The 57,671-nt window shown below is 27.3% G+C and carries 46 protein-coding genes, 2 pseudogenes and 1 riboswitch (2 of these 49 running past the window's edge); of the genes and pseudogenes, 9 read left to right on the forward strand and 39 right to left on the reverse strand.

Translation table 11 applies throughout. From position 1 onward, the window contains the following. On the forward strand, nucleotides 1–309 hold the 3' portion of the coding sequence (locus NG918_RS07115; RefSeq protein ID WP_252225493.1) for a PDDEXK family nuclease. 294 nt of this gene lie to the left of the window's left edge; the window shows 309 of its 603 coding nt (coding positions 295–603); its start codon lies beyond the left edge, outside the window; its stop codon occupies nucleotides 307–309. Between the two features lie 50 nt (nucleotides 310–359). Here NG918_RS07115 and NG918_RS07120 read toward each other — a convergent pair whose 3' ends face one another. The 3 genes and pseudogenes from NG918_RS07120 to NG918_RS16985 all read right to left on the reverse strand — a co-directional run bounded on the left by NG918_RS07120 (nucleotide 360) and on the right by NG918_RS16985 (nucleotide 3,484). Beyond that, nucleotides 360–1,223: an SIR2 family protein gene (locus NG918_RS07120; RefSeq protein WP_252225494.1), complete on the reverse strand. Its 864-nt coding sequence runs from the start codon at nucleotides 1,221–1,223 to the stop codon at nucleotides 360–362. Beyond that, nucleotides 1,216–2,253: a ParA family protein gene (locus NG918_RS07125; RefSeq protein WP_252225495.1), complete on the reverse strand. Its 1,038-nt coding sequence runs from the start codon at nucleotides 2,251–2,253 to the stop codon at nucleotides 1,216–1,218. Before NG918_RS07125 ends, NG918_RS07120 begins: the two co-directional genes overlap by 8 nt. Before the next feature lie 271 nt (nucleotides 2,254–2,524). Continuing rightward, nucleotides 2,525–3,484, reverse strand: a pseudogene (locus NG918_RS16985) (phage replisome organizer N-terminal domain-containing protein). A 305-nt stretch (nucleotides 3,485–3,789) separates the two neighbouring features. Between NG918_RS16985 and NG918_RS07140 the strand changes: the two are divergent. Continuing rightward, nucleotides 3,790–4,062 (forward strand): tyrosine-type recombinase/integrase, encoded by a 273-nt coding sequence (locus tag NG918_RS07140; protein ID WP_252225498.1) that lies wholly within the window; start codon nucleotides 3,790–3,792, stop codon nucleotides 4,060–4,062. A gap of 26 nt (nucleotides 4,063–4,088) precedes the next feature. On the opposite strand, the gene NG918_RS07145 is transcribed toward NG918_RS07140, so the two are convergent. Next, the gene (locus tag NG918_RS07145) at nucleotides 4,089–8,615 is read right to left on the reverse strand and encodes an NACHT domain-containing protein (protein ID WP_252225499.1); all 4,527 of its coding nucleotides are present in this window, start codon (nucleotides 8,613–8,615) and stop codon (nucleotides 4,089–4,091) included. Nucleotides 8,616–10,039: 1,424 nt separating this feature from the next. Then, a riboswitch (Fluoride riboswitch) is annotated at nucleotides 10,040–10,099 on the forward strand. A 147-nt stretch (nucleotides 10,100–10,246) separates the two neighbouring features. On the opposite strand from NG918_RS07145, the gene NG918_RS07150 reads away from it, so the two are divergent. Beyond that, complete coding sequence (locus NG918_RS07150) at nucleotides 10,247–11,590, forward strand: voltage-gated chloride channel family protein (protein WP_252225500.1); 1,344 nt, start codon at nucleotides 10,247–10,249, stop codon at nucleotides 11,588–11,590. Between the two features lie 242 nt (nucleotides 11,591–11,832). Here NG918_RS07150 and gshAB read toward each other — a convergent pair whose 3' ends face one another. From gshAB to NG918_RS17205, 6 genes are all read right to left on the reverse strand, one after another. Further along, nucleotides 11,833–14,136 (reverse strand): bifunctional glutamate--cysteine ligase GshA/glutathione synthetase GshB, encoded by a 2,304-nt coding sequence (gene gshAB / locus NG918_RS07155; protein WP_252225583.1) that lies wholly within the window; start codon nucleotides 14,134–14,136, stop codon nucleotides 11,833–11,835. Further along, nucleotides 14,120–15,448: an MATE family efflux transporter gene (locus tag NG918_RS07160; RefSeq protein ID WP_252225501.1), complete on the reverse strand. Its 1,329-nt coding sequence runs from the start codon at nucleotides 15,446–15,448 to the stop codon at nucleotides 14,120–14,122. Before NG918_RS07160 ends, gshAB begins: the two co-directional genes overlap by 17 nt. A 19-nt stretch (nucleotides 15,449–15,467) precedes the next feature. Further along, nucleotides 15,468–16,181 (reverse strand): gamma-glutamyl-gamma-aminobutyrate hydrolase family protein, encoded by a 714-nt coding sequence (locus NG918_RS07165; protein WP_252225502.1) that lies wholly within the window; start codon nucleotides 16,179–16,181, stop codon nucleotides 15,468–15,470. A gap of 201 nt (nucleotides 16,182–16,382) precedes the next feature. Continuing rightward, nucleotides 16,383–16,667: an ArsR/SmtB family transcription factor gene (locus NG918_RS07170; protein WP_252213927.1), complete on the reverse strand. Its 285-nt coding sequence runs from the start codon at nucleotides 16,665–16,667 to the stop codon at nucleotides 16,383–16,385. A 299-nt stretch (nucleotides 16,668–16,966) separates the two neighbouring features. Continuing rightward, nucleotides 16,967–17,467 carry an STAS domain-containing protein gene (locus NG918_RS17200; RefSeq protein WP_252225503.1) on the reverse strand — a complete coding sequence of 167 codons (501 nt, stop codon included), beginning with the start codon at nucleotides 17,465–17,467 and terminating at the stop codon, nucleotides 16,967–16,969. 17 nt (nucleotides 17,468–17,484) lie between these two features. Then, complete coding sequence (locus NG918_RS17205) at nucleotides 17,485–17,742, reverse strand: SulP family inorganic anion transporter (protein WP_252225504.1); 258 nt, start codon at nucleotides 17,740–17,742, stop codon at nucleotides 17,485–17,487. 170 nt (nucleotides 17,743–17,912) lie between these two features. On the opposite strand from NG918_RS17205, the gene NG918_RS07185 reads away from it, so the two are divergent. Continuing rightward, nucleotides 17,913–18,455 carry a recombinase family protein gene (locus tag NG918_RS07185; RefSeq protein ID WP_252225505.1) on the forward strand — a complete coding sequence of 181 codons (543 nt, stop codon included), beginning with the start codon at nucleotides 17,913–17,915 and terminating at the stop codon, nucleotides 18,453–18,455. A gap of 196 nt (nucleotides 18,456–18,651) precedes the next feature. Here NG918_RS07185 and NG918_RS07190 read toward each other — a convergent pair whose 3' ends face one another. The 6 genes from NG918_RS07190 to NG918_RS07215 all read right to left on the reverse strand — a co-directional run bounded on the left by NG918_RS07190 (nucleotide 18,652) and on the right by NG918_RS07215 (nucleotide 24,348). Then, nucleotides 18,652–18,849 (reverse strand): DUF4177 domain-containing protein, encoded by a 198-nt coding sequence (locus NG918_RS07190; RefSeq protein ID WP_252213931.1) that lies wholly within the window; start codon nucleotides 18,847–18,849, stop codon nucleotides 18,652–18,654. A 164-nt stretch (nucleotides 18,850–19,013) separates the two neighbouring features. Then, the gene (gene arsB, locus NG918_RS07195) at nucleotides 19,014–20,063 is read right to left on the reverse strand and encodes an ACR3 family arsenite efflux transporter (RefSeq protein ID WP_252225506.1); all 1,050 of its coding nucleotides are present in this window, start codon (nucleotides 20,061–20,063) and stop codon (nucleotides 19,014–19,016) included. 12 nt (nucleotides 20,064–20,075) lie between these two features. Next, nucleotides 20,076–21,731: an FAD-dependent oxidoreductase gene (locus NG918_RS07200; RefSeq protein WP_252225507.1), complete on the reverse strand. Its 1,656-nt coding sequence runs from the start codon at nucleotides 21,729–21,731 to the stop codon at nucleotides 20,076–20,078. 103 nt (nucleotides 21,732–21,834) lie between these two features. Next, nucleotides 21,835–23,583, reverse strand: coding sequence for an arsenical pump-driving ATPase (gene arsA / locus NG918_RS07205; RefSeq protein WP_252225508.1), 1,749 nt, complete (start codon nucleotides 23,581–23,583; stop codon nucleotides 21,835–21,837). Between the two features lie 64 nt (nucleotides 23,584–23,647). Continuing rightward, a complete protein-coding gene (gene arsD / locus NG918_RS07210) occupies nucleotides 23,648–24,016 on the reverse strand; it encodes an arsenite efflux transporter metallochaperone ArsD (protein WP_252225509.1) in 369 nt (122 codons plus the stop codon). A 14-nt stretch (nucleotides 24,017–24,030) separates the two neighbouring features. Beyond that, nucleotides 24,031–24,348, reverse strand: a complete 318-nt coding sequence (locus tag NG918_RS07215) for an ArsR/SmtB family transcription factor (protein ID WP_252225510.1) — start codon at nucleotides 24,346–24,348, stop codon at nucleotides 24,031–24,033. A gap of 417 nt (nucleotides 24,349–24,765) precedes the next feature. Here NG918_RS07215 and NG918_RS07220 point away from each other — a divergent pair, with 417 nt between their 5' ends. After that, on the forward strand, nucleotides 24,766–25,260 hold the full coding sequence (locus tag NG918_RS07220; protein ID WP_252225511.1) for a flavodoxin family protein: 495 nt from the start codon (nucleotides 24,766–24,768) through the stop codon (nucleotides 25,258–25,260). 328 nt (nucleotides 25,261–25,588) lie between these two features. Here NG918_RS07220 and NG918_RS07225 read toward each other — a convergent pair whose 3' ends face one another. The 8 genes from NG918_RS07225 to NG918_RS07260 form a co-directional block, all read right to left on the reverse strand. Continuing rightward, nucleotides 25,589–26,056, reverse strand: a complete 468-nt coding sequence (locus NG918_RS07225; protein WP_252213941.1) for a chemotaxis protein CheX — start codon at nucleotides 26,054–26,056, stop codon at nucleotides 25,589–25,591. Beyond that, entirely contained in the window at nucleotides 26,038–26,913 is an 876-nt protein-coding gene (locus NG918_RS07230) for a response regulator (protein ID WP_252213943.1), read from the reverse strand. The genes NG918_RS07225 and NG918_RS07230 overlap by 19 nt, the downstream gene beginning before the upstream one ends. A 374-nt stretch (nucleotides 26,914–27,287) precedes the next feature. Then, nucleotides 27,288–28,550, reverse strand: a complete 1,263-nt coding sequence (locus NG918_RS07235; protein WP_252225512.1) for a uracil-xanthine permease family protein — start codon at nucleotides 28,548–28,550, stop codon at nucleotides 27,288–27,290. A 314-nt stretch (nucleotides 28,551–28,864) separates the two neighbouring features. Continuing rightward, a complete protein-coding gene (locus NG918_RS07240; protein ID WP_252213947.1) occupies nucleotides 28,865–29,647 on the reverse strand; it encodes a lysozyme in 783 nt (260 codons plus the stop codon). A gap of 286 nt (nucleotides 29,648–29,933) precedes the next feature. Continuing rightward, nucleotides 29,934–30,797: an MBL fold metallo-hydrolase gene (locus tag NG918_RS07245; protein ID WP_252213949.1), complete on the reverse strand. Its 864-nt coding sequence runs from the start codon at nucleotides 30,795–30,797 to the stop codon at nucleotides 29,934–29,936. A 15-nt stretch (nucleotides 30,798–30,812) separates the two neighbouring features. Beyond that, nucleotides 30,813–31,646, reverse strand: a complete 834-nt coding sequence (locus NG918_RS07250; protein ID WP_252213951.1) for a methyl-accepting chemotaxis protein — start codon at nucleotides 31,644–31,646, stop codon at nucleotides 30,813–30,815. 397 nt (nucleotides 31,647–32,043) lie between these two features. Next, nucleotides 32,044–33,879 (reverse strand): ABC transporter ATP-binding protein, encoded by a 1,836-nt coding sequence (locus NG918_RS07255; RefSeq protein ID WP_252225513.1) that lies wholly within the window; start codon nucleotides 33,877–33,879, stop codon nucleotides 32,044–32,046. Then, nucleotides 33,872–36,103, reverse strand: a complete 2,232-nt coding sequence (locus NG918_RS07260) for an ABC transporter ATP-binding protein (RefSeq protein WP_252213955.1) — start codon at nucleotides 36,101–36,103, stop codon at nucleotides 33,872–33,874. Before NG918_RS07260 ends, NG918_RS07255 begins: the two co-directional genes overlap by 8 nt. A gap of 354 nt (nucleotides 36,104–36,457) precedes the next feature. Between NG918_RS07260 and NG918_RS07265 the strand changes: the two genes are divergently transcribed. Further along, complete coding sequence (locus NG918_RS07265; protein ID WP_286673972.1) at nucleotides 36,458–36,847, forward strand: MarR family winged helix-turn-helix transcriptional regulator; 390 nt, start codon at nucleotides 36,458–36,460, stop codon at nucleotides 36,845–36,847. 159 nt (nucleotides 36,848–37,006) lie between these two features. Here the strand turns inward: NG918_RS07265 and hypE are convergent, their stop codons facing one another. The 8 genes from hypE to NG918_RS07305 form a co-directional block, all read right to left on the reverse strand. Continuing rightward, the gene (gene hypE / locus NG918_RS07270; protein ID WP_252225515.1) at nucleotides 37,007–38,014 is read right to left on the reverse strand and encodes a hydrogenase expression/formation protein HypE; all 1,008 of its coding nucleotides are present in this window, start codon (nucleotides 38,012–38,014) and stop codon (nucleotides 37,007–37,009) included. A 35-nt stretch (nucleotides 38,015–38,049) separates the two neighbouring features. Beyond that, the gene (hypD, locus tag NG918_RS07275) at nucleotides 38,050–39,141 is read right to left on the reverse strand and encodes a hydrogenase formation protein HypD (protein WP_252225516.1); all 1,092 of its coding nucleotides are present in this window, start codon (nucleotides 39,139–39,141) and stop codon (nucleotides 38,050–38,052) included. A 292-nt stretch (nucleotides 39,142–39,433) separates the two neighbouring features. Further along, nucleotides 39,434–39,646: a HypC/HybG/HupF family hydrogenase formation chaperone gene (locus tag NG918_RS07280; RefSeq protein ID WP_252213963.1), complete on the reverse strand. Its 213-nt coding sequence runs from the start codon at nucleotides 39,644–39,646 to the stop codon at nucleotides 39,434–39,436. A gap of 4 nt (nucleotides 39,647–39,650) precedes the next feature. Continuing rightward, nucleotides 39,651–42,062 (reverse strand): carbamoyltransferase HypF, encoded by a 2,412-nt coding sequence (gene hypF, locus NG918_RS07285; protein WP_252225517.1) that lies wholly within the window; start codon nucleotides 42,060–42,062, stop codon nucleotides 39,651–39,653. Between the two features lie 24 nt (nucleotides 42,063–42,086). After that, complete coding sequence (gene hypA / locus NG918_RS07290) at nucleotides 42,087–42,428, reverse strand: hydrogenase maturation nickel metallochaperone HypA (protein ID WP_252213967.1); 342 nt, start codon at nucleotides 42,426–42,428, stop codon at nucleotides 42,087–42,089. Beyond that, nucleotides 42,421–42,894: a hydrogenase maturation protease gene (locus NG918_RS07295; protein ID WP_252225518.1), complete on the reverse strand. Its 474-nt coding sequence runs from the start codon at nucleotides 42,892–42,894 to the stop codon at nucleotides 42,421–42,423. Before NG918_RS07295 ends, hypA begins: the two co-directional genes overlap by 8 nt. Then, nucleotides 42,891–44,306 (reverse strand): nickel-dependent hydrogenase large subunit, encoded by a 1,416-nt coding sequence (locus NG918_RS07300; RefSeq protein WP_252225519.1) that lies wholly within the window; start codon nucleotides 44,304–44,306, stop codon nucleotides 42,891–42,893. The genes NG918_RS07295 and NG918_RS07300 overlap by 4 nt, the downstream gene beginning before the upstream one ends. Before the next feature lie 4 nt (nucleotides 44,307–44,310). Then, nucleotides 44,311–45,186, reverse strand: coding sequence for a hydrogenase small subunit (locus tag NG918_RS07305; RefSeq protein WP_502800130.1), 876 nt, complete (start codon nucleotides 45,184–45,186; stop codon nucleotides 44,311–44,313). 398 nt (nucleotides 45,187–45,584) lie between these two features. Here NG918_RS07305 and NG918_RS07310 point away from each other — a divergent pair, with 398 nt between their 5' ends. Then, nucleotides 45,585–46,115, forward strand: coding sequence for an ECF transporter S component (locus NG918_RS07310; protein ID WP_252213975.1), 531 nt, complete (start codon nucleotides 45,585–45,587; stop codon nucleotides 46,113–46,115). After that, nucleotides 46,108–46,677, forward strand: coding sequence for a class I SAM-dependent methyltransferase (locus NG918_RS07315; RefSeq protein WP_252225520.1), 570 nt, complete (start codon nucleotides 46,108–46,110; stop codon nucleotides 46,675–46,677). The genes NG918_RS07310 and NG918_RS07315 overlap by 8 nt, the downstream gene beginning before the upstream one ends. A gap of 59 nt (nucleotides 46,678–46,736) precedes the next feature. On the opposite strand, the gene NG918_RS07320 is transcribed toward NG918_RS07315, so the two are convergent. After that, nucleotides 46,737–48,407 carry a ribulokinase gene (locus NG918_RS07320; protein WP_252213979.1) on the reverse strand — a complete coding sequence of 557 codons (1,671 nt, stop codon included), beginning with the start codon at nucleotides 48,405–48,407 and terminating at the stop codon, nucleotides 46,737–46,739. Nucleotides 48,408–48,599: 192 nt separating this feature from the next. Next, complete coding sequence (locus NG918_RS07325) at nucleotides 48,600–50,795, reverse strand: iron-containing alcohol dehydrogenase (protein ID WP_252225521.1); 2,196 nt, start codon at nucleotides 50,793–50,795, stop codon at nucleotides 48,600–48,602. Between the two features lie 487 nt (nucleotides 50,796–51,282). On the opposite strand from NG918_RS07325, the gene NG918_RS07330 reads away from it, so the two are divergent. Beyond that, a complete protein-coding gene (locus NG918_RS07330; protein ID WP_350339624.1) occupies nucleotides 51,283–52,386 on the forward strand; it encodes a LacI family DNA-binding transcriptional regulator in 1,104 nt (367 codons plus the stop codon). A gap of 118 nt (nucleotides 52,387–52,504) precedes the next feature. Here the strand turns inward: NG918_RS07330 and NG918_RS07335 are convergent. From NG918_RS07335 to NG918_RS07355, 5 genes and pseudogenes are all read right to left on the reverse strand, one after another. Continuing rightward, nucleotides 52,505–52,789 (reverse strand): annotated as a pseudogene (locus NG918_RS07335) (MBL fold metallo-hydrolase); the annotation flags it as partial. Nucleotides 52,790–52,956: 167 nt separating this feature from the next. Further along, a complete protein-coding gene (locus NG918_RS07340; protein ID WP_252213984.1) occupies nucleotides 52,957–54,825 on the reverse strand; it encodes a heavy metal translocating P-type ATPase in 1,869 nt (622 codons plus the stop codon). Nucleotides 54,826–54,834: 9 nt separating this feature from the next. Then, entirely contained in the window at nucleotides 54,835–55,056 is a 222-nt protein-coding gene (locus NG918_RS07345) for a cation transporter (protein WP_252213985.1), read from the reverse strand. 397 nt (nucleotides 55,057–55,453) lie between these two features. Then, nucleotides 55,454–56,425: a helix-turn-helix domain-containing protein gene (locus tag NG918_RS07350; RefSeq protein WP_309556810.1), complete on the reverse strand. Its 972-nt coding sequence runs from the start codon at nucleotides 56,423–56,425 to the stop codon at nucleotides 55,454–55,456. Nucleotides 56,426–56,625: 200 nt separating this feature from the next. After that, nucleotides 56,626–57,671: the 3' portion of an MATE family efflux transporter gene (locus NG918_RS07355; protein ID WP_252213986.1), read on the reverse strand. 325 nt of this gene lie beyond the right edge of the window; the window shows 1,046 of its 1,371 coding nt (coding positions 326–1,371); its start codon lies beyond the right edge, outside the window — the gene reads right to left on this strand; the stop codon is at nucleotides 56,626–56,628.

Below are 57,671 nucleotides of genomic sequence, written 5' to 3' on the forward strand. Positions count from 1 at the left end.
TATTTTGGAGTTGAATGGGAAACTGGAAATATATCATCTAGTCATAGAGCTATAAATAGATTATTGCTTGCAATAATTGAAGGGAAATTATTAGGTGGTATGCTAGTTCTTCCCTCAAGAAAAATGTACTATCATTTAACAGATAGAGTTGGTAACTTTCAAGAGCTTGAACCTTATTTTAAGTTATGGTCTTTATTTTCTAACGAAATCTCTAACGGTGTTCTAAAAATAATAGAGATTGAACATGATGATATAAGTGATGATATTGCCCCTCTAAAAAAAGGTACTGATGGAAGAGCTTTAAAATAAATAATATAAAAACTAGCGATAATATGTAACTTAGCATATTATCGCTAGTTTTAATAAATACTACGCTCATTACGAAGCTCTTCTACCAATTCTTTTAGTTCAATTATATTTTCTTCCAAATTTTCATAGCTTGGCCCATATTCAAGAGAAGCTATATTATATGTATCTTTCCAATGCTTTATTAAATGTTTTGGCGTGCCTTCTTTTAATATTACATAATGAGGGCACGTTGAATTTGATGTATTGTTAATATTTTGTAATATTAAATTGATATCTGGATCATTTAAACTATATCCTAGAAATATTACTGTATTAGTTAAAAATAATGCATGTAATAACGAATAAAATTCGGGATATTTTGCTTGTGCTTCATAATATTGCTTTCCTGTAAATATTATATTGTCTGTATCATCTATTGTTCCATGAGCTTTAATTATAATTGACTCTGGAGATTTTATATTACTAATTATAGATTTTGAATTTCTATAGTCATCAACTATATATCCATCTTGATTACACAAATTCTCATATATTTTATCAAAGTTTGTTGTTATAACTATTTTACTATCTAAAGCTTTTATAGACTTATGTACTTCTGAAGGTAAATATCCTCCTCTAGCATATGTATCCTTTAAATATTTATTATATGCTCCAGCATCACTTAAATCATATATAGCTTGTAATGCCATTAAATAATTTTCTTGTTTTATCATATCATCTATAAATTTTTTATCCTCTTCTGTTGGTGATTGAATTAATTTCTTTATTTCTTCTATAAATTTACTCCATATAGGTGGTTTGTTTTCATTAATATTTTTTGAAGTTGCAGATATTCCTGATCCTAAAAATATAATACATCTTCTATATGCTATTTCTTCAATTAGATTTGCTGGCCACTCTATTTTCTTAGTCATTACTTTCACCAACATTCCTTAAAAAGTTAGCAGCTATTTTCTCCATAAAATCTTTATATTCATTCACACTACTAGTTTGATTTCCTCTTAACCCACTCTTATATGATAACTCAAAAATAGGCATATTAGATGTTTGCGATAGCGGTATTATACTATATACATATGGTATATCTCCAAGTTTTATATCGTCATCACATAGTCCATTTTTTTTGAAACTACTCAAATGTTTTACTATTTCACAATTTATATTCTGTATTACTTTTTCATATGCTTGAGTAGGTCTTACACCAGACTTAAATTTTCTTTTTGAATATTGTTGAACTGAATATCCTATGAACTTACAACTATTATCAATATTATTATTAATAAGATATTCTTTACAGAATTCATTTGTGAAATTTTCATCCATTTTGCTAAGATTAGATAATGCATCTTTATAAAATTCCATCCATCTATTCATCCATTTAGCAATATTTTCTATACCCAATAAACTAAATATATCTGAAGCCATTGGGGTAATAAAGTATTCAGAATTCAATAAAATACTTCTATTTAAAGCACCCAACGAAGGGCCAACATCTAAAAATATATAATCATATTCTTGAAAAAAACTCTTTAATTGATTTAACCAATTTAACCGTCTTAAATCTCCTTTATCTTTACCTATAGCTCCAGTCCAAGATTTACTCATTAAATCATCAATTATAGATAGATTAGGATGACCTGGAATCAAGTCAATTTTAAAATTATTTTCATATTCTTTTATAGGAATATCAAATTTTTTTAGAATTGGTTCTCCTGCATCCATCAATTTAAAAAAATCATATATAGTTTTTCTACTTGATTCTGGTCCATAAAAATCTCTCCATTGCTCTTCTGGGATTATAATTTGTGTTGAATTAGACTGTGGATCTAAGTCAACTAACAATATTCTTTTATTTTTATAAATACTAAGGTAACTTGCCAAATTTACAATAGTTGTTGTTTTTCCTACCCCGCCTTTATTATTAAAAAAAGTAATAACCTCCATTTATACCTCCATTGTTATGATAATCTATATTTGTTAAAATTTAATATATCAATTCTAATTATATACTAATTTCTAATTATATAAAATATATTAAACTATTATAATAATTATTGTATTTATTTAGGTTATTACTCTTACTAGTTTATTTTTTATTACACTTAATTGCTTCAGTTTCATCTAATTCATTAATTAGATCTAATATATTATCAAAATTACTGTAGTGTATATTATTCTGATTCTATTAAAGTTCTAATTCCCTAATATATTTTAGTCACCCTATTTCTTCTTCATCCCACCCAAGCAACTTCTTCTCCAAAGAATCATAATCATATTCCCTAGCTTTAAAATTATCAAATTTCAATCCTGAGCCACTCTTATTATTACATCCAATTTTATCACTTGGATAGCCTTCTTTTTTCCAGTTTTTAAGTATTCCATTGATGTATGTCATATTAGCTTTATTTACTTCTAATGCTTTATCTATAGCCATTTTCACATGATTAAATCCATGTTTAGAAATAGCTAATTTAATTGCACTCAAATTAAGCCCTCCTGTTATTCCAGTTATATTTTCATAACGTTTCAGCAGTTCAGCAGCTTGTAAATTAATATCTTGTTTTTGTTGAGATAGTGAGTTAGTATTATTACTCTCTTTCTCTCTATCTATGATAGAGTTCTTATTCTTCTTCTGGTTCTGATTCTTACTCTCTCTCTTATTCTGTTCCGTTACTGTAACGTTATTTTCATTTTCCATAACGTTATGTTTTTCTTGCATAACATTACTCTCTATATTATCTGAATTTTGGACACACTCATTTTCTTCACTCTGTAACTTACTTTCTTTTTCTTGTGCTTCATCTTCACTAGCTTTTTCAAGTAATTTTTTCTTTTCTCTAAACCTTTTAGCTCTAGTTTTATTTTAAATTCTTACCTTTTCCATGCCTTCAACATTTTGATGCTTATCCCAATTTGTAATTTTAATAAGATTCTTCTCATCTACTTCTATCATTCCAAAATCTTTTAATGTTTTTAGGGCAAGCCTAATAGAAGTAAGTGGTCTACAAAATATTGTTGATAACATTTCATCAGTATATGAAATATTATCACTTAAAAATATAAAACCATTACAATTAGTTTTACCAGCTTGTACTAATAATCTAATCCAAATATAATGAATCGTATCTCTTTCTGGCATAGCATCTATTAATCTAATTTTTTCATCTTCAAACATATCAGTAGTTATCTTAATCCATTTAATATCTGACACTATTTTCTTCCTCCTCAAACTTATAAAACTTTTTAAACTGTACTAATCCTTTAAAAGATGGAGTAAATTTAATAAAATCACATATCAATATATAGTATCTAAATATTTTAAAATTCATATCATAGCTCCCTATGTTCTAATGATATTTTTTCTAACCATTCATTTAACATATCTCTATTAATTAATACCTTAGCTCCAACTTTAAAATAAGGAAAATCTGTATTTTGTCTATTAATTAATTCTCTTATTTTTTCTTTTCTAACATAGATATGCTCTTTTTAACTGAGAATGGTGAATTTATTGATGCAGGTAATATTGATAAAAGTTGGATTTATTTTTTAAAAAGATGTAAAGTTAATCATTTAAAATTTCATGCATTAAGACATACTTATGCAACACTACAATTTGAAAATGATATTCAGCTAAAAACAGTATCCAATCTTCTTGGCCATGCTAACATTGAAATGACAGCTAATGTATACACTCACGTTTTGAAGAGGGAAAAAGCTAAAGCTGTTGATACATTGGATTTACTTAATTAGAAACTTTTTATTCTATATACAATTATTTATTTTTCGCTAATTGGTAGTTCTTTTTCTGTCCATATCTCTCCTTTAATTTCTCCACTACCATCCATGAAATAAAAAGCACTATACACTAATCTCCCATAAAACTTATCAACATCTATACTAAATAATTGTTTTTCCCCACCAATGAGCCACAATAAAACATAATCATTTTCATTTAACCACTGACACATAATATCTTTTTTTATCAATGCACAAGGCTGAGTATTATATTCAAAAACAGGATCCATAAATATTAGTTTACTGTCTTTATACCAATAACTAGGATTATTAATATCCTTATTAAGATTCATATCATTTAATATCTTTTTAGAAGGCATATAAAAATTATTGTGTTCAGATCTCGCATGAGAAAAGTTTTCTGTTGACCAATGATATTCAAATACTGGTATATGATATTTGCAATGGAATTTTAAATCTTCCCATTCCTCTACTCCAATCCACTCATTCAAGTCATCATAACAAGGATGCCATGGATACTCTCCTAAAAACTGCTGATTATGGCTATCAGGGACATTAATTATATCTGGTGAACATAAAGATTTATTAATTATACTTTTCTTAGCTTTATTCAAATCTTCTCTTTTCATTACACATGTATTAATTCTATACCATAAATTTGGTTCTCCAAGTATCTTATCCTTCTTATTCCCTTTCATTTTCCAATCACAAAATGTTCTTAAATTTAACCATTCTTCTGATTTATAATCTTCCATATGTATTATATTGTTAAAATCAGGTAAATCTTCTTCATTCCATAACCATTTAATTTGTTCTTCTAAATTATATATTTCTACATTAAATTGATATGGTCTCCACCACCTAATCTTAGAATCATCATAACAAATATCATCAGTATTTCCTTTAAACCAAAACGTTGGATCCATTTCTCGTGTATCAATTTGCCATGGTCCATAAAACTTGCTATCATCTACATCACAATAACCTCTATCTCCAAACATCAAATTATCTGCTAATCTAGCTAAAAGTTCATAATATGCAATCCATTCATATTTTTTTCCTATTCTCTCTGTAATACTGCCACCTGTTCTATAATAATTATTGCAATACATTCTTTCAAAATCTTCAAACAATTTACTGCTCCATCCTAATTCATAAACCCGTTTAATTACCCACCTGCATGCTAAATCACGACTAAACATTACAGCTCTATCTGATCTTCCTTGATTACAAATCCACTTAAATTTTTCTAACTCTTTTTCACCTAATCTTAATTTAATCTCTTCAATAAGGTTATCTTTTTCTTTCTGATCTGATTCTATATTATTCTGTTTTTCTATTAATTTCACTTCTGAAAATGATTCTAGAAATGTTTCTAAATCAAACTCTTCTTCATTATCAATTTCTTTATTTTCTTCATCAAGCATTTTTATATATTTATCTTTTAAATCTTCAGGTAATGTTTTCGCAAACTCATACTTTAATTCTATTACACTCTTTGCTTTCTTATCAGAAATTGAAGTTGCTGTCCAATATTCTACTTTATTCAAAACATATCTTCCAAAATCATCTATAAAACCTTGAACAGAATTTTTAATTTCATAATCATTTCCACATATTTTTTCTATTTCAGAAGGCAATGAATTATCTAGTGGCCATTTACTCTTATATGGTGGTCTATATTTCTCAATATCTACATCAATCATACCTTTAAAGTATGTATATTCTATAATTCCTCTTGCATAGTCTCTTATCAATATATTAGGATATTCAATATCAGTACTAAATTGCTTATCAATTACTTCTTCAGCAATTTCTTTTATTATTTCTTTGTCTTTTATATTTGCAATTGCTCCATACACCCCAGCATATAGGCTTGTGACAAGATAATCATCGTCAACCTCATTGTAATTTTGTATAAAATTTATTATTTTATCAGGGATATAATATAAAACTTTCGAAAAAGCCTTAGTTGCTTCCTGTCTAATTATTCTATTAGAAGTAGTAGTTAGCCATAATAACATAATTCCAGTTAATCTAAGTCGTTCTTTATCAGCTTTAGATATATCACCATCTAATACCCAGTTTAATAGTATTCTTATAGGCGATTCTGCTGTTTCTTCATCTTCCTCAAAATCATTTATGGCTACATATGTAGACCAAAATGCATCTCTATTAGCTAATTTTTTTCTTCGTAAATTGCCATCTAAAAAGTCAGCATTCCAAGGATGATTTGGTTCAGTAGATAAAGATATCAAAATATCAAGTGAGGATTCATGATATCTATATTCACATAATCTATTTAAAAGTTCAAGAGACTTTTCAGTAACAGTAGTGCCTGTTCTTGATAAGATTCCATTTTTAAATGTTTTTTCTAAGAGCCAATTATATTCATAACCTTTTTCTGGATTTATATATTCTAAAAATTCCTTTTTAAATTTTTCTGGTATTTCAATTCCTAAAGCTTCAATTACTCCTGTATTCTTATATCTATTTTCTTTTTTTATAAGATTAAAAATCATATTACCTTCTTCAAATAATTGTTGTAATTCTTCTTCAATATTACAGTTTTTAAGAATATGTTGTGCTATTGCATAATCGCAAAATCTCTCATAAGTAAATCTTACAACCTCTATTTCATTTTTATTTTCATCTTTACCTATGTCTAAAGATAACACTCCTTCAAATAAAAGAATATCAAATAGAGTCTTTGATCCTGTATTACAATCATATTTATTAATAATTTCTTCTGCTTCATCATATTGTAATCCTGAAAGATTATTAGGATATAATTCTTGTATAAAATCCTCAATCGATTTATGTACTATTTTACTCCGATGTGTATTCTTTTCTTTTTTAACTATTCTCTCAATATTATTTAAATAAAATTCAAATACTTCATTAAATCCTTTAAGTCCTTTAGGAAATTCCTTAAGCCCCATATCCTTTATCGCTTTGCATGCAGTTTTCAAAAATAAAGGATTACTAAATTCAGGAGAAAAGAAAGGTATATTAGGCAAAACTATCCCTTGATTTCCTAGGTATTCCCTAGCTGCTCTGCTCTCAAATCCTTTAAATCCTTCATGATTTATTTTAGCAACACTGTTTAATATTTCTTCTGGTATTATATATTCAAGGTATGTACTCCTACAACTTATTACTATAGCTATATTTTTGTATCTTTTGCATTTTTGTAAAAATACTTCTAAAAAATCAAGCCAATCTCTTTTATAATTGCCTTCATTAAGAGCATCAATAATAATAAGTGCTCGACATTTATATGCTTCTCCTAATGAATCTAACGCTCCTAATACTTCATCATTTGAATAATTTGATAAATTTAAATTTTCAGCAATAAATTTAACAGGATTTCCTCCATTATAATGCTGACCAAGCAAAAAAACTGTAGGAAGATTATTTTCTAATCTTTTTAGTATAACATCACATAGTAAATGAGATTTTCCACTTCCCCCTTGCCCTGTTATAAGCAATAGTCTTTCTTTTCCTGCTTTTACTTGAACATTATTAAAAAATTTATTAAATTTGTATAAAACTTCACAAAATTTTCTTATTTTACTTCTTTTATCATCATAATTTTCTTGTGTTGTTTTACTAGATTGTTTATTATCATAAATATATGTGCTAAGATCATCACATTCATAATATAATTCTTTAGATTTTTCTTGATACCATTCCAAATTTTCAAATAATACATTATCATCATTTTCAAATTCAAAAATTTTGTTTTTAAAAATTTCATAATCATTTTTAAATTTACTACACTTTTCTTTTATTTCTTCGAACAACTTATTATTTATTACTTCTTGTATTTTTCCTTTCAGATCATACACATCAGATACTATTTTTTTTATAGAGTCCTTCCAATCATTGTCTTGGCCAATGCATGACAACAATTGTTCCATAGGTAGTTCTATGTTATGTTCTGGAGTATATCTATCCCCTAGGCAGTTTTTAGAATTATTTGCTAATTCATTAAGCGAAAAACTTGAAACAGCTGCCATATTAAACCAATATAATATTTTACCAACATATTCAGGTTTATCTTGTTGAAGAAATCGTGCCATTTCATGCTTTCCCCAATACTTAAATTCCACATTCATGCCATTTTTTTGAGATAATATAGTCCACTTTTCTACATATTCATTCCATATATCTAAAGCAGATTTTACTCTCTTTCCTTTTATGTGTTTTCTACTATCAGTTCTATCACGTGGTATACAAACATAATAACGTCTTAAATTTTTATGCTTTTCAATCGCAGCTTTAACTGAAATATTTATTTCTTCCCATTGATTTAAATTAAGTGGTTCCAAAAAATATTTTGCCTGCCAAGCATGTTCTTGTCCATCTTCTAAAATCCAAAAACACTCAACTCCAGCATCACCACCTGAGCCTTCTTTTCGTATAAATTCTTTTCCTTTCTCTGGCTTCTCTATATGAGCTATCTGACATACTAATTCTTCAAAGCCATTCTGCTTACTGTTATCATATTCTTTTATGTTAGCAAAATTTATATCTATTGGCATATTCTCATCTCCTCTTACACACAATTTGACCCTAAATATATAAATTTTATTATTTTAATAAATACGTATAAATCAGGTATATTACTTACGAATTTAATAAGCTTTAAATAATACAGATATAGTTGGAATTCCAATAAATAAAGCTATTAATATTTCAATTATTGCATTTTCAAAATAATGATTTCTCATATAAAAAATACATCAAAAAAAGCCTTGCTAATTACTTTATTCGCATATACTATTTAGTTATTTATTCCTTATTGACCTTTTTAAATAATAAAATTTTCTCCAATTCTTACAAATTATTATAACATTTTTACAAAATATAGTGAATCGCACCATATGATAATCAATACTTTCATATACTCCAAAATTTTTAACTGTACTTATTTTTAATATTATAATCATAAGCATCTACAAAATAGATTATTTTCTTTGTATAAAAAAATAAAAACTTAATAAAAGAATACTAAATTTTTATTATCTACTACTCGCTAATCAAGTAAAAAAGGCGCTTTAGGATACAAATATTTTACACCATTTTTACACCATAGTTCTGTTTACATATGTATACTTATATCTTCTTATAAATATGGACATTAGTAATTCCAACGGTTGTAGCGATTTATAGTTATTTATAAATACTATCTCATTGAATCATGGGTTCGATTCCCGTATGGGTCACCATTGTAGTAAACATCAGTGTTTAAGGTAATTAAACTACTGGTGTTTTTCTTGTTTTCCCGACTTTTTCCCGACCTAGTTTTTTTGATGAAATATTATCTCTAGGTCCATATATTCCTTATATATAAAACAAATTTTAGATCAATTATGTTAGTTTTGTGTAACATATTTTAATTAAATTCATATATTATTAATATAACAAATGATAATGATGAACAAAGGGGTAATTGATTATGAGAAATTGTTGTAACTGCTGTTGCAATTGCTGTAGATGTAGAAATTGTTGTAGATCTGGATTTAATAATGCATGGTTCTTATTACCTTTCTTATTCTTCTAAAATATTTTAACACTAATTTTATTCTAAAATTATTATTGTGCTATAAATATAATGAAGATAAATTCTTTAATAATATTGAATTAAAATCAACTAATATATTATATAAAAATGGACCTAAAAGATAAATTCACTTACTCTTTTAGGTCTTAATTTTTCGTTTAAATTTTGTTCTAATCCAAGAAAATAATAAAATACAAATCTAATATAAAAACTTTCTCTACTCCATGTAATTTCTTTCTCAAATACATATATCCTATATTAAATAAAAATTAAAAATAATAATTTCGAAGTAATCTCTAGTGATAACGTTTAATCTATAAACATATTATATCTAATTTAAGTTCTTAGAATTCACTAACTATTGTTAAAACATACTAATCATATTATTATATTTATATATTTATATATTTAGGTGATGGAGTTCGCCTTTAACTGCGTAATGCTAATGACTCCTACAAAAAACGGGTATACTGTCTTTTGTAGGAGTCTTTTTATTCTTTAGAAATTATATTATTAAAGAAGTCATGGCTAACTGCGTAAAAAATCGACGACTCCACAATCCCCTTAATAATTAATTATTAAAAATATAAAAAAGGAGAAAGAGATTGTATGAACAAAGATAATTCTAAAAAAAAGAATACAATTGTATTTCTTAAAAATCCAAACTTAAGCACACTTCTTGGAATGTCATTTTTAAAGTGGATTTTTATAGGTACAATCGTTGGCTGTTTAACAGGAGTGGCTGGTGCTTTATTTTTAAACAGCTTAGAACTTGGTACAACTTTAAGAAACAATAATTCTTGGTTATTATTTCTTCTACCCTTTGGAGGTGCTTTTGTCAGTTTTCTATATTCTAAATATGGTAAATCCTCTTCAAAAGGTAATAATTTAATTATAGATAAAATTAATACTAGTAATGGAGATATTCCTATGCGTATGGCATCTTTAGTTTTTCTAGGTACTTTTGTAACCCATCTTTTTGGTGGTTCTGCTGGTAGAGAAGGTACTGGTGTGCAAATTGGTTCTAGTATATCTGAAGGCGTTGGACGTTTATTAAAATTAGACAAGGTAGATACTAAAATTATTTTAATGTGTGGAATTAGTAGTGGATTTAGTTCTGTCTTCGGTACTCCTCTTGCTGGAACTATATTTGGATTAGAAGTAGCTGCACTTGGAACAATGAGCTATCAAGCGTTAATCCCATGCTTTACATCAGCTTTTATAGGAAATATTGTAACTACAGCATTTGGTGTTCATCATTCACATTATAATATATTAGAAGTTCCTACCATTACATATGTTGTAGTATTAAAAATTATAATTGCTGCAATTTTATTTGGATTAGTTAGTAAATTATTTAGCGAATTAACACATAAATTAAAAGACATATTTTCTTCTAGATTTGAAAATGCTGCAATTAAAAGCATGATTGGTGGATTTATAATAATTGTATTAACATATTTAATAGGAACAAGAGATTATCTTGGACTTAGTCTACCTTTAATAAATAATTCATTTACTGAACAAGTTAGTCCTTTTGCATTTTTTAACAAACTTATATTTACTTCATTTACCCTAGGTACTGGGTTTCAAGGTGGAGAAGTCACACCTTTATTTGTAATAGGTTCAACATTTGGTAATGCTCTATCAAATATACTTCATATTTCTCCATCCTTTTTAGCAGCATTAGGTCTTATTGGAGTATTTTCTGGTGCTACCAACGCACCTATAACATCATTTATTTTAGGGTTAGAGCTATTTGGTGCTCAAGGAATTGAATTTATGTTTATGACATGTGCTATAAGTTATTTATTTTCTGGTCATTCAGGTATATATATTTCTCAAAAAATTGGTACAAGTAAAAGCACGTTAATTAAGGTTCCTAAAGAATCTACATTAGCCTATTATAGAAAACCTAAAAATGAAGAAACTCCAACTAAGGTATTAGACTAGTTCACCATTCATATAATCCAGAGAGTGTAACATGGTGTGTAAATCTAATGTGCAAGAAAAAAATAATTATGTAATTAATAAATAATAAATTAAAACTGAAGTAATTTATTTATAACAATTACTTCAGTTAAAACTTATAGTCTCATTTTAGCTTATTCCCAATATAAAAATGTTATAAGCAGCAAATAATGCCACTTTACCTACTGTATATATCAACACACATTAAAAACAGAGCCATATTTTTATATTAGTTCTAATAATTTTAATATTTCATTAGCTATTTTTCTTTCTTTACCAATATAAGGATATGAATGTATATGAATTGCAGGATTAAAGTTTAGTTCTATTATTCCATAGTCAGATGTTTCATCCTTATAATCTTTAATAATCATATCAACTCCACATATATTAGCACCAATTGCCTTTGAAGAATTTACTGCTATCTTTTTGAATCTTTCTGGAATATCATCAGTATAATCTATACTGTCCCCACCTGTACTTATGTTAGAATTTTCTCTTAAATAAATCATTTCATCTTTATTAGGTATATAATTTATATCTATATTGCTTTGCTTTAAAAATAACTCTACATTTTCATCTATTTGTATTTTTTCTAATGGAGTTATGTAACCTTTTCCTCTAAGTGGACTTAAATTTTTATCTTTAATCAATTCAGATATATTTTTAACTCCATCACCAACAACATTAGCTGGTACCCTGTGAAGTATACCTGCGACTTTATCTCCTATTACTAAAAATCTATACTCTTTTCCTTGTATAAACTCTTCAATTAGAACTGTATTATCATATTTAAATGCTATTTCTAATGCTTTGATTATATCTTCTTTTTTACCACCACTAGGGAAAATACTTATACCAATACCAAAATTCGTAGATTTAGGTTTTATTACTGCAGGAATATTAATAAATTTTTCTAATTCACTTATAGCATCTTTAATTGAATTAAACTCCATTCCCATTGGTACTCTAATCCCTGCTTTTCTTAGAACTTTTTTAGTAACTACCTTGTTTTCCATCATTAAAACAGATATGTAATTATCTTTAGATGTTTTAGTTGCTTGTTTTACATACTCAACTTTATCACCCTTTTTTAGTACTATAAAATTTTCACTTCTATCAATAATGTTTGTCTTTATTCCCCTCTTTATTGATTCCTTCATTAATATTTGTGTAGATAATTCTAAATCTTCATATCCAACTAATTTAAATCTGTTTTTATAAGCATCTTCTTTGTATTTCTTAGCTAAATTAATATGTGCATTAACATAGCCTTCTTCTTTAACCTTATCAATAATTTTGTAAGTATATGTTAATTTATAATCTTTAACCTTATCAATCATTGAATCTATTAAACTATCTTTTCCTAAAGATAATTCTTTATTTATTTCTTTAATTTGATTCAAAATATTCAATGCCCATTTTTCTTTAGAAATTACTTCACCATTTTTCTTTAGCTCAACATTATTTTGACCATATCTTGCTATTACCTTCTGATTATCGTATGCCTCTTCTTGCCAATTATCATATGATTCTTCTTCACTTATCAGTAAAAATAAATTAAACATTTGAAGAAAATGTAAGTCCTCAAGACTAATACCGCATTTATCAAATGGATTAATATCAATACTTCTATATTCTAAATAGTTAATTCCTTCATCTAATAATGAATTAAACAAATTATAATTATCTTTTGCCTTTAACCTTATAGAACTATATAGTTCCTTATGACTTTCAATTAAACCATCTTTTATAAATCCATTAATGCTTTCAACATAGCTATTAACTGAAGAATAGTTAGGAAATAACTCTATATTATTTTTATATCCACATTCACTATTTCTATATGACATTGCTCCATCATTAGAAAAAGCTCCTTGTGAAATCTTCTGAAGAGTTTTTACACATTCTCCAGTATAACTCTCATGAACTATACCAGTTGCTCCCAAAAGATATAATAGTAACCACCTATAACGAAGATAATTTCTTGTTACCTTTAAATATATATTATCTTTAAAACTTCTATAATTTCTTTCTTTACTAGTACTATCATATAGTTTCTTTATCATATCTTCATTAAATGAAAAATTGTAATGCACTCCAGATATTAATTGCTTTTTTCCACCATACTTTTCAATTAAATTCTCTCTATATTTCCTTGCTTCTTCACCCTTAGGAGATTTATTAAAACTTGCAATTGGTATTAATTTATCATCTGGTATTATGCAAGGCATAGATTGTGGCCAAATGTATTCATCCTTAATTTCAAGTGCAACAATATCATAAAGATTATTCAGAAAATTGTATGTTTCTTCACAAGTACCAAACACTGGTGTAATTAATTCAATTTGACTTTCTGAAAAATCAGTTGTTATATATGGATTAAGCATCTTATCTCCAAATATTTCTGGATGCTTTTTTAATGATAAATTTCCATATCTATCTACTCTTAATCCTTCCCTTTCTATTCCTACATTTCCTTTTAACAATTTACTACCTTTAAATAACTTTTTAAAAATTTCCAATATATTTATACCCCTTTCGTACTTGTATTATATATAAAATATAAGAAACTATTCCCTTGAAAATACTTGATAATGCTATACTCCACCAAATTCCATTTACTCCAATAAATTTAATCAAAATTAATGCCATAGGAATTCTTAATACCGTAAAAACTATACTAATGTATGCAGATATTTTAGGCTTTCCTATCCCTGTAAATAAGCCATTTGATACCATTTCGACTGTACTAAATATCTGTGAAACCGCCACTATTTGTAAATATAAACTAGCTATTAGAATAGTAACTTCATCTCTAATAAATATCTTTACTAATATACCTGGTATAAATGTGAATGCTAAAGCTGTTACTGTAGAATATATAATGCCTATTTTTAATGAACTCCTATATCCCTTAATAATTCTATGGAACTTCTTAGCCCCATAATTTTGACCTGCAAAACTTGCTATTGCTCCATTCAATCCCCCTATAACCATAAATGTTATAGATTCTATTTGAAGACCGATTTTCTGAGCTGCAATAGCATCAGAACCAAATATTGCTATAATTCTTGCAAGAATTATATTTACTAAAGTAAATAATATTCTTTGAAAGGACATTGGAAATCCTAACTTTATTATTTCTATTACTTTATCTTTTTCTATACCAATTTTAAAATCAAACTCAAATATGCCTTTACCCTTAACCTTAAATATTACAAACATAACAAAATTAGAAATTAGTGTTGCTATTGCTGCACCTATGACTCCTGTATCTAAGATATATATAAAAATAGGATCTAGTATTATATTTATAAGAACACCTAAAGCACTTATTTTTAATGCACTTTTATTATTGCCAAAACTATTTAGTATTCTAGTATATAAAATATTAAAAAAAGTAAAAAACATCATAGGGGCACTTATTGCTAAATACATATATGCATTAACTTCTACATCTGTATTATTTAGCTGTAAAAACCCAATAAATTGTCTGCCTAAAAATATTAAAGATAAAGCATAAATTATCCCTAATGCTAAATTTATTAAAATGCTAGCATTTATATAACTTTTTACGTCCTTATCATTTTTCTCTCCAATTGCATGTGATACTTTTATTCCTGCTCCAATTACCACTAGAGCATTTATAGAATATCCTAATCCTATAAAAAAACTTGAAGATCCTATACTTGCTACTGCATTACTTCCAAGTCCACCAACCCATATCATATCTATTAAGTTATATGCAAACTGCAACAATGAACTTCCCATTATAGGGATTGCTAATGTTAATATTACTTTTGCTACTTTTCCTTCAGTTAAATCAATTTTTTTCATTTTACCTCGCTCTTCTTTTCTAAGCATTTTTTATAAAATCTTTAAATAAATTACTCATATTAAATTTATTTCCTCTCATTTCTTCCGGATGCCACTGTACTCCTAAAACATATGAGCCTTCCTCTTTTTCAATTGCTTCTACTACTCCATCAGATGCCCATGCAATAGATCTAAATCCACTTGCAACTTCTCTTATCATCTGATGATGAAAAGAATTTACATATATATTATCCCCAAATATTTTATTTAAAGAAGATTTATTATTAATATTTATTGAATGTATTGGATGTATTGGATCTGTATTTTGCCAATGCTCATTATTTATATTAGGCACATATTTCACATCTTGATATAAAGTTCCCCCAAAAGCTATATTAATTAATTGCATACCTCTGCATATACCTAAAACTGGTTTTTCTAATGATATAAATTCCTTTAATAAATCTATTTCAAACTGATCTCGCTCTGGAGATAATTCATCAATTTCACCACAAGGTTCCTCACCATATAAAAAAGGTGATATATCACTTCCTCCAGTTAAAACTAGACCATCTAATTTTCTTGCTAAATCTGAAATATATTTTGTTTCTGTAATTGGTATTATAATTGGAATACCTCCAGCATCTGATATAGCTTTTACATATACATCTCCAACTATAACTCTCTTTTGTATCTTTCCTTTTGGATATTCTAATTCTACTAAATTCCCTGATATTCCTATAAGCTTATCCATCTTAACCACCTGATTTTAATTCTCCCTTTCAACATAGCTACTACTTTATAATATATCAATTTTTTTTGATTTGTTGACTAAAATTTTTTATTACTAGCTAGCTCTATAACATTATTATACATTAACGCCTAGAACATATCAAGTTTTTTTGATATGTGTTTTCACGCCCCCAATATTTTTTTGATTTTATACAAAATTTTATTACTTAACAATATCATTCATAACCTCTTTAGATAAATACTTTTCTAATTCCTCTTTATTAATACTATAGTGATTCCACTTACCACATCTCTCCATAGTTATAAGATTAGAATCTAGTAACATTTTTAAATGATATGACAATTTTGATTGAGGTATGTCAAAATGTTCAACCAAAGAACATACGCACATGCTATCTTTTTCACTTAATTTTTTAATTATATTTAATCTTGTGATATCAGATAAAGATTTAAATACACTTTCATACTTATTCATATCTATCTTCATTAATAACTCGCCTCACATAATTTAATAATTTAATTTCTATTTTAATGTTAACACTCTAAAATGTAAATATACTTTTTTTATTCTTTAGGTTTTATTTCTTAATCTTCAAACAAAAATATAACCTAAGTTATCCTCATATTATTTATAAATACAAACTCTTAAAAAATAAAAAAGGGAGTTATCAAAATAAATTATTATATAAAAATATTTATTTAATAACTCCCAATATATTATAAATTATTAAGTTTTTAAATAAAATTTTACTATGAAAAGTCACTTGTATCCTTAATCTATAAAATTTAATGATCACTAACCATATCAAATTTTCCTGCTTTATTATGAACAGACATTCTATCTATTAATTCTAAACATTGAGTACTCATTCCCATTAAATTAGTCTTAATTCCATTCTTATGGAATTTAATCACTACTTTATCTATACTATCAACTGCTGATTCATCCCAAATTCTAACTTTTGAAAGATCTATATCCACAGTTTCTACATCATCTATAAAATCAAAACTATTAATAAATTTTAAGGTAGATGCAAAAAATAGCTGTCCTTGCACTAAATATACTGTTTTTTTATCTTCATTTATTTTTTTAATACTAATTTCAGATATCTTAGCTGCAAAGAATATAGAACTTAAAATTATTCCTATAATAACTCCATAAGCTAAATTATGTGTTAATAATACTGTTATAACTGTTGATATCATTACAAATGTATCTGATTTAGGTACTTTCCTTATTCGCTTTATTGACTCCCAGTTAAAAGTACTTATTGATACAACAACCATAACTGCTCCTAATGCCACTACTGGTATTTTTTTACTAAGCTCGCTAATACTAATGCCATAGCACCAGCGGCAGCTGATATCATACCTGTTCTACCACCAAAAATTGATATAACTAAAGAAATGCAAAAAGATGCATACACTCCAACCATAGGATCAACTCCTGCTACTATAGAAAACCCTATTGCTTCAGGTATTAATGCCATACATACAACAATCCCTGCAAGGATATCACCTCTAACGTTTGAAAACCACTCTGCTTTTAAATTTTTATTCAAATTTTTATACACCTCACATTTAATTTTTCTCTTGTAAAAACTTATTTTTATTTTGTGCAAGAATCATTTTAACATATATCGTCCCAAAAAGGAACTATTTTAAGACTAATTTTATTTTATTAAAACTATGATATAATAAAATAAATTCTTTAAATATCAGGAGAATAAATATGTTAATTGGATACATGAGACCATATGAAGAAGATTCAAACTGTGAGATTCAGTTAAATAACTTAAAAAAAGCAGATTGTGAAATTATTATTGAGGAAGATCATTCCTCACCAAAGAAAAGATCAAAACTAAAAGATACAATAAATACTCTAAATAAAGGTGATAAAATAATAGTCACAAAACTTTTTAGCTTAGCTGATTCAACTCGTCATTTAGTTGAACTATTAGAAATAATAGATAAAAAAGAAGCGTTTTTTCAATCTATTAATGAAAAAATTGATACAAGTAATAAGAATGGATATACTTTTACTGAAATTATAAAACATCTTGTTAAATTTCAAAGTGATGTTATAAGTGAAAAAACAAAAAAAGGATTATATGAAGCAAAGCAAAAAGGAGTAACTCCAGGAAGACCAAAGAAACCTGATGAGAATGTAAAACGTGCTATTGTTATGTATGAAAGTAAAAAATATAGTTTAAGTGAAATAAAAAAAGAAACTGGAATTAGTAAATCTACATTATACAGATATTTAGAACATTAATTACCTAAAATTATACAATTAAAGAATAGCTATACTTATGAGGAAATATCGCCAATCACAAAATAATTGGCGATATCAAAACATTTTTATTTTTTTGAATGTGCCTTAATTATTTTTACATTAATACTAATTCTGTTATGTAATATATTCGTTTTATATTTACTCTATACTGCATACTCCATATCTAACCAGAATATTATTGTACTTTTCTTTTAAAAGTTATTACATCATCATATAATTTTGGCATCCATCCTTTCCCTTCTTGTTCTTTATGTAAAATACCTACAAGTTCCCACCCTTTTGATCCATAATTATCAAGTTCTTGCTTTAATTTTTCTGGATCCTCTAAACTTTTAAAATCTGTAATACTTATAACATTATATTCCCATTCCATCTTTAAAACCTCCTTTTATTATTTATAAAATATTTTTAATATTAGTATTTCATATTTTCCTTGTTATTATTCTTTTATTAATTACAATCCCTAATAAATTCATACTATTATCTTTCAGTAAAATACATTTAAGTTTATTAATTATTCTAAAAATTTTATACTATCTAATTATTTTTAAACCACCCCTTAGTATTATTAGCTATTTTAACAAGAGCAAGCATTACTGGAACTTCAACAAGTACTCCAACTACAGTTGCAAGAGCTGCTCCACTTTGTAAACCAAATAATGATATCGCTACTGCTACTGAAAGTTCAAAGAAATTACTTGCACCTATCATTCCTGCTGGTGCTGCAATGTTATGAGGAAGTTTAAGTAATTTTGCTCCAACATAAGCAATAGTAAAAATAAAGAAAGTCTGAATTGTAAGTGGTACTGCTATTAATAAAATATGCAACGGATTGTTTAAGATAATATCTCCTTGGAAGGAAAATAATATTATAAGTGTTAAAAGTAATCCTATTATTGTTACATTGTCAAACTTCTTTAAAAATATATTATTAAAATAATCTTCACCTTTTTTCTTTATTAATACAGTTCTTGTTGTATATCCTAAAGCTAGCGGAATAACAACAAATAGTACTGTTGAAAGAAGTAATGTTCCCATTGGTACAGTTACATTACCAACTCCAAGTAAAAATGCTACTATTGGTGCAAATGCAATTAAAATTATTAAATCATTAACTGCAACTTGAACTAAAGTATAGGCTGCATCACCTTTTGTTAAATGACTCCATACAAATACCATTGCTGTACATGGCGCTGCTCCAAGTAATACTGCTCCTGCTAAATATTCTTTAGCAAGATTTACTGGTATAAAACTTTTAAATACAATGTAAAAAAAGAACCATGCAATTGCATACATTGTAAATGGTTTTATAAGCCAATTTGTTACACAAGTTAATATAAGTCCCTTTGGTTTTTTACTAGCATTAACTATACTTGTAAAATCTATTTTTAACATCATTGGATATATCATAAGCCAAATTAATATTGCAACTGGAATTGATACGTTATAATATTCAAATTTATTTAGTGTATCTGGTATTATAGGTAAAAATTTTCCTACCGCAATTCCAACAACAATACATGCTGCTACCCATAATGTTAAATATTTTTCAAATACACCTAACCCTTTTCCTTTATTTTCTGACATATATCTTTCCCCCTATTTATTATTTACTTTCTTTATTTTTGATCCTTTATAAAATTTGTGACCACCTGATAAATTATATACTTTTTTAAAGCCATGATTAATTAAAATATTTTGTACTGCATTTCCTGTAACACCTTTATTGCAATAAGTTACAGTAGTAATTCCTTTATCTAACTTAGCTAAATCATCTCTTAAACTACTATGAGGCATATTTTCTGCCATATAAACATGAGCTTCATCATATTGCTTAGTTACTCTTGCATCTATTATTTGAAATTTTTCTGTATTTTCAGTTAAATTTTTAAGTTCATTACTAGTTATAATTGGTCTGCTATTGTTTATTGCGTTATCTAAAATCATTCCTGTATAATGAACTGGATCTTTTGTAGTAGAAAATGGTGGTGCATATGCTAAGTCAAGATGGAATAATTCATCTACCTTTGCACCATAAGTAATCAATGTTGCAAATACATCAATTCTCTTATCCACCCCTTCATAACCTATTATTTGCACACCTAGAATTTTCTCAGTTTTCTTATCTGCAATAGCTTTTATAACCATCTCTTTTCCATGAAAATATGATGGTTTATCTGGTTTTATATTGTGACATACAACTATATCATATCCTTCAGACAACGCTTCTTTTTCAGATAACCCAGTATTTGCAATAGTCATATCAAACAATTTAAATATTCCTGTGCCTAAGTTGCCTTTATATCTTAAATTTCCTTTAGTTAAAGCATCACCTGCAATTCTACCAGTTTTATTTGCAGTAGATCCTAGTGGTCTATATATTGATTTTCCTGTTATTAAAGAAAAAGTTTCTATACAATCCCCACACGCATAAATATCTTTAATATTTGTTTCCATTCTATTATCTACTTTTATTGCCCCTGTAATGCCTATTTCTATTTTGCATTCTCTAGCTAAGTCTACATTAGGTCTAACCCCTGTAGCCATAATAACCATATCACTATCTAAAACAGTTTTATCTGCAAGTATTACTTGCTTTTCTGAAATTTCACTAATATCAGTATCTTTAATAATTTTTACATCTTTCTTCTTTAATGTATTCTCTAAATACTGTGCCATATCTTCATCTAAATTTGGTGTTATTTTATTAGCCTTTTCAATAATTGTCACATTTAATCCATCTTCAAGTAAATTCTCAAGCATCTCAAATCCAATAAAGCCTGTACCAACTATTACTGCATTTTTAGGCTTGTTATTAATAATAAAGTTCTTAATATTTCTAGCACTTTGTACATTTCTTAAGAAAAACACATTTTTATTTTCTATACCTTTTATATTAGGCATAAATGGCAGTGCACCTGTTGCTAATACTAATTTATCATAAGTATCCTTAAACACTTCATTAGTATGTAGATTCTTAACAGTAATATTTTTTTCTAAACTATTAATATTTAATACTTCATAACCTGTAAAAACATCAATATTGTATTTCTTTTTAAAAAATGAAGGATTCCTTGGAGTAAGTTCATCAAGTTCTTTAATTTCTCCACCAATATAATATGGCAAGCCACAACCTGAATAAGAAATATCTTTATCTCTTTCGTATATTACTATTTCAGCAAAATCATCATTTCTACGTGCTTTAGCAGCTGCAGATGTTCCTGCTGCTACTGCTCCTATAACTATTATTCTCATTTTTTCCTCCTTACTTTTAAAACAAACTTATTGCTTTATCATCTCTATTAATATTATTTATCCCACCACAAAATTTCATTCATTAATGTAGTGGGATAATACTTTAATCTAATAATTCTTTAAGTTTATCTCCCTTTACTTCTTCTGCTTTCCACTGAATTACTGCAAAATTTCCATTTGATATTTTATTTACTTTATTTATCCACTTTATCTCATTGCTAGCCTTAGCTTTTAATATGTCATTACTAGTATTTGTAGCATAAAGACTTGAATTTATAACCCACCATTTACTATAAATTTCTGCTCTATTTAAATCTTCTTGAAGTCTCATAGCTTCATAAACTGGTGTTGTTTCTGCTAAGGTTACAATTATAACTTCAGTTTCTTTATCATTTTTTAATTTTGGTAAAAGTTTTATAACTGATTCTGGAATATCTCCTTCTGATCTAACAATTTCCCTATTATAACTTTCAGTTGATTCTAATAGTAATAAAGTATGCCCTGTTGGAGCTGTATCAATAACAACAACCTCATTTTCTGATCTTTCAACTATTTCAGCAAAAGCCCTAAACACAGCTATTTCTTGAGTACATGGTGATCTTAAATCCTCTTCAACATAAGCTATATCCTCTTCACTCATATTGTTTTCTCTTGCTTTAGCTAACACTTCTTCTTTATATTTTTCAAGTTCTTCCTTTTCATCAATATTACTTAATGAAATTCCATAACTTTCATCTAATACAAATTTTAAATGTCCAGCAGGATCAGTTGTTGTCAAATGTACTTTCTTACCCTTTTTTGATAATCCAAGTGCAATTGCAGCAGCTATAGTAGTTTTTCCTACTCCACCCTTGCCCATTGTAAATATTACTTTTTTATCATTTTTATATAAATCTTCAATTATACTATTTAGTTTTGGTATTTCAGTTACATTTAAAATTTCATTGTCTATTACAATAGAATTATCTTTTAACAATGATCTTACGTTTTCTAATCCTGTTATATTATAAGGCCTTAGAGGAATTTCAAAAGTTTCAATATTCTTTAATCCTTCTGGAATATCTTTTAATGCATTTTCTTGTTTCTCATAAATGGATTTAGACAAATAATCATCACACTGTTGAAGTACTCCATTTACAATTAAAACTTGATTTTCAACTCCAATATCTTGAAGTTCCTTCGATGCTCTTTCTGCTTCTTTTAAAGGGGTTATCTCTGGTCTTGAAACAAGTATAAGTGTAGTTTTTTCTTTATCAGCTAAAGTCTTAACTGCTTTTTTATACATCTCTTTTTTATCTTCTAATCCTGCAAGTTGACCAAGACATGATGCCCCATGAGTACTTTCGCTAATAAAATTACTCCACGCTGAAGGTAATTGAAGCATTCTTAATGTATGCCCTGTTGGAGCTGTATCAAAAATAATGTGATCATATTCATTACTTACACTTTTATCTGTTATCATTAATGAAAATTCATTAAAAGCTGCAATTTCAACTGTACATGAACCTGAAAGTTGTTCTTCCATATTATTTAAAACAGCTTCTGGTAACTTTCCTCTATAAGGAGCTATAACACTTTCTCTATATTCAGCAGCAGCATCTTCCGGACTAAAATTTGCAACTTTTAAATTAGGAACATCTTTTATTTTAACTCCCTTGTTATTTAATTCTGTATCAAATACATCCTGAAGATTTGAAGCTGGATCTGTACTAACAAGCATTATTTTCTTTCCTAAATCCGCTAAATTAACTGCTACTGCACAAGCAGTTGAAGTCTTTCCTACTCCACCTTTACCTGTAAAAAACAAATATTTTGTTAAATCTAATTTTTCTAAATCAAATAATTTAAACATTTTTATCTTCCTTTCTTTATATATTGTAATATATGATACATAAAATCATTATTTTTATCTATAATTAACAACATCCACCTTTACAGTTACATTTAGTAGGTCTCTTTATATTTGCTTTTAAATAATCCTCTGGTATATTTAATAATTGACAAAATTCTTTATTACTAGGATAACTGCCCATTTTAACAATCTTACCATTTACCATAATAATAGGAAGAGCCTCTAAGCCCTTTGTCATTAGTATCTGGTTTATAATTGTATTAGTTACAAATATTTGAGGATTACTTGTAAGATTGTATCTTTCAACTATTATCCCTTTATTTTTTAAAGTGTTTAATACTGTTGCAACTCTTAATAATTCTGGATTAACAGATGGACCACATACACCAGTTGAGCAACACATAGCTGGATCAAAAATAATCATTTTTTTCATATTAATTCACTCCTTTATTTGCATTCATATTTTGTTTTATCATTGCAAATACAGTCCTCTGTATTTGCAATGATGTTCATCAAGAATAAAATTAGATTATTACATATATTGATATTCAAACAGTAGTAATTCCAAGATCTTTCTTTTCTAACATTTACTATTTCGCAATCAATTAATACCTTCATATGATGAGATAATGTTGGTTGAGTAAATTCAAAATTTTTCAATATATCACATGCACATCTTTCTCCACAAGATAATATATCAATAATTTCTAATCTATTTGGATCAGAAAGTGCTTTAATAATTTTGAAATTATTCTCATAGTTCAATAAACTCACTCCCTTATATAGATATTCATCTATATATAATATAGACCACCATCTATGTGAAGTCAATGATAATATTATATTTAGTATCTACCATTTGCATATTAATAAACATTTATCTATGTATTATCTTTTTATGCAGTAACTTTAATAAATGTTCATAAAATTATTCTATTAAATTCAAATTTATTTTTATTTAAATAATACACATAAATTTAAAACTTATACATTGGATTTTGCTCTAATTATAATTAATATTCCTCTCTCATCCCCCTTAAATCAACTCCTTTTTTTCTTAAATATGCTATAATATCCTCATATTATAAAAATATAAATTTATAAATAATCTATATATATACTACTTAGAAAGGATGTGACTTACTAGAAAGTTTATATAATTACACTTTCTAGTTGCAATTTATGAAAATATCTATAATTTATTTTAGTAAAACTGGAAAAACAAAAGAGATGGCAGATGTTATTGCTTCTAGCATGAAGCTAGAAAAAAACATTGAAGTAGGAATTTTTGATCTTGATAATATTGACTATAATTTTGTTGATAAAAGCAATGCTGTAATCTTTGGAACACCAACCTATCACGCCAATATGTGTTGGCAACTAAAAAAATGGTTTGATGAATCTTCAAATTGCAATCTTAGTGGTAAAATCGGAGCAGTCTTTGCAACTGCTAACTTTGCACAAGGTGGTGCTGATACAGCTATCTTAACTATAATTAATCATATCATGGTTAAAGGTATGCTAGTTTACTCTGGGGGTTCTTCTTTAGGACAACCTTATATACATTTAGGTGCTGTTGCATTAAAAGAAAATTTTGAAGAAAGCAAAGAAATGTTTAAGATATTTGGAACTCGTATAGCTCAAAAAGCAAATGAACTATTTGCAAATAATAATTAATTTTCATTTTAATCTATATTTTAAATGTGTGTTTGTATATAAAAAGTAGCATATACCAACACTCTGCTTAAAACAATCTATTATTTATATTGCTTTTATAATAAAAATTGGCTCTGTTTTAAATGTGTGTTGATATATGCAATAGGTAAAGTGGCATTGTAATTGGACTTTGAGAATTCTCAATGAATATTGTCACATTTACTGCTTGTCCCAATTTTATATTGGAAACAAGCTAAAATGGGACTATANNTTAGCATTCCTAAGTTCAATTACTCCGCTCACTTTGCTTATGCATATATCAATACTCTACTAAAACAGAGCCTAAAAATTAAATTGTATTCTTTATTAAAGAAATATTAACATCTATAACAGCTCCATTAATCTCCATAGATATGCATACTACTTTATCCGAACTAGAATTTGCAGTAAATTTTCCATGTATAAGAGTTGGTGTAGATATATCTACATTTACATTATTATTTGAAAAATTAGTTGAAGCATTCGCTGTAAGCATATTAACAAGTTCAGAAATAGCACTTTGTGCTAATTCATTAAATTCATCTACTGGCATTCCCATCATCATGGCTGATGCAATTTTTTTTGCATCTTCTTCATTCATAGTATATATAATATTTCCTTTAATATCTCCAATAAGTCCTATTATAATTATAACTCCTGGGCTTTCTATAAATCTGCCTTTTTCACTTACTCCATTTTTTTTAATATCACTTAAACCTAATTGAGGCATTACGTTTGTAAATGCATCTACTATAGGATTTATATTATTGACATCCATTCACTTTCACCTCTTTTGAATCCTATGTTTATTGATAAATCTCCAAATTTAGTTTTAATCTTTGCAGAATAATTGTTATCTATTTCTGCTTTTGATATATTTATTGATTCACCGTGAAATGTAGTTGGTGGTGCTACTCTTAATCCAAATACTTTATTCTTTTTATTTATCATTGAGCATGCATTTCCTGCAAACATATTGGCAATTTCCGCTACCACATTAAGTAATTCTTTCGTATCTTTAGCTTCTCTCTTTAATAATGTTGTTACAATATTTTGAGCTGTTTCAAATGACATATCTATAATCATTCTTCCTGAGTATTTTCCTATAATCCCCATAACTGCCACAATGCCTTCGCTGTGTATCTCTTTATCAGTATTATAATCATCAATAACTTCAGCATCTGTTTTTGTTAATTTGCTAAATAAATTTATTATAGATTCTTTAAATACATTTGGATATAAAAGTTCTAATTCTGAATGAAGTTCTTCATCCCCCATAACTCTATTTATTAACAACGTTAATTCTTCTGAATCAACTGGTTTTTGAATATAACCTGATATTTTTGTTTTCTTAGCTTTTTTTATAAGTTCATCATCCATCATTGCACTAACAATAATAACTTTAATACTATCATCAATTTTGTGTATTTCTCTTGTGCATTCAAAACCATCAGTACCTGGAATAGTCATATCCATTGTTATTAAATCAGGTTTTAATTTCTTAGTCTCTTCAATAGCTTCCTCTAGCGATTGAGCTTCTCCAACAACATTAAACCCATTTTCTGTTAATGCATCTCTAAGCAATGCTATTTGAAATGGTGAATCATCAACTATTAAAATTTTTATATCTTTCATATGTTATTCCACCCCTTTTATCATATAATATAGGATTTATTAATATTTAATAGAACTTTTTATACTTTAAATTGTAATCAATCTAACCTTATAATTTATATTTAATATTTCGAGTGTATTCAACATTTCTTAATAGTTAAAAGCTATCTCTCTTAATTTTTTAATTAATTTTATAATCATTTTAATATTTTATTTGATTTATATATATATGTCTTTTTTAAAGCATATGAAAAAACTAATATAAAAATAAAAAAGACTATATCATTTCTATAACTAAATACTTACAGAAATGATATAGTCTTATACTTATACTCCGCCCACTTTGCTTATACATATATCAATACTCCGCTAAAACAGAGCCTTTATTTATTATTTTATTTTTTGAAATTCACTCTGTTTAATATTAAGTTTAATGCTACTCCAACAATTGCTGCAAAGCTTAATCCTGATATAGATACTGTATCATTTATTCTTATTCCTACTAAAATTCCAAATTTTTTCTCTATGAAAGTTCCTAAAAGTCCTATTACTAGTATTGTAATAATTACAAGTAAATTTCTCCAATCTATTTTCACTTTTTGATATTTTATAGTATTAAATCCAACTAATGAAATCATAGAAAATAACATTATACTTATTCCACCCATAACAGCTTGTGGAATTGTGCTTATTGCAGATCCAAACTTACCTATAAAGCTTAGCATTATTGCAAATATAGCTGCTAATCTTAATATTGATGGATCATAATTTTTAGTAATTGCTAAAACTCCAGTATTCTCTCCATATGTAGTATTAGCTGGCCCCCCAAATGATGCTGCTATCATAGTAGCTAGTCCATCTCCTAGTAACGTCCTATTTAATCCTGGCTCTTCTATGAAATTTTTTCCAACAACTTGACCATTTGTTGTTATGTCACCAATATGTTCCATAAAAGTAGCTAGTACTACTGGTACAATAATCATTATCGCTCCTAAATCAAATTTAGGTAATGTAAAATGTGGAATAACTATAATGCTCGCTTCTGAAATTGCTTGAACATTAACATACCCTATAAAATAAGATACTATATATCCTACAATAACCCCACATAATATTGATATTTGAGATATAAATCCTTTTCCTAAATATTTTACTGATAAAGTTACTCCTAATGTTATAACTCCAATGATTAAATTGTCTTTAGCCATATTTATAGCTGTTGGAATTAAATTTAATCCTATTACCATAATCATAGGTCCAACAACTTGTGCTGGTAATACATATTTTATTTTATCAGTACCAATTTTTTTGATAATAAAAGACATTAAGACATAGATTAGACCTGCTATCATTATTCCACCTTGTGCATATCTTAAATCGCCATATGTTTGTCCAACAGCGCATATTACTGGAATGAATGCAAATGATGAGCCTAAAAAGACTGGAACTTTCATTTTTGTACAAATATGAAATACTAATGTTCCAATACCTGCACAAAATAATGCTACCGAAATATCAAGACCGGTTAAAATAGGAACTAAAACAGTTGCTCCAAACATTGCAATTAAGTGTTGTAATGCTAATACTAACTTGCCCCCTGTTTTTTTCCACGAAATTTCTCCGAATTGCTCTTTTGTAATACTTATAATTTCTGACATAAAAAAAATACCTCCTTAAATAAATAAGAGGAAAATACTATTATCTCCCCTTTTTAGCCTCTCTGGACTAAATTAAAAGTTCTTGTCAAAATTTTTAACAATATGAAATTGTATATAAAAATAATTATCTATTCTTATATTTTATTCTTTATCTTATTATAGCTTAAATTTTTTAAAAGTAAATAATTTTTTATAAATTCTCTTAAAATTAATAATTTACTCAAAAGAGTAATTATAGTATTTAAGGTTTAATATAACCCATAAAATTATAATTACCCTTAAATTTAATTTCTAGTCTTTAGTGTACATATTTATTATATATTACCTCTATAATCTGCACTTAAGAACATGGCAGCCTCTTTAGTTCTTCTTCTATAAAGCCCTTCTATTCTTTTTCCTCCACCATTACTCCAAGCTTGAAAATTAGAAGTAATTATATCTTTATCTCTTATTCCTGCAATTATATTTTTATATAGTGTAGAACCTAGCAATCCTACTACCCCACAATTATATGCAAAGCTTACTAATGCATCTAGTTCATTTTGTTTTAAACTTATATTTTTATCATCTAAATCTTTTTTTATTATTTTAGCATATTTATTGTTAATTAAATTTTTTAACATTTCACTTGCTTTACTTTCAGTTATACTAGATAACCCCTTTATTTCATCTCCAGTCATTCCATAACCTAATGTTAAGACTCCAACCATATCATAATATGGTTTTGAAAAAAAACCCTCCCAAGATTTTATAAAATCAATACAAGCATCAGATACTAAAGTATTTTCTAACATACTACCATCTTTATCAAAAGTATACTGTTTCCCATTAATACTTGCAGTACAATCAATATAACATTTTCCTTTATAGCCATTACTAGATTCCTCAAGATAATACCAAATTTCCTTTAGCTTAATCCATCCAGTTTGCATTATTCCATTGGAATCCATATAATACCATAATCCATCTTTGTCTTTTACCCACCCAGTCTGCATTATTCCCTCATCATTTAAATAATACCATTTCCCATTTTCTTCATACCAGCCTTTTATAACCTTTCCATCTTGACCTTCTACACACCATTTCCATTGTGTCATATTTAATCCTCCTTGGTTAAAAATAGAATTATCTAATATCTATATTTTTATTTAAGGATTTTAATCTATTAAAATTTTAAAATTATATATTTTAACTTAAGAATTAACACATACTACATAATATGAAATTCATATTTAAGCGGTTACTATTTAATATATATTTTTTAATTATTGTAGCTATCTTTTAATTAATTTATAAATGAAAAGGAACCGTCATCAGCTAATGATTTAAAAAATCATTCTGAGACAGCTCCTTAAATTTATTAAGTAATTTATATCCTAAAAATTAATCTAATTCTACTATTGTACCTGTTCTATTAGTAAATGAAGTTTTACATTCCTCATTAAATATTTCTACTGCTTTTTCACCAGTACAATGAGATAATCCTAATAATTCAACACCTGATTTCTTTAAATAATCCACTGATTTTTTTATTCTATCATCATCCGCTTCTATAAGATGTGTACCACCTATTATTCCTACTATCTTTTCATTAGTTCTTTCTTCTATGGTTTTTACCATATTTAAAAATCCTGGATGTGCACATCCAAGTAATATAACTAAACCTTTTTTAGTTTTTATTCCTAAAGCGATTTCTTCATCAAATGTATCAACTATATATTCATCATTAACTTTACGTTGCATATTAGGGTTTACTTTTTCGAATTCATAGTACTTATTAAAATTAGAGAATACAAAAATATTATCGCATATTTCTAAAATATCTTTTTCTAAACTTTCTACAGAAACACCTTTACTCTCTATATAATTTTTATCAAAGTCTGTTCCTATATAAGCATATCCTGGTTCTTTTGAAAAATCTGATTTAAGACTTCCATCTGAATAATGATATTTATCTGTTCTTTCAAAAAAATGCTTGCTTACTATAAGTTTAGGTTTTATATTATAAGTTTCTAATAATTTTTTTACTCCTCCACAATGGTCATAGTGAGCATGACTTAAAACCATAATGTCTGTCTTTTTGAGATCAATATTTAAGTTTACTGCATTTTCAATAAAATCTCCTGTCTTTCCTGTATCAAACAAAACATTGCAACCACTTCCTTCAATAAACATAGAAAGTCCATGTTCATTCTTTAACTTTTCATCCTTATCTTGTGTATTTTCTATTAAAGTAGTTATTTTCATTTTGACCCCTCCATTTTATATTTCTGATGCAAATTCTTTTAGAAGTGTTGCAGTAGAATTAAGTTCTTGAACTGCAGCTGTAAGCTCTTCAATTCCCGATGCTTGTCCGTCTAATAATAAATTTGAAGCATTAAATCTATTATATATTTCATTTATTGAACTTTGTATATTACTCAATATTTCGTTAATCTCATTTATAGATTCGCTACTTGATTGAGATAATTTTCTAATTTCATTAGATACTACACTAAATCCTTTTCCATATTCCCCTGCCCTAGCTGATTCTATAGCCGCATTTAAGCCAAGCATGTTAGTTTGTTTAGCTATACTTTCTATAAACTTTAAAACATCATCTGTTTTTTTATAATTATCATTGGTAATTTCTATAAACTTCTCTATATCTGAATTAGTTGCAGATATTTTTTGAAGTCCAGAAGACATATCCAATAAATTACTTCCTATTTGTGCTAATGAATCTGATAAAGTATTTGACATATTAGATATTTTTTCTTTTCTCTCAACACTCATACCAATTACTATTGTTCCTGCTATTTTATTATCTTCAAAAACTGGAATTGCTATTGTCTTTAGTGTTACTCCAAATACACTTTCTGGTACCATAATAGATACTTGTTTTTTAGCTTTTAGACAAACATCAGCTGCACATCCTTCTGGAATTATATCGCCTGTTTTAGATTGCATTTTTAAGTTTGTACTGTCTTTAACTAATAAAAATCTTTCCGTATTAGATATTGTAAAAATTAATTCATCTTCAAAATAATATTTAAAACAAGGCATTAATGTGTAAAATGCCTGCATTAATTCATTATCTGCTATTTTATTTATCATAAAAATCACTCCTAATTATTTTATGTAATTATTATTATTACTAATACATAAATTTTCTATTTAAGTATTAATTATTACTTATTAGATTGTATTTTTTTCTAATGTTAGTTTTATTGTATGATATCATTTACACCAATTTCAATATTATATCACTTTTTGGTTATTTTTCATAATTTTTCATTATTAACGTATTTGTTTTAAAGTATAATGATATACTAAACTTACTAATTAAATATGTACTACATTTATATATTCGATATTTTTCAATATAAAAATAAGCCTAAATATTAAAATAATTAATATTTAGGCACTTTTTATACTATATATTTAAGTATTTCTCTACATTATCATTTGTTTTAAATTATATTTTTTAAATTTTAATCCATTTATAAGATTTTTACATTGCTTTTGCCTTTTCAAACTGTGAATTATAAAGGTTCGCATAAAATCCATTATTAGTTAACAGATTTTCATGATTTCCTTGTTCTATAATATCTCCATCCTTCATTACAAGAATTAGATCAGCATCTTTTATAGTTGATAATCTATGAGCTATAACAAAACTAGTTCTTCCCTTCATTAAATTATCCATTGCCTTTTGAATAAGTAATTCTGTTCTTGTATCAACCGAACTTGTTGCTTCATCAAGAATAAGAATCTTTGGATCAGCTAATATAGCTCTTGCTATTGTTAATAATTGTTTCTGTCCCGCTGAAACATTACTTGCTTCTTCATTTAATTCCATGTAATATCCATCTGGTAAAGTTTTTACAAAGTTGTGAACATGAGCCGCTTTGGCTGCTTCAATCACTTCTTCATCAGTTGCATCTAATTTACCATATCTGATATTTTCCATTATGCTTCCGTTATATAACCAGGTATCTTGTAATACCATACCAAATGCCTCACGAAGTTCACTACGATTAAAGTCTCTTAAATCATTATCATCAATTAAAATTTCCCCTTTATTTACATCATAGAAACGCATTAAAAGTTTAATTATTGTTGATTTACCAGCTCCTGTTGGTCCTACAATTGCAATCTTTTGTCCCTTTTTAATTTTAGCACTAAAATCATTTACTATAATTTTGTCTTTATTGTATCCAAATTGTACATTTTTAAACTCTACATTACCATGAACATCATTAATGGATACAGGATTTTTAGCAAATTGATCTTCTTCTTCCTCATCTAAAAATTCAAAAACTCTTTCAGCCGCAGCTGCTGTTGATTGTAGTAAATTTGAAACCTGAGCGATTTGACCAATTGGTTGAGTAAAGTTCCTACTATATTGAATAAATGATTGAATATTACCAACTGTAATTCTACCATTGATTACAAAATATCCACCTAAAATTGAAACTGCTACATAGCCAAGATTACCTACAAAAGTCATTATTGGCATCATAAGTCCTGATAAAAATTGAGATTTCCATGCTGACTTATATAATACATCATTAGATTCTTCAAATTCATCAATTACCTTTTGTTCTTTATTAAACACTCTAACTATATTTTGGCCGCTAAAGACTTCTTCAACTTGACCATTTACATGACCTAAATACTTCTGTTGTGCCTTAAAATGTTTTTGAGATTTCTTAACAACAAATCCTATGATGGCCATAGAAATTGGTAAGATACACAAAACTACTAAAGTCATTATCCAGTCAATGCTAAACATCATTATCATAATACCTATAACTGTTGTAATTGATGTTATAAGTTGAGTAGCACTTTGATTTAAGCTTTGAGATAGTGTATCTATATCATTGGTGAAAATTGATAATACTTCACCATGTGTTCTGCTATCAAAAAATTTCATTGGCATACGATGTATTTTTTCTGATAATTCTTTTCTTAATGTATATGTCAACTTTTGAGAAACATTTGTCATTAATATTCCTTGTATAAAAGAGAATATTGCACTAATAACATATAAACAAATTAATGCTCCAAGTATTTTTGCAATTTTATCAAAGTCAATACCTGATCCTCCAGATACTTTTCTCATTAATCCTTCAAACAATTCTGTAGTTGCATTACCTAAAATTTTAGGTCCTACTATAGAAAATATTGTACTACCAATTGCAAAAACAAATACAAAAATTATAGGAATTTTATATTCACTTAAGTACTTCATCAATTTACTCATAGTACCTTTAAAATTCTTGGCTTTTTCTCCTGCAACCATTTTACCGCCCATTGGACCTTTTCTTTGCGTACTCTTACTCATTTTCAAGTTCCTCCTTTGAAAGTTGTGATAAAGCAATTTGCTTATAAACCTCACAGGATTTTAATAATTCTTTATGAGTTCCTTTTCCTACTATTTTTCCTTCATCTAAAACAATAATTTGATCAGCATTTAATACTGTACTAATTCTTTGAGCTACAATTAAAATAGTACCATCTTTTATTTGTTCATTTAATGCCTTTCTAAGAACTATATCTGTCTTATAATCAAGAGCAGAAAAACTATCATCAAATATATATATTTCTGGTTGCTTTGCAATTGCCCTTGCTATTGATAATCTTTGTTTTTGTCCTCCTGATACATTGTTTCCACCTTGAGAAATTGGACTATTATATGTGTCATCCTTTGCTTCAATAAATTCAGTAGCTTGTGCAACTCTAGCTGCATTTATCATTACTTCTTTTGGAGCATTTTCAGCACCATATTTAATATTTGATTCTATTGTTCCTGAGAATAGCATTCCTTTTTGAGGAACATATCCAATTTTATCTCTTAAATCATGTTGTGTAACATTTCGTACATCTATGCCATCAACTATGATCTCTCCTTCAGTTGTATCAAAAAAACGAGGTATTAAATTAACCAATGTTGTTTTACCGCTACCTGTGCTTCCTATAATTGCTGTAGTTTGTCCTGGTTTTGCAGTAAAATTAATATTACTTAAAACATCTTCTTCTGCATTTGGATATCTAAAGTTAACATTCTTAAATTCTACATAACCTTTTTTATTATACTCAAATGATTTAGCCGATACAGGATCTTTTATAAGTCCTTCTGTATCTAAAACTTCTGCAATACGCTTTGCTGATACTGCAGCACGTGAAATCATAATTGATATCATTGAAAGCATTAAAAATGCCATTATAATTTGCATTGTATATTGAATAAATGCCATTAAGTCTCCAACTTGCATTGTTAAATTTTCTATTTTACTAGCACCAACCCATACAATTAAAACTGTGATTCCATTCATGATAAACATCATTGCAGGCATCATACAAGCCATTATCTTATTAACAAATAAATTAACGTCTGTTAACTCCTTATTTGCTTTATCAAAACGTTCTTCTTCATGTTTTTCTGTACTAAATGCACGTATTACAGGAATTCCTGTTAAGATTTCTCTAGCAACTAAGTTTATTTTATCAACTAATTTTTGTAATTTTTTAAATTTAGGCATAGCTATTGCAAATAACACACTTACAAGACTTAATATAGACAGTATTGCTACACCAATGACCCAAGACATTGTACTATTGGTGTTTAAAACTTTTATAAATCCACCTATCCCAAGAATTGGGGCATATAATACAAATCTAAGTACCATTACTGTAAGTATTTGAATTTGTTGAATATCATTAGTACAACGTGTAATTAATGATGCTGTTGAAAAATCATCAAATTCTTTATTTGTAAATCCAACAACTTTCTTAAATACACTGCTTCTTAAATCTCTGCTAAATGCAGCTGCAACTCTTGAAGCTATCAATGTTACAAGTATTGTTGCCATCATGCTAACTAATGCAAATCCAAGCATTTTTGCTCCAGATGAGAATATATAATTAGTTTGGTATTTATCCATATTAACACCAATTTTAGTATATTCATTTTTCACAAAAGAAACTGCCATTTGATCAATGCTACTATCATCTAACTTACTAAACATTTCATTCATGCTTGATGTTATTTCTTTAAATTGTTCTTTTGGCATAACTTTAAATATATCAAAGATATTTGCATCTTCCTTTAATACTCCAGGGGGGAATGAACTAATCATTTGGTTTTCCATAGCCTTAACTTTATCTGAGTCACTTTCAAAATTAGAAACCATAACCATCGGTTTTCCAAGTATTGAATTTAATTCTTCAATTTTATCTTTATCAATATTTTTTAATACATAAAGATTTTCTTCTTCTAATAAAGGATATTCTTCATCGGAAGTAGATCCCTTGTTAACCAAGTCATAATTTTCTAGTACTTCTTTATAATCTTTGTCTTCCATAAACAAAGAAAGTCTCTCCATTTCACTTTCTCTAATTACATCTGGAGTTATCTTATCTACTCCTCCATGTTGAATACCTACATTAACAATATCAGAAGTATATTTAGGTAAAGTCAAATCACAAACTGCTTGCCCTACCAATAAAACTAATATAGCTAAAATAAGCCAAACTGATTTCTTTAAATGTTTTAATAATTTAAGCATATCCTTTTATTCCTCTCTTCTTATGTTGATATTAGATAATTTTTAAGTTAAAAAACTTTATAATACTTATCCAATTTCTAAAATCACTTGATAATTAACAGACATTACTAACTGATTATTATTTTAAAATTGTCAACATTTATTTACTATGAAAATTATCTTACAATGAAATTCCATCTATGTCAATAAGTATTTACTGTAAATATTTGTTGACCTTTTTGTAATTAGAATATAAACTTAATATAAATACAAATATGTAAAATCTGAATGAAATGTTAGGTGATTTTCTTGAAAAATGAAGATACTTTAGAAATTTTAAATGAATTAATGGATCTATCTGTTTTTATGAAAAAAATGATAATTAGACCCATCGAAACAAACCCAGTGATTAATATCAGTAGATTACAAATGCAAACATTATGTATCTTAGATAAATTTAATTCTATTAATATGACTAATTTAGCTAAGGAACTTATGATTACCAAGCAACAAGCTACTGGTATCGTAAACAACTTGGTTAATAAAGGACACGTAAACAGAGTTGTTAATCCTGAAAATCGTAAAGAAATTTTGCTTAATAATACGGAATCTGGTACAAGAACCATTAAAATTATTAAAGATCATATGACAGACAAGTTATATACATATTTCGATATACTAACATCTGAAGATAAGAAAAAAATTATTGAATCTTCAAAAACAATAAAACACATTATAGGAACAATTGACAAACATGATATGTAATTAAAATAAGTTTAAATTACCTTTAACAAAAAAAGTAGAAAATTACAAAAAAGACTTCAGCATCTAACTAAGGGGCTGTAGTCTTTTTAACTTTATTTTAGGCTATGTTTTAGCAAAGTGTTGATATATGCATAATCAAAGTGGATAGAGTAATTGAACTTAACATATTCTTGGTAATAACTCTCCTTGTGCCATTTTTAATATTTTGGTTGAACCTAAATCTGTTTCAATGTAAAGATATTTTCTATCATCTTCTATAACCTCACCAATTATAGCTGAATCTTTCCCAAGTACATTTGACTTCATCACTCTTAATACTTTTTCTGCTTCATTTTTACTAACTATACAAATCAACTTTCCTTCATTAGCAACATATAAAGGATCAAAACCTAGAAGATCACAAAAACTCCTAACTTCTTCAGTTATAGGTATATCTCTTTTATAAATTTTCATACTTTTTCCACTTATATTTACTAATTCATTTAGGGTATTAGCTAACCCACCCCTTGTTGGATCTCTCATAATTCTAATTTCCTTGGTACATTTAATAATTTCTTTAGTTAAAATATTCAAAGCAGCGCAATCACTCATAATGTTAGATTCTACCGACAATTTTTCCCTTTCGTTAATTATACACATACCATGTTCTCCTATGGTTCCACTTAAAATTATTTTATCTCCCACTTCTACATTACTACCTTTTAATATATATCCATAACTTTCTATCACTCCAATTCCAGTAGTATTTATATATATTTTATGTCCTCGTCCTTTTTCTACAACCTTTGTATCCCCAGCCACTATTTTAACTTTTGCTTCTTTTGCAGTAATAGTCATTGATTTTACTACCTTTTCTAAATTCTCTATCTCAAAACCTTCTTCAATAATAAATCCTGCTGTAATATATAATGGAGTTGATCCACTTACTGCCAAATCATTTACAGTACCACAAATACTTAACTTTCCTATATCTCCACCTTTAAAAAATATTGGATCCACTACAAAGCTATCTGTTGTTACTGCAATTTTACCATTAAGTTCATTTAATATCGCTGAATCATTTTGCTTTTTTAATTCCTCAGTATTAAAGTATTTTATAAATATATTTTCTATTAGTTTATTTGTTTCTTCTCCTCCACTACCATGTGCTAAAGTTATAATACCCATCTTTACCTCCTAAAAAACAAAGTGGCTACGCCACATTATAAATTTTCATATACTATCCCACAAGTACCCTCACTAGATACCATGCAAGGTCCTATGGGATTGCTTGGAGTACACACTTTTCCAAACAATGTGCAATCTTTTGGTATTTTAATCCCTTTTAAAATTTCTCCACATATACAATTTTTATTTGATATAATATTCTTATCTTTTAATGCAAATCTTATATTCGCATCAAAAAAAATATACTCTTCTTTTAATTTATAACCTGTATTTTTAATATTTCCTAGCCCTCTCCAAATACTATCCCCATTTATAAAAACGTCTTCTAATAATGATTTACTTTTTTTATTTCCAAATTCTTTAACAAAGGTTTTATAAAAATTTATAAAGTTATATTCACCTTTTTCCTTCATTATTATTATAGAAAGTATTCCACATAATATATCTATAGCTTTAAAACCACACACTAACATTGGTAATTTATATTTCTTAGATAATTCCTCAAAAACTTTACTTCCTATTATTGTTGCTACATGACCTGGACATATAAATCCATCAATCTTTATCGTCTCATCTAAAATTAATGTTTCCATTGCATTTGGCATAGTTTTTAAGGAATGTAAAATAGAAAAATTATTAATATTATTACTTTTTGCTTCCTTTAAAGCCAATGCTATTAAAGGTGCTGTTGTTTCAAATCCTACTGCTAAAAATACTACTTCTTTAGTTTTATTTCCTTGTGCTATTTTTAAAGCATCTAAAGGTGAATAAATAATTCTTATATCCCTCCCTCTTGCCTTTTCTTCTCTTAGGGAACTTTTTGTCCCTGGAATTTTGATCATATCTCCAAATGAAGTTATTATTATATTTTCTTTCTTGCTTAATTCTATAGCACTATCAATGTAATTTTGTGGTGTTACACATACAGGGCATCCAGGACCCGCTATCATTTTCACATTTTTAGGTAATAATTTATCTATTCCATTATCATAAATACTTTTTGTATGGGTACCACATACTTCCATTATTCTTATTTCTTCTATTTTCGTTGCTTTTTCTTTTATTTTCTTTATCAACTTAAGAGCTATTTCTATTTCTTCTGATTTCTTTAAATTATTAATATACATATCATTTTCCCTTTATTAAATTCGCTATGTTTTAAAATAGTGTTGATATTCTAGTATAAGGGCGAACTGGCATTGGAATTTACTTTTTAGAACTCTTAATGAAAATTTGTACAATTAATTGCTTGTCATCAATCTTTGATTGGGAGCATGCATTAATTGGACTAAGCTTTATTTTAGAGTTCTTAAAGCAAATTCCCCTGTCCATGAGCTTTATACTACAATATCAACATTCACTTAAAACATAGCCATTAAATTATATTATGTTACTACAAAATCTTACCTAAGCAAAATATCACATTATTAATGTTTTAAATATTTCTAATATCTCTAAAGCCTCTTCTTCATTCTTTTTTTCTATTGCACATCCTGCATGTACTAATACATATTCTCCCTTTTTTAAATCCTCTATCAATTCTATGTTTATCACTTTATTTATTTTTCCAAACTGAATTAATGCATCCTTATTATATATTTCTAAAACCTTACCAGGAATTGCTACACACATATATTTACACCTTCTCCAATTCATTTGCTATAATAATCTGCCCTATAGATAATCCACTATCATTACAAGGTATAATTTTATGAGTTAAAATATTAAAATTATCATCTTTTAATTTAATATATAATCCTTCTAATAGTATTGAATTTTGAAACACTCCTCCGCTCAAAGCTACTGTATTTAATTTTTCCTCTTCTCTAATTTTAAGTAAAAGTTTATGTGAAAAATCTATTATAGTATTGTGAAATTTTAGTGCTATTTCACCTTTGCGTAAGTTATTTTGTATGTCCATTAAAATTTCTAATATAATTTTATTAGTATTTATTATATAAATTGAATTTTTTTTAATTATTTTATATCTATATTTATCTTTATATAAAATCTTATTATTTAATGAATTTTTAAAGTTTTCTGCTAAATTTTGTAAATACAAGGCAGCTTCACCTTCATAATTTACAATACCCGTAAATCCTAAAATACTAGCTACTCCATCAAATAGCCTTCCAATGCTAGATGTTAAAGGACAATTAATATTTTTTTCAATCATATTAATAATGAAATTAATTGGCTTATCCTTAAAATTTTTTTTAACTTCCTGTATTTTATTTTTTGAATCGCTATTTAAACAATTACGTATAACATAAAAAATATTATCTGTAAATTTCTTATCATATTCATAATTGAAATTATTTTCTTTGTACCACACTTCTTCTCTAAAAGCTTTATATATTAATGAAATCCCAATCTTCCATGGTTCTTTTACTGCCCCATCACCGCTAGGTAATACAATATTTTCAATGTGACCAACTCTTCTAAATTTTTTATAATCACATATTAAAAATTCTCCACCCCACAGTTGGTCATCTTCTCCATACCCAACGCCATCAAAAGCAACACCAATAACTTTGTTTCTCTCATTATTCTCAAACATACAACTAACTATATGGGCATGGTGATGATATACCCCTATCATATTGCAATTATTATATAATTTTCTTGTTTTATGTTGCTTTTCATCAATAAAATCATTTGACCAATAATTAGGATGATTATCAAAAGCAATTATATTAGGTTTAATATTATAGATATTCTGTATAAAATTTAAATGTTTTTCAAAATACTTAATAGATTCAATACTATCCATATCTCCAATATATGGACTAGTAAAAAAATACTCTCTGCAGCTTAAAGAAAATGTATTTTTGAATTGAGAACCTAAAGATAAAATATTATTTTCTAAGTTATATTTATAAGATAATGGTGCATAGCCTCTCCCTAACCTTATAAGCCTTTCCTCATTTAACGTTACAATTGCTACAGAATCATCTATTGGGTTATTAATATTCCTATCATGAATCAAAAAGTAATCACAGATATTTTTAAGCTTGTTCATTGCCTTGAAATTATCATATATAATAGGAGTTCCGCTTAAATTCCCACTGGTAAATATTAAAACATCTATCTCATCATCAAATAACAAATAATGAATTGGACTATATGGCAATATTACTCCTAATCGTTTATTATTAAATGAAATATTATAAGGAAGTAAATTATTCTTTTTTTCTAAAAGTAGTATTGGTTTTTTATTCCCAATTAAAATCTTTTCTTCTATTGAATTTATATTGCAATATTTATAAACAACATCTATATCCCGCATCATCAAAGCTAACGGCTTACGTTTTCTATTCTTTCTAATTCTAAGCTTTTCTATTGAATCTCCATCCTTACCATTACATATAAGATTAAATCCTCCTATCCCCTTTACACATATAATTTTCCCCTCTTTTAAATACTTTTTAACTTCCTCTATTTCATTAACATTTTTAATTACTTGTCCTTCATTATTTAAAAGAGTTAATTGTGGACCACAACTTGTGCAGCATGTTGGTTCTGCATGAAATCTTCTATTTATAGGATTTCTATATTCTTTAGTACATTCAAAACACATTTCAAACCTACTCATTGAAGTATTCTTTCTATCATAAGGAAGATTATCTATAATAGAAAATCTTGGTCCACAATTAGTACAATTTATAAAAGCATAATTATATCTTCTAGAATTGTTTATATTTAACAATTCTTTTTCACATTCTTTACATGTTGCTATATCTGGAGATATTAAAGTAATCTCTTTATTATCTACACTACTTTCTAGAATTTTAAATTCTTTAAAACTTCCTAATTTTCCATCTTCTATTTTTATTTCATCTATATAGCTTAAATCTGGTGGTTTTTCCTTGATTTCTTCTAAAAAATTTTCTACATTTTTAGAATTACCTTGAACTTCTATAACTACACCCTTATTAGAATTCTTAACATATCCTTTTAAATTATTATTTAATGCTATCCTATAAACGAATGGTCTAAAGCCAACACCTTGTACTCTTCCTTTAATTACAATCTTTTTTCTTATCATATTCCCCACTTCTTTTTTATATGATTATTCCCCTTCTATTCTATAAAGTAACATCTCATAACCTGAAATTATTTCACTACTTAAACAATTACACTTAGGACATTTTTTATTTGTAAAACTTATTGAAAATTCTTGTTGACATTTTTTACAATATGCTTTTGCCTTAATTTCATTTATTTCTAATTTTGCACCCTCACAAATTCCATTTTTACTTAATGCTTCAAATGCAAAAATAAGATACGATTTTTCAATATAATAAAATTCTCCTATTTTTAAAATAATTTTAGTCACCTTATTGATATTATTTTTCTTGCAATTATCTTCAACCATATCTATTACCGAACTCATTAAAGATACTTCATGCATAATCCTCACCATAAATCCTTTTAAGTATATTTTTTATTTCATTAAATACTTTAATTGATATATTTAAGAATTCATTTTTTAAAGTTTTAGATAACTCTAAAGAGAAATCTATATTTTCTATCTCTATACCTATTAAATACCCATTTACTTCTCTATATTCTTTTCTTAAAATCTTTAATAAACTTTCATTATGCTCATCTCTACTATTTGTAATAAACCTATCACATTCTTTAAAATCAAAAATAGAAATAACCCCCGGCTTTAATCCTAAATACGTACTATCAACTATAATAACAATATCTTCTTTGTTTATGCAGTCCAAACAATACATATAATCAGTTTCTCCAATTATAACCTCTATATCTTTACTGAGTTTCTCTATTTCATCTTTTATTTTTTCTACTATCTTTACTCCTATCCCATCATCACAAAGGAGTATGTTTCCCACACCAAAAATTTTTATCATACTATATTTATGTTAAAAGGTTCATATCTATCACTAACAATATGAGCAGCACAATTTAAGCATGGATCAAAACTTCTAACTATTCTTCCTATTTCAACTGGATATTTAATATCATTTATTTGTGTACCTATTAAAGCTTGTTCAGCGGTGCCTTTTATTCCTTTACTATCTTCAGGTGATAAATTCCAAGCTGATGGAGGTATTAAAGTATAATTTGAAACAAGCTTTTTATCTATTGATAACCAATGCCCTAAAGCACCTCTTTCTGCTTCTATTAAACCAATTCCTTTTGCCTTTTCAGGCATCTCCCACTCTTTTTGATATGCTTTTCCTAATTTAAGCATTTCTATCAAAACTTTTATTGTTTCACAAATTCTTTTTGCTTCTAAAGACTTAGCTGCAATTCTATCCATTGTAGATATTCCCCCACTATATCCTCCATTTAACGTCATTCTTGCTAATGCCCCTACTTCCATAGCATGTCCATTATATCTTGGAGCATTTATCCAACTATATGCATTCTCTTTATATGCATTAGGTTTTGCCGGTTCATCTAATCCTGGAATAATTGTTTCTGAAGTTCCATTTGCCCATGTTTTAGCAACACTCTCAGTAATATTATTAATATCAAATGTTTCTTTTACCCCATTTATAATTACTCCTGGTGCACAATACTTTATTGGTGGTGAATAATCATTGTATAATTCATAGCACATTAGATTTCCATGACCTTTACCAATTTTAAAATAATCATTATATACTTCTGATATTCTATAAACATCTGGTATTAGTTTTTCTTCAACAAAACTACTTATTACATTAATACTATATTTAATGTTCTCTATCTGCTGAATATTAATGTTTGTAGTTGTTCCTCCTACAAATATTCCATGACAATGTGGTACTTTTCCTGCTAATTCAGCTACTCCTCTATGTGCTTCTCTGCTGTATTTTACTGCTTCTAAATAATCAGAATTTATCCTATCTGTATCAGCTTTAGATAATCTATAATCAGCCTGTTTAGCCGATTCAGTCTTATATAATGGATTTAAATGTAATATATCTACATAGTCAGGAAACACAAATAAATAAATATGCCTTAAATAATTTTGAAGTAATTCAAATCCATTAGCAATATCACGTACAATTTTGCCATTAAAATCTGGCGTAACTTTCATTGCATCTTCTAAAGCTAAAGTTGCAGCCATTGTATGATGAGTAGAACAAATTCCACATATTCTTGGTGCTAAATATATAATATCTAAAGGTGATCTTCCTTGAAATATTTGCTCAAAACCTCTAAATTGACTGCCACTACTTTTAGCATCAATAATTTTATTATTTTCAATCTCTACCTCAATACTTAACAGTCCACTTACTCTTGTTATAGGATCAATTATTATTTTAGTCATATGTCTAAACCCCTCCATATCTAACAAATGGCTCATTGCCGTCTGGAAATTTAGGTCCAGCACATCCTATGCAGTTTGTATTATCTCTAACTGGCCAATTTTCAGTTCCATTCCACTTGCTTATTGGACAATATGCATAAGTCACTGGTCCTTGACATCCTAACTTAAACATACATTCTTCATCCCCAAGCTTCTTTGCAAATATTCCTGCATCAAAGAATCTTCTTCTTAAACAATTATCATGAATTGTCTGTCCATAATATGCTGTAGGTCTTCCATCGCTATCTAGTTCTGGTGCTCCATAAGAAGTAAGATATCCCAAAATCCCCATAATCCAAACTGGATTTGCTGGACATCCTGGAATTGCAATAATATCATCTCTTTTTAAAAATTCTTTAACACTAACAGCGTCAGATAAATTAGGTCTAGCAGCAGTGGGTCCACCATAAGAAGAGCAAGTTCCAACTGTAACAATATATTTTGCATTTTGGGCTATAGTTTTAACTCCCTCCATAGCCGTTATTTTTCTGCCTTTATACGTAGCAATTGTTGTATACAATCCATTATCCTTTAATGGGACTGCTCCACATACAACAAACACATAATCAGTATTTAAAGTTTGTAATATTCTTTCATAAGCTGTTTCACCTGAATCTCCACATATACTACCAAAATAATTTAAATTAACAAATTCTTTAAGTAAATATAAAACATCTGGATCCTTTGCATCAAGTAAGGATATTATTTGCCCAAAACAACCCGAAATTTCAAGCCATATAGCATTTATTTTCTGTTTTTTTCCTAATTTAACATCTTCAATTGCTCTTTCAGTAAATTTCATTGCCAATTCTTCTTTATTTTTTTGTAAACTACAATTCATTTTACAGTTATTACAATTTCCATAACTTAAAACTTTATTTTCTTCCATATTTATCTTTTTGCAAGAACTGTTAGTATATTTTAAATCTGCATATTCTTCTACATCATTATCTTTTATTTGATTCATATAAAAATTTTTATTATCTAAGTAATCTATATTTTCAATTCCATACAAATCTTCTGCTTTTACATATTTTACTGGCACTATAAATCCATTTTCCATTTTTAAAATATACATGTATTTATCTCCTAAAAAATAATCATTATATATAATATTATTTTACTTTTAAAAAAATTCTTCTATGATAACTGTTCTAAAAGAAATAATTCATAATAAAAATATTGTAAAGAAAACTTTTAGAGTACTAATAAATATTTGGTTATAAGGAGAAATTAAAAATGAATGAAAAGACAAAAAATCTAGTACGAGCTGGATTACTCCTAGCACTAGGAATAATAATTCCATATACCTTTCATATGACAGGATTACCAGGTAATATATTCTTACCTATGCACATACCTGTATTACTTTGTGGATTTATCCTTGGAGAAAAATATGGCTTACTTATAGGATTTATAACTCCAATAATTAATTCAATTATTTCAGGAATGCCTCCTATATATCCAATAGGAATATGTATGGCATTTGAACTTTCAAGCTATGGGCTAATAGCAGGATTAATGTACAAAAATAAAAAGTATAATATTTTTATATCTTTAATAACTGCTATGATTATAGGTAGATTAATTTCAGGTATAACAAATTATATTTTGTTAACTGTTTCAGGAAATGGCTTTGTACTTGCTTCATTCTTAACAGGTAGTTTTATAAAGGGAATATGGGGAATAATTATTCAACTTATATTAATACCAATAATAATTAAAATTATTGAAAATAAAATAGATAAGGATGTAATTATAAATGGATGATTTAGAATTTTTTAATAGTGTTGCATTTAAGTGGGATGAAATGTGTACACATGACGATAAAAAAATCAGAAGAATTATAGAATTATCAGATATAAAAAGTGGTTCTAAAATACTTGATGTTGGAACAGGAACGGGTATATTAATTAGTTATTTATTAGAAAAATCTCCTACTAAAATCGTTGCCGTTGATAATTCTGAGAATATGATTAAGGTATGTAAAAGTAAGTATAATGATAAACGAGTTGAATTTATTGTAAATGATATTATGAATCTTGAGAATTATACATTTGACTATATTTTTATTTACTCAGCTTATCCACATTTTAAAGATAAGTATGCACTGTTTAACAAACTTTATAACCTTTTAAATAAAGATGGTAAAATAGTTATTGCTCATTCAGATAGTAAAGAAAAAATAAATAATGTACATTTAAAAAAACCTCAAATAAAATACAATGTACTTCCTCCAGTAGAAAATACCATAATCATAATGAACAATTATTTTTATATTGATAAAAGCATCGATAATGAAGAAATGTATTACGTGTCTGGAATAAAATAATAAAATAAACACCAACGTCCTATATAAAAACATTGGTGTTTATTTTAAAACATAGCCTATTATTTATGCTTTGCTGTCGCTTTAATATTTTTTAATCTTTTCATGACATCGTTTGCACCTTTGCCAAAATAATCATTAAGTAATAAATACTCTTTGTATAAGCTATCATATGTAACTGCATTTTCATGAATAGGTTTAAATGTACCTTCTTTTACTTTACCTAAATGTCTAGCTACATCATTAGCATTTTTATATCCTGTCACTTCTTCTTTAGCTGCTGCAATTCCTAAAATCGCACTTCCTAAAGCTCCTGATTGCTTAGTGTCTATTATTTTTATTTCTTTATTACATACATCTGCATATATCTGAACTAACATAGGATTCTTTAATGGTATTCCTCCAGCTACACATATTTCATTAACTGGAACACCATGCTTTTCAAATTGTTCAATAACAACTCTTGTCCCATAAGCAGTTGCTTCTATTAATGCTCTATAAATTTCTTCTGGTTTAGTCTTTAATGTCATTCCTAATATCATACCTGTTAAATCAAAATCCATTAAAGTTGATCTTACTCCATTAAACCAATCTAATGCTATAAGTCCACTCTGTCCAACTTTATAGTTTTCTAATTTTTTGTTTAATAAATCAAAATCACTAATACCTAATTTTTTTGCTTCTTCTTTATATTTGGCTGGTAAGGCATTTTCTTTAAACCAAGCAAAATGATTTCCCACACAACATTGTCCAGCTTCATATCCAAAATATCCTGGAAGAATACCATCCTTTACAATTCCACAAACTCCTGGAATTCCTTCTTCTGTTTCAGACAATAACATATGACAAGAAGATGTCCCCATAATTATAAGCATTTTTCCTGGTCCATCAATCTTACTTGCAGCTACAGAAGCATGAGCATCTATAATACTAACCCCTACTGGAGTACCTTCTTTTAATCCTGTTTTTTCAGCCATATCTTTAGTTAAATACCCTAAGCATTCACCTATAGATTTAATATTAGTAGATAATTTTTCATCTACCACATTTTCCATTTTAGAATTTAATGATTTAAAGAACTCTTTACTTGGATATCCCATTTCATGATGATAAAAAGCTTTATATCCTGCTGCACAAGCACTTCTTACCTCTTCACCTGTTAATAACCATGTAATCCAGTCACACGCTTCTAAAATTCTACCACTTGCTTCATATACCTTAGGAGATTCTTTTACAATTTGCATAATTTTAGGTATCATCCATTCACTTGAAATTTTCCCTCCATATAAAGACAACCATTTTTGATTTGTCTCACTTGCAATTTTGTAAATTTCATCAGCACAATATTGCGCTGAATGATGATTCCATAGCTTTGCATAAGCATGAGGATTATGTTTATATTCTGATAAATAACAAAGAGGAATACCCTCTTTTGTTGTTGGTAATATAGTGGAAGAGGTGAAATCCACACCTATTCCTACTATATCATCATTATTTACTAAATTTTCATCCATAATCCCTTTTAAGGTTTCAATTAACCCTGTTTCATAATCTTTAGGATGTTGTAAAGCCCAGTCAATTCCTAGTTCTTCTCCTGTTGGAATATTATCAACCATTACTCCATGTGGATATTCATAAATTTTAGTTAATAACTCTTCTCCTGTTTTTATATCAATTAATAATGTACGAACTGATAAAGTCCCAAAATCAATACCAATAGCATACTTACCCATAACTTTTATACCTCACAAATTCTACTTTTATTTTTCTCTATACTTTAGAGATATGGCTGTATCAAAAAACATATATATCTTTATTTGCTATATTTAAGCGAATGTTAATATTGAATATAAGGAAAAACTAGCATTCGAATTTGATTATACTCAATATTAACTTCTTAGATATATTTGAAACAGACTCTTCAATTAAGATACAGCTTTGTTTTTAATTAAGTTTGTAATGTCAGCTACCGAATCTACAATTATGTCTGGTTGAACACTACTCTTACCAATATCTTCTTTTGTAGTTTCTCCACTTAATACTAATATAGATAAAACACCACTATTTTTAGTTACTGCTATATCTGTGTATAATCTATCTCCAACAACTGCAATTTCATCTTCTTTATATCCAGTTTCTTCAATTATATATTCTAATGTATGATGAGAAGGTTTACCAAAAAACTCAGGAAATCTATTTGTAGAACTTTCAATTAACCTTGCCATTGATCCACAGTCAGGAATAAATGTATTTCCTTCCATTGGACAATTTAAATCTGGATTAATTCCAAAATAAGTTTTTCCTTCTCTTATAAAACTACATGCCTTTTCAAGCTTTTTATAAGTAAGGCTTGTATCAAACCCTATGATTACAATATCAGGATCACAATCGTTTAACTCTATATTAAACTTTCTAAATTCGTCCAATAAAGATTGTGTTCCTACAACATAAACACTTTTCCCAGGGTAGTTTTTCTTTAAATATTTTATCATTACATGAGTTGAGATCATCATTTGTTTTGGTTCAATAATTATATTCATATTCTTTAATTTTTCAATATAACTTTCTTGGCTTTTTGATGAATTATTTGTGAAGAAATAATATTCTCTATCTGTTTGTTTTACTGTATCTAAAAATTCATTAGTAAAATCAAACAAATTTTTACCTAAATAAATAGTTCCATCCATATCTAAAATAAAACATTTAATTTTTTCTATTTTATCTTCCATATACTTGTTATTTAACTCTATATATTGACTTTGTCCACTTTCAAAATAGTCAGCAATTTTTTCTGACATCTTATCTGCAATACCTAAATCCCATAGCAATTGTAAAAGTGTATAACGATCTCTAACTTCTTTTGCCACTAATATACTATCTTTAATCATTTCATAATCAACGCCAACTTGTTTAGGATTAATTGGTGCATTTAAAGATAATAGAATATCTTCTATTACTTTCACATTAGGTAATGAGTCATTTATTACTTTTGTTATCTCATCCCAATGTTCTTCTATTCGTTTTATTCTCTTTTCATGAAGATTCTTTGAATTTTTATTTGTTTTCGCTTCTAAAGCTATTACTCCGTTTGCTGCACAGCCATAGCTTTGTATCATCTTTTCTTCCCATGCTTTTTGATCGTAATTTTCTACATATTTTCTGGCATTTTTAAAATCTATTTTTTCTTTTAATAACATTTCATATGTCTTTATAACAGCTACTGTTCCAATCCCTACTTTAGTTCCATGTAACACAGGTTTTCTTCCCTCAAATAAGAATTTCATTTCCCAATAATGAGAAATATGATGTTCGCTTCCGGATGCTGGTCTTGAATTACCAACAAAACTCATTGCAATTCCTGTTCCTATTAAAGCTTCTGTAATATTGCTTATTGCTTCTTTTGAACGTAGCATTACTTGATCTGCACTTTCCACTACTTTTTTTATAGATTTTTCAACCATTTCAACTATTTCTTTACAATAATACTCTTTATTTACAATATTGGCAATTTTCCAATCACATAAGCAAGTATACTTTCCTAGTATATCTCCAAGTCCCGCTGTTATCATATTCATAGGAGCATTTGCTAAAACGTCTACATCAGCTATAATAGCTGTTGGAACATGAGCATCATATGTTGTTTTTAAATTGTTAGTTATAAGTGCTGCTCCTACTGAAGCAAACCCATCCATTGATGGTGCTGTAGCTACAATAATATAATCTATTTTTAGCTTATAGCTTATATATTTACACATATCATTGATAGTTCCAGTGCCTACCCCTAATATAAGATCATAATTACTTTCCATTGCAAGTTGTATTTTCATTATAGTCTCTTCATTTGGAACAACTTCATCTTCATCCAATACAATCTTACTTATTTCAATATTTGCTGTTTTAAATTCATCTTCTACTTGTTTTCCAGCTGCTACATATGTATTTTTATCTGCAACCATAAATATTTTTTTATAAGACTTTCTTTTAATAAATTCAGGTATTTTTTTTATTGCACCTTCTGATATCTCTACATAATCTAAATCAGTTTTATGATTTTTCCCACAAGAACAAAAAAAATCGTGATGTAAATAATCTGATATTGAATTTATCTTTATATTAATCATGCATAACCACCCTTTTAATATATTTATTTTTGCTAGCAAATATATTGTATATTGCCATTATAAATATGACTTAAACAAGCTGTCAATCAAGTCAAATACTCAGTTATTAATAACTCTAACATTATAAAATTAATATTTTTTTCTTTTTAATAAACTTAATTGTTTTAGTGAAAAGCTCTCTTTGTTATTTATTAATATTCTTAAGTTCAATTACTCAGTCCACTTTGCTTATGCATATATCAACACGCTGCTAAAACATAGCCTTTTGTATAAAAAGATCTATGTTTTAAAAATAGTTTTTTGATTAAATATATGAAACTAATTTTCATATATCTTTTTTACTATTAATAAATTTAACATTTTATTAATAAATATTAATACTAATTATTAATAAAACCCCTTAAATCCATTAATAATAAATTTATTTATTAATTAACTATTTGTCTTTTTTATTCCTATTTTGTATACTAAGTTTAAAAGAAAAGGAGTGGTTTACTTGACGTCTTATCGTAAGATAACAACAAAAGATATTGCTGACTATGCTGGGGTTTCTCAATCAACTGTTTCAATGGTGTTGAATAATAGACCCGATGTTTCTTTTTCTTATGAAACAAGAGAAAAAGTTCTTAACGCTACAAAAGTTCTAGGATATGAAAAAAATAAAAATAAAAAGACATGTAGTGATACAGTTTTATCAAAGCTTATTATAATAATGTGTCCATCTCTTTCTAATTTGTATTATACTATGCTGATACATTCTATTACTGAGCAAGCAAATAAACATGGATATTCTATATTTATAGCACCTACAATGAGAAATCCTAAGCTTGAAAAACATTATTTAAATATGTATTCAAATCTTAAAGTAGCTGGGATTATATATTTATATCAATCTACTTTAGTTTCACAAATAAAAGACTTAGTTTCTTCTGCTCCTGTTGTCTTGATTAGTGATAAAAATGAAGATTTAGACTTAGATTCTGTAGAATTAAATAGCCATAAAACAGGTTATATTATAGGTGAACATCTATTATCTCTTGGACATAAAAAAGTAGCTTATATTTCTACTCCACTACTTGCACATGAAATCCCAAGAATTCAAAGACTTAATGGATTGAAAAAAAGCTTTTATGATCACAATGTTGATATCGATAACATTATAATAAAAAATGAAGACATTCAAAATACTACTAAGTATCCTTTAGATAAAACTGAATATTTAACAGGATATAACTTAACAAAAAAATTATTAGCAGAAAAAACTGATGTAACAGCCTTTATTGGAACTAATGATATGGTAGCTATTGGAATTATGGATGCGTTAACAGAAATGAAATATAAAATACCAAATGATTTTTCAGTCTGTGGTTTTGATAATACCCTATTATCATCTTTGCAAAAAATATCTTTAACAACAGTTGATCATGCTATAGAAAATAAAGGTACTGAAGGTGTTAATATTATATTGAAAAAAATAAATAGTAAATCTTCAAATTCACAAAACAGATCTTGCATTATGAGACTAGAATATGAACCTTTTATCGTTAAAAGAAACAGTACAGGAATTGCACGAACTACAAAACTATATTAAAAAATTATTTTAGCCCTATAATTTTATATTTAATATTTCTGATAAATTCAACATTTATTAATAGTTTTTAAATATATGGCATTATTTTTAAAATTTATGTAACTACGAATAACATTAAATCAAAAAAATTATTGCTTACCACAAGCTTAGGTTTTATGTTATAAGTTTCTAGCAATGTTTTAACCCCACCACAATGATCATAATGAGCATGACTTAAAACTAAAATATCAGTATTTGTAAGATCAATATTTAATTTTTTAGCATTTTCAATAAAATCTCCTGTTTTTCCAGTATCGAACAATACATTACAATTACTTCCTTCAATAAACATAGAAAGTCCATGTTCATTTTTCAGCTTCTCATATTTGTCCTGAGTATTTTCTATTAATGTGGTTATTCTAATAAAGTTATTTTAATGTTAATAGACCTAAATATTAAATGAGGATTTTTCATAATTGAAATATCCTCATTTAAATATAAAATCCAATTTTTATAAGAGAAGCAAGGTTTATAATCTACTAAATTTATCATGTCACATTACAAAATATAATATATAATCCTAAAAATATACTATTTTATTTTTAAAGCTCTAATAGCATTTAGAATTGCAATTACGGATACCCCAACATCTGCAAATACTGCTTCCCACATATTAGCTAGTCCAAATGCACCTAGCATTAAAACAACAGCTTTTACAACTAGTGCAAATGCAATATTCTCACCTACAATTTTTAATGTCTTACGTGCTATTTTAACTACAGTAGCTATTTTTTGAGGATTATCATCCATTAATACAATGTCAGCAGCTTCTATAGCAGCGTCTGAACCCATGCTTCCCATTGCTATCCCAATATCTGCACGTGATAAAACAGGTGCATCATTTATTCCATCTCCAGTGAAAGCTAATTTTTGTTTAGATGGTAACTGATTTAAAAGCATCTCAACCTTTTCAACTTTGTCTGCTGGCATTAATTCTGCATAAACTACATCGATTCCTAATTTTTCAGTTACTGCCATACCAACTTCTTCTTTGTCACCAGTTAGCATAACAGTTTTCTTTACACCAAGTTTTTTCAATTCCTTAATTGCTAAATGTGATTCTTCCTTAATAGTATCAGAAATTACAATACTTCCAATATACTCTTCATCTATTGCAACATATACTATCGTTCCCATACTATTGCATTGTAAATAAAATACGTTCATATCTTTCATTAATTTATTATTACCTACAAGAATAGTGTGATTAGCAATATTTGCTTTTATACCACGTCCTGATATCTCCTCTACATCTTTCACTAATTCAAGATCTAATTCCTCACCATAAGCCTCTTTAATTGATTTTGAAATTGGATGATCTGAATAACATTCTGCTAATGCAGCATATTTTAATAACATTTCTTTACTTACACCAGCTGCATTAATCTCTGAAACTTTGAAATCTCCTTTAGTTAAAGTTCCAGTTTTATCAAACACGATAGTGTCCATTTTAGCAAGTACTTGTAAATAGTTGCTTCCTTTTACCAATATTCCAGATTTAGAAGCTGCCCCTATGCCACCAAAAAAGCTAAGTGGTACAGAAATTACTAAAGCACATGGACATGATATTACAAGAAATATACAAGCACGTCCAATCCACTCTGACCAATTATAACCTAATATTAAAGGTGGAAATAATGCAAGAATTAAAGCTGAATAAACAACTATAGGAGTATAATATCTTGCAAATTTAGTAATGAAATTTTCAACTTCTGCCTTTTTACTGCTTGCATTTTCAACTAAATCTAATATTTTAGATACAGTAGAATCATCGAACTCTTTAGTAACTTTAACTTTTATTAATCCATTAGTATTTACACAACCACTAATAATTTCATCACCAGCATTAACTTTCCTTGGAACTGATTCTCCAGTTAATGCAGCAGTGTCAATCATTGAACTTCCTGAAACTACAATTCCATCTAATGGAATTCTCTCTCCAGCTTTAATAACAATTATATCTCCTATAGAAACATCATCTGGATCAACTTGTTCAAGCTGTCCACCTTTTTCAACATTAGCATACTCAGGACATATATTCATCAATTCTGTGATGGATTGTCTTGAACGATTAACTGCATATGTTTGAAAAAACTCTCCTATTTGATAAAACAACATAACTGCAACTGCTTCTGAATACTCTCCAATTCCAAATGCACCAAATGTAGCTACACACATCAAAAAGTTTTCATCAAAAACTTGTCCATGTGTAATATTTAAAACAGCTTTATATATAATGTCCCATCCAATTAAAGCATATGGAATTAAAAATAAAATAGACATATAAATTTTAGGTAGATTATATGGTAGTACACTAAAATGATGAATGCATATCAATAAAATATATATGATTGCAGTTAATACAATTCGTGTAACCATTACCTTTTGCTTCTTACTCATCTCTATCCCCTACTCTAACACAATAGTACAATCTGATTCTACTTTTTTACATACAGAAACCACATTCTTCATGATTTCATCGAATCTCTCATCATCTGCATTAATTGTAAGCTTTTGTGCCATAAAACTTATACTTGCTTCATTAACACCTTCAATTTTATTAATAGCATTCTCCATCTTTGCAGCACAATTTGCACAGTCTAAATCCTTTAATTTAAATTTTTTCTTCATTCTAATCTCTCCTTCATTTTTTATTCTACTATGTTTTAAAACATAGTCTTTTATTTCCATTGTAAATTTAAATTTGCATTAATATATAGTCATTTTATTATGTTATCACATGAACATTTATTCATATGATAGGCAGAAAAATTAACCATTAAATTATTAAAATACTTCCCCTTTCTGTGACATAAATTATTATCTAGTATACTAATATTATATATTTTTTTCTCTTTATTGTCTGCTCCAAAAAAACAAATTTTAGCTCCATTTGGACATTTTGGTAAATAAAAAAAATAGCTTGTTCGTATATAAGACATATAGGGACAAGCTATTTAAAATAAGAGTAAAGTTAATACATAACGTCTAATTAATCCTTTAAATACTAATGCTGTCATTATATCTTCTAAACATTTTTTCGATACTCTAAAGGACTTATACCCATAATCTTTTTAAAAACAGCTGCAAATTTACTTTGACTTTCATATCCAACACTTAAAGCCACGTCTGCTATACTATTTTTAGTCTGTCGTAAACTTATAGCTGCATTTTTAATTCGGTATTCCTTGATATATGATGCAATTGAAGTTCCATATACTCCTTTAAAATATGTTTTTAACGTTGTAGGACTTATACAATACATTTTGGCTAATTCTTCAATTGTATATCTACATTGCATATTTTCTGTAATAAATCTCTTTATTTGCTTAATTATTTCTACTTGATCCTTTGAATAATATTCTTTTTCTTCTTCTTCTTCTGAAGGATCTATAATACTTAAAAATACTAAAAGCTCTAAAACTTTTAACTTAAAATAAGCCTTTTGTACTGATTCTGGCACCGAATATAACTCAGAAAATATATGTTCAATCTTATCTTTAGCTCTCATAATAAAACATTTATTATTATTACAAAATTTCTCTTTCAAACTATATATATCAATATTAACATCCTTCAAAATTTCAGGTACTTTATTAATAATTTCATTCATATATATAATAACTGAAATCCCTTTATAATGCTTAAGTGGAAAACCAATTGTATCTGCATGATTACTCATCATATTAATAGAAAGGTCACCTTCCCCCATATATAAAGAACTACCATCGAGCAATATACATTCTCCTCTTCCTTCTTTGCAATGATTTATTTCAATTATATTATCGTATACTGGTACATCGCATAAACAAGTTGTTGCTTCAAATTCATTATATACCAATTCAATACCTGTAAATACTTTGTATACTGTCATTAATCCAAGACCTTCATTACAATTCATTTTATATATAGTTCTATAATCATCCTTATCAAGTTTTTCAACAGAAGAGACTCTGTTTAAAAATTCATGATCTTGAACAATATCTATTCCCTGCATCATAAACTCTGCTACTCAAAACTTGTTATTTATTTTTGAATATTTTAATGAGTAGCTTCTCCTTCCTCTTTTTAATTTCTTAATTTTATATTTTAAAGTTTTCTTTTATTACATATTAATTTCTTCTATAATTAATTACTTTTATTTGTCGCTATATTTTAATACAATATCAACATTCACTTAAAGCATGTCCTTATTTATATTTAAACTGCATCAAGATTTGCTTTAACATTTGTTTTTGATGATAAAGATTTAAATTCAAATATCATCATATAAATAGTAATTAAAACAAGTATTCCGTCATTTAAACCAATTGCCATCCAAATGCCTTTAAATCCAAGCCATTTTGGTAAAATCATAATAAGAGGAATAAAAAGTATTACTTGACGTAATAGTACTATAATACTTGCTTTTTTAGCTTTTCCTAATGATTGGAATAATGTAACAACCATTATGAAAACTCCAAGGAAAATATAAGTACTAAACATAATTCTAAAATTAGATAGTCCTTGTTGGATTATATCAGGCTCTTTAATAAATAATGCTAGAACTGTTCCTGGTGCAATTTCAACTGGTAAATAGAAAACTAAAGATAATACAAGTGCACTTGCAATAAACACTAATGTCATAGTTTTTACTCTATCATATTTTCCAGCACCGTAATTAGTACCTGCAACAGGTTGGAAACCTTGACTAATTCCCCATAATGGAATAAATGAAAATGTTTGAACTCTTAAGGCAGCTCCTAATAAAATTTGAGAAGTTCCTCCACCATACTTTGAAGCACTATGAAAAATAAATGTTTGATATAATAATGTCATTACTTGCATAAGCATTGCTGAAAGTCCAACTGCAAATATTTCAGGTAAAATATTCATAGCCAATTTAATTTTATTAATTTTTAAATTTTCGCTTTTTCTTACAAAATACATTAAGGTAACAATAGCTTGTATAAATTGTGAAATTATAGTAGCATAAGCTGCGCCTTCAATTCCCATATTAAATTTATTAAATATACTTATTAAGATTGGATCAAGAATTATATTTAAAACAGCTCCACTACCTACAATCAGCATTGATTGTTTTAATGCTCCTTCTCCTCTCATTACCATATTAGCACTTTGAAAGAAATTTACAAATAATGAACCAATAAATATAATTTTAAGATAGCGAACAGCGCCATTTAAAATCTCACCTTCAGCACCCGTAACTGATAATATTTGTTTTGTAAAAATAATGCCAACTACAG

The organism is Clostridium sp. ZBS2 (assembly GCF_023845855.1).
GTDB classification, from domain to species: domain Bacteria; phylum Bacillota; class Clostridia; order Clostridiales; family Clostridiaceae; genus Clostridium; species Clostridium aquiflavi.

Excerpts from the sequence above, each read along its gene's own strand:
- NG918_RS07315 (WP_252225520.1), top strand. The coding sequence starts at position 46,108 with ATGGATGATTTAGAATTTTTTAATAGTGTTGCATTTAAGTGGGATGAA.
- NG918_RS07225 (WP_252213941.1), bottom strand. The coding sequence starts at position 26,056 with ATGGATGTCAATAATATAAATCCTATAGTAGATGCATTTACAAACGTA.
- NG918_RS07220 (WP_252225511.1), top strand. The coding sequence starts at position 24,766 with ATGAAAATATCTATAATTTATTTTAGTAAAACTGGAAAAACAAAAGAG.
- NG918_RS07280 (WP_252213963.1), bottom strand. The coding sequence starts at position 39,646 with ATGTGTGTAGCAATTCCTGGTAAGGTTTTAGAAATATATAATAAGGAT.
- NG918_RS07325 (WP_252225521.1), bottom strand. The coding sequence starts at position 50,795 with ATGATTAATATAAAGATAAATTCAATATCAGATTATTTACATCACGAT.
- NG918_RS07340 (WP_252213984.1), bottom strand. The coding sequence starts at position 54,825 with ATGAGTAAGAAGCAAAAGGTAATGGTTACACGAATTGTATTAACTGCA.
- NG918_RS07305 (WP_502800130.1), bottom strand. The coding sequence starts at position 45,186 with ATGAATTGTAGTTTACAAAAAAATAAAGAAGAATTGGCAATGAAATTT.
- NG918_RS17200 (WP_252225503.1), bottom strand. The coding sequence starts at position 17,467 with ATGGTTGTTGTATCAATAAGTACTTTTAACTGGGAGTCAATAAAGCGA.
- arsD (WP_252225509.1), bottom strand. The coding sequence starts at position 24,016 with ATGAAAAAAATGATTATTTTTGATCCAGCTATGTGTTGCTCAACTGGT.
- NG918_RS07260 (WP_252213955.1), bottom strand. The coding sequence starts at position 36,103 with ATGCTTAAATTATTAAAACATTTAAAGAAATCAGTTTGGCTTATTTTA.
- arsA (WP_252225508.1), bottom strand. The coding sequence starts at position 23,583 with ATGTTTAAATTATTTGATTTAGAAAAATTAGATTTAACAAAATATTTG.
- NG918_RS07165 (WP_252225502.1), bottom strand. The coding sequence starts at position 16,181 with ATGGATAAGCTTATAGGAATATCAGGGAATTTAGTAGAATTAGAATAT.
- NG918_RS07235 (WP_252225512.1), bottom strand. The coding sequence starts at position 28,550 with ATGTCAGAAATTATAAGTATTACAAAAGAGCAATTCGGAGAAATTTCG.
- NG918_RS07350 (WP_309556810.1), bottom strand. The coding sequence starts at position 56,425 with ATGATGCAGGGAATAGATATTGTTCAAGATCATGAATTTTTAAACAGA.
- NG918_RS07185 (WP_252225505.1), top strand. The coding sequence starts at position 17,913 with ATGTTAATTGGATACATGAGACCATATGAAGAAGATTCAAACTGTGAG.
- NG918_RS07160 (WP_252225501.1), bottom strand. The coding sequence starts at position 15,448 with ATGAAAAAAATTGATTTAACTGAAGGAAAAGTAGCAAAAGTAATATTA.
- NG918_RS07190 (WP_252213931.1), bottom strand. The coding sequence starts at position 18,849 with ATGGAATGGGAATATAATGTTATAAGTATTACAGATTTTAAAAGTTTA.
- NG918_RS07140 (WP_252225498.1), top strand. The coding sequence starts at position 3,790 with ATGCTCTTTTTAACTGAGAATGGTGAATTTATTGATGCAGGTAATATT.
- NG918_RS07295 (WP_252225518.1), bottom strand. The coding sequence starts at position 42,894 with ATGATAAAAATTTTTGGTGTGGGAAACATACTCCTTTGTGATGATGGG.
- NG918_RS07265 (WP_286673972.1), top strand. The coding sequence starts at position 36,458 with ATGATAATTAGACCCATCGAAACAAACCCAGTGATTAATATCAGTAGA.
- NG918_RS07150 (WP_252225500.1), top strand. The coding sequence starts at position 10,247 with ATGAACAAAGATAATTCTAAAAAAAAGAATACAATTGTATTTCTTAAA.
- NG918_RS07145 (WP_252225499.1), bottom strand. The coding sequence starts at position 8,615 with ATGCCAATAGATATAAATTTTGCTAACATAAAAGAATATGATAACAGT.
- NG918_RS07230 (WP_252213943.1), bottom strand. The coding sequence starts at position 26,913 with ATGAAAGATATAAAAATTTTAATAGTTGATGATTCACCATTTCAAATA.
- hypA (WP_252213967.1), bottom strand. The coding sequence starts at position 42,428 with ATGCATGAAGTATCTTTAATGAGTTCGGTAATAGATATGGTTGAAGAT.
- NG918_RS07200 (WP_252225507.1), bottom strand. The coding sequence starts at position 21,731 with ATGAGAATAATAGTTATAGGAGCAGTAGCAGCAGGAACATCTGCAGCT.
- NG918_RS07310 (WP_252213975.1), top strand. The coding sequence starts at position 45,585 with ATGAATGAAAAGACAAAAAATCTAGTACGAGCTGGATTACTCCTAGCA.
- NG918_RS07320 (WP_252213979.1), bottom strand. The coding sequence starts at position 48,407 with ATGGGTAAGTATGCTATTGGTATTGATTTTGGGACTTTATCAGTTCGT.
- NG918_RS07300 (WP_252225519.1), bottom strand. The coding sequence starts at position 44,306 with ATGACTAAAATAATAATTGATCCTATAACAAGAGTAAGTGGACTGTTA.
- NG918_RS07170 (WP_252213927.1), bottom strand. The coding sequence starts at position 16,667 with ATGAAGATAGATATGAATAAGTATGAAAGTGTATTTAAATCTTTATCT.
- NG918_RS07125 (WP_252225495.1), bottom strand. The coding sequence starts at position 2,253 with ATGGAGGTTATTACTTTTTTTAATAATAAAGGCGGGGTAGGAAAAACA.
- hypF (WP_252225517.1), bottom strand. The coding sequence starts at position 42,062 with ATGATAAGAAAAAAGATTGTAATTAAAGGAAGAGTACAAGGTGTTGGC.
- hypE (WP_252225515.1), bottom strand. The coding sequence starts at position 38,014 with ATGGGTATTATAACTTTAGCACATGGTAGTGGAGGAGAAGAAACAAAT.
- NG918_RS07255 (WP_252225513.1), bottom strand. The coding sequence starts at position 33,879 with ATGAGTAAGAGTACGCAAAGAAAAGGTCCAATGGGCGGTAAAATGGTT.
- NG918_RS07120 (WP_252225494.1), bottom strand. The coding sequence starts at position 1,223 with ATGACTAAGAAAATAGAGTGGCCAGCAAATCTAATTGAAGAAATAGCA.
- NG918_RS07240 (WP_252213947.1), bottom strand. The coding sequence starts at position 29,647 with ATGACACAATGGAAATGGTGTGTAGAAGGTCAAGATGGAAAGGTTATA.
- hypD (WP_252225516.1), bottom strand. The coding sequence starts at position 39,141 with ATGTATATTAATAATTTAAAGAAATCAGAAGAAATAGAAATAGCTCTT.
- arsB (WP_252225506.1), bottom strand. The coding sequence starts at position 20,063 with ATGTCAGAAAATAAAGGAAAAGGGTTAGGTGTATTTGAAAAATATTTA.
- NG918_RS07250 (WP_252213951.1), bottom strand. The coding sequence starts at position 31,646 with ATGATAAATAAAATAGCAGATAATGAATTAATGCAGGCATTTTACACA.
- NG918_RS07245 (WP_252213949.1), bottom strand. The coding sequence starts at position 30,797 with ATGAAAATAACTACTTTAATAGAAAATACACAAGATAAGGATGAAAAG.
- NG918_RS07345 (WP_252213985.1), bottom strand. The coding sequence starts at position 55,056 with ATGAAGAAAAAATTTAAATTAAAGGATTTAGACTGTGCAAATTGTGCT.